This window comes from Rhodococcus sp. NPDC003348 (assembly GCF_053589375.1).
In genome coordinates this window covers 1-50564 of record NZ_JBSFRT010000046.1, presented here as the reverse complement: position 1 = coordinate 50564, position 50564 = coordinate 1, and the positions used below count along the sequence as shown (strand labels likewise).

General features: G+C 69.1%; 43 protein-coding genes. 26 read left to right on the top strand and 17 right to left on the bottom strand.

What is annotated here, in order from left to right; all coding sequences use genetic code 11:
• Window positions 1–52 precede the first annotated feature (52 nt).
• Window positions 53–229: a hypothetical protein gene (locus ACWDU4_RS23925; protein WP_450116425.1), complete on the bottom strand. Its 177-nt coding sequence runs from the start codon at window positions 227–229 to the stop codon at window positions 53–55.
• Window positions 230–395: 166 nt separating this feature from the next.
• On the opposite strand from ACWDU4_RS23925, the gene coaE reads away from it, so the two are divergent.
• A complete protein-coding gene (gene coaE / locus ACWDU4_RS23920) occupies window positions 396–1625 on the top strand; it encodes a dephospho-CoA kinase (protein ID WP_450116424.1) in 1230 nt (409 codons plus the stop codon).
• An 18-nt stretch (window positions 1626–1643) separates the two neighbouring features.
• Here the strand turns inward: coaE and ACWDU4_RS23915 are convergent, their stop codons facing one another.
• Window positions 1644–2147, bottom strand: a complete 504-nt coding sequence (locus ACWDU4_RS23915) for a DUF402 domain-containing protein (protein WP_450116423.1) — start codon at window positions 2145–2147, stop codon at window positions 1644–1646.
• Between the two features lie 82 nt (window positions 2148–2229).
• Here ACWDU4_RS23915 and uvrB point away from each other — a divergent pair, with 82 nt between their 5' ends.
• The gene (gene uvrB / locus ACWDU4_RS23910; protein WP_450116422.1) at window positions 2230–4386 is read left to right on the top strand and encodes an excinuclease ABC subunit UvrB; all 2157 of its coding nucleotides are present in this window, start codon (window positions 2230–2232) and stop codon (window positions 4384–4386) included.
• A 147-nt stretch (window positions 4387–4533) separates the two neighbouring features.
• On the opposite strand, the gene ACWDU4_RS23905 is transcribed toward uvrB, so the two are convergent.
• The 3 genes from ACWDU4_RS23905 to ACWDU4_RS23895 all read right to left on the bottom strand — a co-directional run bounded on the left by ACWDU4_RS23905 (window position 4534) and on the right by ACWDU4_RS23895 (window position 9595).
• Window positions 4534–5718 (bottom strand): zinc-binding dehydrogenase, encoded by a 1185-nt coding sequence (locus ACWDU4_RS23905; RefSeq protein WP_450116421.1) that lies wholly within the window; start codon window positions 5716–5718, stop codon window positions 4534–4536.
• A 227-nt stretch (window positions 5719–5945) separates the two neighbouring features.
• A complete protein-coding gene (locus ACWDU4_RS23900; RefSeq protein ID WP_450116420.1) occupies window positions 5946–6830 on the bottom strand; it encodes an ABC transporter permease in 885 nt (294 codons plus the stop codon).
• Window positions 6827–9595 carry an alpha/beta fold hydrolase gene (locus ACWDU4_RS23895; protein ID WP_450116419.1) on the bottom strand — a complete coding sequence of 923 codons (2769 nt, stop codon included), beginning with the start codon at window positions 9593–9595 and terminating at the stop codon, window positions 6827–6829. The genes ACWDU4_RS23900 and ACWDU4_RS23895 overlap by 4 nt, the downstream gene beginning before the upstream one ends.
• Window positions 9596–9774: 179 nt before the next feature.
• Here ACWDU4_RS23895 and ACWDU4_RS23890 point away from each other — a divergent pair, with 179 nt between their 5' ends.
• Window positions 9775–10227: a universal stress protein gene (locus ACWDU4_RS23890; RefSeq protein WP_450116418.1), complete on the top strand. Its 453-nt coding sequence runs from the start codon at window positions 9775–9777 to the stop codon at window positions 10225–10227.
• 80 nt (window positions 10228–10307) lie between these two features.
• Here the strand turns inward: ACWDU4_RS23890 and ACWDU4_RS23885 are convergent, their stop codons facing one another.
• The 3 genes from ACWDU4_RS23885 to ACWDU4_RS23875 all read right to left on the bottom strand — a co-directional run bounded on the left by ACWDU4_RS23885 (window position 10308) and on the right by ACWDU4_RS23875 (window position 13923).
• Complete coding sequence (locus tag ACWDU4_RS23885; protein ID WP_450116429.1) at window positions 10308–12536, bottom strand: HelD family protein; 2229 nt, start codon at window positions 12534–12536, stop codon at window positions 10308–10310.
• 96 nt (window positions 12537–12632) lie between these two features.
• Complete coding sequence (locus ACWDU4_RS23880) at window positions 12633–13178, bottom strand: pyridoxamine 5'-phosphate oxidase family protein (protein WP_450116417.1); 546 nt, start codon at window positions 13176–13178, stop codon at window positions 12633–12635.
• A gap of 55 nt (window positions 13179–13233) precedes the next feature.
• The gene (locus tag ACWDU4_RS23875; protein WP_450116416.1) at window positions 13234–13923 is read right to left on the bottom strand and encodes an MBL fold metallo-hydrolase; all 690 of its coding nucleotides are present in this window, start codon (window positions 13921–13923) and stop codon (window positions 13234–13236) included.
• A 205-nt stretch (window positions 13924–14128) separates the two neighbouring features.
• On the opposite strand from ACWDU4_RS23875, the gene uvrA reads away from it, so the two are divergent.
• Window positions 14129–17053, top strand: a complete 2925-nt coding sequence (gene uvrA / locus ACWDU4_RS23870) for an excinuclease ABC subunit UvrA (protein ID WP_450116415.1) — start codon at window positions 14129–14131, stop codon at window positions 17051–17053.
• A gap of 507 nt (window positions 17054–17560) precedes the next feature.
• On the opposite strand, the gene ACWDU4_RS23865 is transcribed toward uvrA, so the two are convergent.
• A complete protein-coding gene (locus ACWDU4_RS23865) occupies window positions 17561–17917 on the bottom strand; it encodes a DUF1844 domain-containing protein (RefSeq protein WP_450116414.1) in 357 nt (118 codons plus the stop codon).
• A gap of 289 nt (window positions 17918–18206) precedes the next feature.
• Here ACWDU4_RS23865 and infC point away from each other — a divergent pair, with 289 nt between their 5' ends.
• The 8 genes from infC to ACWDU4_RS23825 all read left to right on the top strand — a co-directional run bounded on the left by infC (window position 18207) and on the right by ACWDU4_RS23825 (window position 24954).
• Window positions 18207–18911: a translation initiation factor IF-3 gene (gene infC, locus ACWDU4_RS23860; protein WP_450116428.1), complete on the top strand. Its 705-nt coding sequence runs from the start codon at window positions 18207–18209 to the stop codon at window positions 18909–18911.
• Window positions 18912–18962: 51 nt separating this feature from the next.
• A complete protein-coding gene (rpmI, locus tag ACWDU4_RS23855) occupies window positions 18963–19157 on the top strand; it encodes a 50S ribosomal protein L35 (protein ID WP_007531459.1) in 195 nt (64 codons plus the stop codon).
• 65 nt (window positions 19158–19222) lie between these two features.
• Entirely contained in the window at window positions 19223–19612 is a 390-nt protein-coding gene (rplT, locus tag ACWDU4_RS23850; RefSeq protein ID WP_450116413.1) for a 50S ribosomal protein L20, read from the top strand.
• 23 nt (window positions 19613–19635) lie between these two features.
• Window positions 19636–20448, top strand: a complete 813-nt coding sequence (locus ACWDU4_RS23845) for a TrmH family RNA methyltransferase (protein WP_450116412.1) — start codon at window positions 19636–19638, stop codon at window positions 20446–20448.
• A gap of 51 nt (window positions 20449–20499) precedes the next feature.
• Entirely contained in the window at window positions 20500–21570 is a 1071-nt protein-coding gene (pheS, locus tag ACWDU4_RS23840; protein ID WP_450116411.1) for a phenylalanine--tRNA ligase subunit alpha, read from the top strand.
• A 43-nt stretch (window positions 21571–21613) separates the two neighbouring features.
• Window positions 21614–24100 (top strand): phenylalanine--tRNA ligase subunit beta, encoded by a 2487-nt coding sequence (gene pheT / locus ACWDU4_RS23835; RefSeq protein WP_450116410.1) that lies wholly within the window; start codon window positions 21614–21616, stop codon window positions 24098–24100.
• A 127-nt stretch (window positions 24101–24227) separates the two neighbouring features.
• Window positions 24228–24716: a hypothetical protein gene (locus tag ACWDU4_RS23830; protein ID WP_450116409.1), complete on the top strand. Its 489-nt coding sequence runs from the start codon at window positions 24228–24230 to the stop codon at window positions 24714–24716.
• Between the two features lie 70 nt (window positions 24717–24786).
• The gene (locus ACWDU4_RS23825; protein ID WP_450116408.1) at window positions 24787–24954 is read left to right on the top strand and encodes a hypothetical protein; all 168 of its coding nucleotides are present in this window, start codon (window positions 24787–24789) and stop codon (window positions 24952–24954) included.
• Between the two features lie 80 nt (window positions 24955–25034).
• Here the strand turns inward: ACWDU4_RS23825 and ACWDU4_RS23820 are convergent, their stop codons facing one another.
• Both ACWDU4_RS23820 and ACWDU4_RS23815 read right to left on the bottom strand, forming a co-directional pair.
• On the bottom strand, window positions 25035–26702 hold the full coding sequence (locus ACWDU4_RS23820; RefSeq protein WP_450116407.1) for an acyl-CoA dehydrogenase family protein: 1668 nt from the start codon (window positions 26700–26702) through the stop codon (window positions 25035–25037).
• Entirely contained in the window at window positions 26699–27376 is a 678-nt protein-coding gene (locus tag ACWDU4_RS23815; RefSeq protein WP_450116406.1) for a TetR/AcrR family transcriptional regulator, read from the bottom strand. Before ACWDU4_RS23815 ends, ACWDU4_RS23820 begins: the two co-directional genes overlap by 4 nt.
• Window positions 27377–27481: 105 nt before the next feature.
• Here ACWDU4_RS23815 and ACWDU4_RS23810 point away from each other — a divergent pair, with 105 nt between their 5' ends.
• Complete coding sequence (locus ACWDU4_RS23810; RefSeq protein ID WP_450116405.1) at window positions 27482–29017, top strand: class I adenylate-forming enzyme family protein; 1536 nt, start codon at window positions 27482–27484, stop codon at window positions 29015–29017.
• A 67-nt stretch (window positions 29018–29084) separates the two neighbouring features.
• Here the strand turns inward: ACWDU4_RS23810 and ACWDU4_RS23805 are convergent, their stop codons facing one another.
• From ACWDU4_RS23805 to ACWDU4_RS23795, 3 genes are all read right to left on the bottom strand, one after another.
• A complete protein-coding gene (locus ACWDU4_RS23805) occupies window positions 29085–30527 on the bottom strand; it encodes an MFS transporter (protein WP_450116404.1) in 1443 nt (480 codons plus the stop codon).
• Between the two features lie 278 nt (window positions 30528–30805).
• The gene (locus ACWDU4_RS23800) at window positions 30806–31966 is read right to left on the bottom strand and encodes a hypothetical protein (protein ID WP_450116403.1); all 1161 of its coding nucleotides are present in this window, start codon (window positions 31964–31966) and stop codon (window positions 30806–30808) included.
• Window positions 31966–32916 carry a metal-dependent hydrolase gene (locus ACWDU4_RS23795; RefSeq protein ID WP_450116402.1) on the bottom strand — a complete coding sequence of 317 codons (951 nt, stop codon included), beginning with the start codon at window positions 32914–32916 and terminating at the stop codon, window positions 31966–31968. Before ACWDU4_RS23795 ends, ACWDU4_RS23800 begins: the two co-directional genes overlap by 1 nt.
• 171 nt (window positions 32917–33087) lie before the next feature.
• Here ACWDU4_RS23795 and ACWDU4_RS23790 point away from each other — a divergent pair, with 171 nt between their 5' ends.
• The 11 genes from ACWDU4_RS23790 (at window position 33088) to ACWDU4_RS23740 (ending at window position 45694) form a co-directional block, all read left to right on the top strand.
• Entirely contained in the window at window positions 33088–33708 is a 621-nt protein-coding gene (locus tag ACWDU4_RS23790; protein ID WP_450116401.1) for a TetR/AcrR family transcriptional regulator, read from the top strand.
• Between the two features lie 38 nt (window positions 33709–33746).
• Window positions 33747–34808 carry an N-acetyl-gamma-glutamyl-phosphate reductase gene (argC, locus tag ACWDU4_RS23785; RefSeq protein WP_450116400.1) on the top strand — a complete coding sequence of 354 codons (1062 nt, stop codon included), beginning with the start codon at window positions 33747–33749 and terminating at the stop codon, window positions 34806–34808.
• Window positions 34805–36049, top strand: coding sequence for a bifunctional glutamate N-acetyltransferase/amino-acid acetyltransferase ArgJ (argJ, locus tag ACWDU4_RS23780; RefSeq protein WP_450116399.1), 1245 nt, complete (start codon window positions 34805–34807; stop codon window positions 36047–36049). The genes argC and argJ overlap by 4 nt, the downstream gene beginning before the upstream one ends.
• A complete protein-coding gene (gene argB, locus ACWDU4_RS23775; protein ID WP_450116398.1) occupies window positions 36046–36975 on the top strand; it encodes an acetylglutamate kinase in 930 nt (309 codons plus the stop codon). Before argJ ends, argB begins: the two co-directional genes overlap by 4 nt.
• Window positions 36972–38177: an acetylornithine transaminase gene (locus ACWDU4_RS23770; RefSeq protein WP_450116397.1), complete on the top strand. Its 1206-nt coding sequence runs from the start codon at window positions 36972–36974 to the stop codon at window positions 38175–38177. Before argB ends, ACWDU4_RS23770 begins: the two co-directional genes overlap by 4 nt.
• Before the next feature lie 4 nt (window positions 38178–38181).
• Entirely contained in the window at window positions 38182–39123 is a 942-nt protein-coding gene (gene argF, locus ACWDU4_RS23765; protein ID WP_450116396.1) for an ornithine carbamoyltransferase, read from the top strand.
• Window positions 39120–39647 carry an arginine repressor gene (locus tag ACWDU4_RS23760; RefSeq protein ID WP_450116395.1) on the top strand — a complete coding sequence of 176 codons (528 nt, stop codon included), beginning with the start codon at window positions 39120–39122 and terminating at the stop codon, window positions 39645–39647. The genes argF and ACWDU4_RS23760 overlap by 4 nt, the downstream gene beginning before the upstream one ends.
• 89 nt (window positions 39648–39736) lie before the next feature.
• Complete coding sequence (locus tag ACWDU4_RS23755) at window positions 39737–40936, top strand: argininosuccinate synthase (RefSeq protein WP_450116394.1); 1200 nt, start codon at window positions 39737–39739, stop codon at window positions 40934–40936.
• Between the two features lie 2 nt (window positions 40937–40938).
• Entirely contained in the window at window positions 40939–42384 is a 1446-nt protein-coding gene (gene argH, locus ACWDU4_RS23750) for an argininosuccinate lyase (protein WP_450116393.1), read from the top strand.
• A gap of 66 nt (window positions 42385–42450) precedes the next feature.
• Entirely contained in the window at window positions 42451–45429 is a 2979-nt protein-coding gene (locus ACWDU4_RS23745; RefSeq protein ID WP_450116392.1) for an AMP-binding protein, read from the top strand.
• Between the two features lie 49 nt (window positions 45430–45478).
• Entirely contained in the window at window positions 45479–45694 is a 216-nt protein-coding gene (locus ACWDU4_RS23740) for a Trm112 family protein (RefSeq protein ID WP_450116391.1), read from the top strand.
• On the opposite strand, the gene ACWDU4_RS23735 is transcribed toward ACWDU4_RS23740, so the two are convergent.
• Genes ACWDU4_RS23735 through ACWDU4_RS23725 form a run of 3 tightly spaced genes read right to left on the bottom strand, consistent with a single transcriptional unit; the run spans window position 45661 to window position 47829 of the window.
• A complete protein-coding gene (locus tag ACWDU4_RS23735; protein WP_450116427.1) occupies window positions 45661–46287 on the bottom strand; it encodes a TetR/AcrR family transcriptional regulator in 627 nt (208 codons plus the stop codon). The two genes, ACWDU4_RS23740 and ACWDU4_RS23735, sit on opposite strands and share 34 nt — an antisense overlap.
• Window positions 46288–46327: 40 nt before the next feature.
• The gene (locus tag ACWDU4_RS23730) at window positions 46328–47083 is read right to left on the bottom strand and encodes an ABC transporter permease (protein ID WP_450116426.1); all 756 of its coding nucleotides are present in this window, start codon (window positions 47081–47083) and stop codon (window positions 46328–46330) included.
• 11 nt (window positions 47084–47094) lie between these two features.
• A complete protein-coding gene (locus tag ACWDU4_RS23725; protein ID WP_450116390.1) occupies window positions 47095–47829 on the bottom strand; it encodes an ABC transporter ATP-binding protein in 735 nt (244 codons plus the stop codon).
• Window positions 47830–47951: 122 nt separating this feature from the next.
• Between ACWDU4_RS23725 and ACWDU4_RS23720 the strand changes: the two genes are divergently transcribed.
• Entirely contained in the window at window positions 47952–48593 is a 642-nt protein-coding gene (locus ACWDU4_RS23720) for a DNA-3-methyladenine glycosylase (RefSeq protein ID WP_450116389.1), read from the top strand.
• On the top strand, window positions 48590–49909 hold the full coding sequence (tyrS, locus tag ACWDU4_RS23715) for a tyrosine--tRNA ligase (protein WP_450116388.1): 1320 nt from the start codon (window positions 48590–48592) through the stop codon (window positions 49907–49909). Before ACWDU4_RS23720 ends, tyrS begins: the two co-directional genes overlap by 4 nt.
• Window positions 49910–50564 lie beyond the last annotated feature (655 nt).

Below are 50564 nucleotides of genomic sequence, written 5' to 3'. Positions count from 1 at the left end.
CCCCACCCGCGAGCGGGTGGGGTCGCCGTCGTTCGGCCGATTGGGGCTCGGGTCAGTTCGCGGTGGCGGCGCCGGCGGCCCAGGTACCCTGCATCTCCGCGGTGCGCTTGCGGATCGATGCGAAACTGTGGCGAGCGGGGCTGAGCATCTGCGTGAACCAGTTGCGGTGGTGTTCCTGCAGGGCGGCGGCCACCTCGGGGATCAGGATGCAATGCACCCCGTCGACCATGCCAAGACGGTGCCGACCAGGCTGGGGAGAAGTGCTGCGCATGGTGTTCCTTCATCTCGATTTGGGTGGCCTGGCACGTCGTTCTCGAAGATAGTCGACGGGCGTGTGATCCCGGGTCATTTGGGCTGGATGGGCTTCGGGCGTGTTTGGTGACACACTGGGGTGCGTGTTACGAATCGGCCTCACGGGAGGCATTGGAGCTGGAAAGTCCACCGTGTCACGGATCCTCGGCGATCTCGGGGCCGTCGTCGTGGACGCCGACCTGATAGCGCGCGAAGTCGTGGAACCGGGCACCCCCGGACTGGCCGCTCTGGCAGCGGAGTTCGGTCCGGAGATACTGCAGCCCGACGGGCGGCTCGACCGACCGGCCCTGGCTGCCAAGGCGTTCGGTGACGAGGCGGCCCGCGGTCGACTCAACGGCATCTTACATCCCCTGATCGGTGCCCGGACCACCGCGTTGGTCGAATCGGCGCCTCCGGATTCCGTGGTGTTGCAGGACATCCCGCTGCTGGTCGAGGGGCGGATGGGGGCGATGTTCAATTTGGTCGTGGTGGTGTATGTCGACGCCGACGAACGAATCCGCCGTCTCGTCGAACTGCGCGGCATGCCGGAGGACGATGCGCGAGCACGGATCTCGTCTCAGGCGACCGACGAGCAACGTCGCGCCGCCGCCGACGTGTGGCTCGACAACAGCGGTCCGCCCGGCGCACTGGACCCGGCCGTGAAGGCACTGTGGGAGCGGCTGCAGCGATACGCGGAGAACATTGCGAATTCCGTTGCGGTGCGGGTGCCTCCGGTCCTGTCGCAGGCGGACCCGGAGTGGTCGGAGCAGGGGCGGAGGCTGGTCGAGCGGCTGCAATTCGTGTGCGGCGCCGACGCGGTCCGGATCGACCACGTCGGGTCGACCGCGGTGCCGGGCCTCGACGCCAAGGACGTGATCGATCTGCAGGTGACGGTCCGCAGTCTCGAAGCGGCCGACGAGTTGGCGGACCGATTGGCGAGGGCGGGGTTCCCGCGTGTCGATGCGGTGACCGGCGACGACCCGAAGCCGGTCTACGGGATCGGTGGTGAGGCGGATCCATCGTTGTGGGACAAGCGATTCCACGCTTCCGCCGATCCGGGTCGACCGGCGAACGTGCATCTGCGGGTGGACGGCTGGCCGGGGCAGCGCTTTGCGTTGGTGTTCCGGGACTGGCTGCGCGCCGACACGGACGTGCGTGACGAGTACCTGGCGATCAAGCGGACTGCGGAAGCGGCGGCGTCCGGTGAGCCGGACACGGCCGCCGCGACGGAACTGTACGTCGACGCCAAGACCCCGTGGTTCGACACCGCCTACCAGCGGGCCATGGCGTGGGCGGAGAGCACCGGTTGGGACGCGGGCGCGAGCGCCGGCTGACCGGACCGACGGGCCGCGTCAGCGCCAGCTGACCGGCATCCCTTCGGCCGCGAGCCAGGCGTCGAGGTCGTGGCCGTGGGCGGCGATGCCGTCCACGGCCCGGGTTGCGGTCGTGATGGCTCGTTCGGTGGTGCCGGCGTCGAGGAGGCCGGAGGTGTGGGCGGCGAGGAGTTCGTCGACGTCGAGCAGTTCGGTGTCGCGTCCGGTCCGCACCACCAGGTCCAGGTAGTGGTCCTCGGACCGCCACACGCGGTCGCCGCGGGTGAAGTCGCCGATGTCGACGTACCGGTCCTGGTCTCGGGCGTGGTACTGGCGGTAGTGGAAGATCGTCGCCCTCAGTCCCACGTCCGGCAGCAGCCAGGACTCCAGGTAGTGGAAGTGCGGATGGTCGGCGTGGCGGGCCATGTACAGGCCCCACGGCTCGACCCGGTAACGCTCGACCTGCCGGACGAATCCCTTCGGGTCGGTGTTCGTGAGGTCGGCGAGGTTGAAGGCCTCGACCTTCGGGGCGTGCACATCCATGCCTGGAACCTATCGCGACCGGCCTCCCGGTGCCTTGCGCCGTGGCGGTGATCGTGTCGGACCCTGCGCCTACCCTGGTGCCATGGCGTTTGCATCCGAGCATCCCGTGGTGGCGCATTCCGAGTTTCGGCCGGTGGGGGAAATCGAGCGATCCGACGGCCGGTTCGAGGTGGTCAGCGAGCATCGGCCTGCCGGTGACCAGCCGCAGGCCATCGCGGAACTGACGCGGCGGCTCGGTGACGGGGAGAAGGACGTGGTGCTGCTGGGCGCCACAGGAACCGGCAAGTCCGCGACGACGGCCTGGCTGATCGAGCAGGTGCAGCGGCCGACGCTGGTGATGGCGCCGAACAAGACCCTCGCCGCGCAGTTGGCGAACGAGTTGCGTGAGATGTTGCCGAACAACGCCGTCGAGTACTTCGTCTCGTATTACGACTACTACCAGCCCGAGGCGTACATCGCGCAGACGGACACCTACATCGAGAAGGACTCGTCGATCAACGACGACGTCGAGCGGCTGCGACACTCCGCCACGTCGAGCCTGCTCTCCCGACGCGACGTCGTCGTGGTCGCCTCGGTGTCGTGCATCTACGGTCTCGGTACGCCGCAGTCGTACCTGGACCGCTCGATCCAACTCGACGTCGGGGTGGAGGTGCCGCGGGACTCGCTGCTGCGGCTGCTGGTGGACGTGCAGTACAACCGCAACGACGTCGCGTTCACCCGTGGCTCCTTCCGGGTGCGCGGTGACACCGTCGAGATCATCCCGTCGTACGAGGAACTGGCGGTGCGAATCGAGTTCTTCGGTGACGAGGTGGAGGCGCTGTACTACCTCCATCCGCTGACCGGGGACGTGGTGCGGCAGGTCGACACGGTGCGGATCTTCCCCGCGACCCACTACGTTGCCGGTCCGGAGCGGATGGAACGCGCTGTCCGGGACATCGAGGTCGAGCTCGAGGAACGCCTGGCGGACCTGGAGAACCGGGGCAAGCTGCTGGAGGCGCAGCGGCTGCGGATGCGCACCAACTACGACATCGAGATGATCAAACAGGTCGGGTTCTGCTCGGGCATCGAGAACTACTCGCGGCACATCGACGGCCGGCCCGCCGGGTCGGCGCCGGCGACGCTGATCGACTACTTCCCCGAGGACTTCCTGCTCGTCATCGACGAGTCGCATGTGACGGTCCCGCAGATCGGGGCCATGTACGAGGGCGACATGTCCCGTAAACGCAACCTCGTCGAGTACGGCTTCCGGTTGCCGTCCGCCACCGACAACCGCCCGCTCACCTGGGAGGAGTTCACGCAGCGGATCGGGCAGACGGTCTACCTGTCCGCGACCCCCGGGTCGTACGAGCTGGGGCAGGCGGGCGGCGAGTTCGTCGAGCAGGTGATCCGGCCGACCGGTCTGGTCGACCCGGAGGTCGTGGTCAAGCCGACCAAGGGTCAGATCGACGACCTGGTGCACGAGATCCGCGAGCGCGCCGAGCGCGACGAACGGGTCCTGGTCACGACACTGACCAAGAAGATGTCCGAGGATCTCACCGACTACCTCCTCGAACTCGGCATCCGGGTGCGGTATCTGCATTCCGACATCGACACCCTGCGCCGCGTCGAACTGCTCCGGCAGCTGCGGCTGGGTGAGTACGACGTGCTGGTGGGTATCAACCTGCTCCGTGAGGGACTCGACCTGCCGGAGGTGTCGCTGGTGGCGATCCTCGACGCGGACAAGGAAGGCTTCCTGCGCAGCACCACCAGCCTGATCCAGACGATCGGCCGCGCCGCCCGCAACGTGTCCGGCCAGGTGCACATGTACGCGGACAAGATCACCGACTCGATGGCCAGGGCCATCGAGGAGACCGAACGGCGCCGCGAGAAGCAGATCGCCTACAACACCGAGATGGGCGTCGACCCGCAGCCGCTACGCAAGAAGATCGCAGACATCCTCGACCAGGTGTACGAGGAGGCCGACGACACCGACGTCGAGATCGGCGGGTCGGGGCGCAACGCCAGCCGTGGTCGCCGTGCCCAGGGCGAGGCCGGCCGGGCAGTCAGCGCCGGGGTCTACGAGGGCAGGGACGTGAAGTCGATGCCGCGCGCGGAACTGGCCGATCTGGTCAAGGAGCTCACCGACCAGATGATGAACGCGGCCCGCGACCTGCAGTTCGAGTTGGCGGGTCGGCTCCGCGACGAGATCGCGGACCTGAAGAAGGAACTGCGCGGCATGGATGCGGCCGGATTGCAATAGGCGGAACCGACGTTCGGAGCGGCGTGCGGGGCGTTACGGGAGCCGTGTCGGACCGAACGGCCGCCGCGGCCGTCGAGATAACGCGGTGCACCACGGGCGGGCAGGCCGTCGACAGGGGAGCGCGTCGGCGCCGGAGGCGATGTGCTCTCAGGTGGGGCGCGACGAGGTGGACAGAGTTTCCACCTCGCTGCACGGATCGACGAGCACCTTCGCGTGCACGTCGGCGCGCTCGAGCACGTCGAATGCGGAGGGCACGCCCGCGAGACCGACAGTGCCCGTCACCAGCGGGCTCGCGTCAACCTTGCCGTCGGCCAGCAGGTGGAGGGTGTCGTGGAACTCCAGCGGCGTGTAGCCCAGAACGAACCGCAGATCGAGCTCCTTGTTGACGGCCATCGCGGGCCGCAGCCTGTCCTCGCTCATGCATACCCCGACCACGACGACGCGCGTTGCCAGCGGGGCCGCGGCGAGGATGCCCTCCAGCATGCCGGGCACACCGACGCACTCGAACACGATCGGGTGGGGTTGGTCGGCCAGCCCGATCGCCTGGGCCGCGCGGTTCACGTACGCCCAGCCGGGCAGCTTGCGCAGGCGGTCCATGGTGTCGACTGCGTAGTCGAGTAGTTCCGGTGCCGAGAATCTCCAGCCGCGAGCGCCAGCTGCGTGCCAGGGTGAATCGACGGCCGGGTCGACGACGACGTCGGCCCCACACTCGGTCGCCAAGGCGCGACGTCCGGGGGAGAAGTCGCTGGCCACCACTGTTCGCACGCCCCTGGCCTTGAGGTGACACACCACGGCCAGTCCCACCGGGCCGCAGCCGAGAACGACGGCGACGTCCCTGCGTCCGATCTCGCTGCGGCGCACCGCGTGATGCGCCACCGCCATGGGCTCGGTCAGTGCTGCGATCTCGCTGTCGAGGCCGTCGGGGACGGCGAACGACAGCGACGCCTCGACCAGGACCTTGTCGGCAAACGCCCCCGGAGCCAGCGGGGACAGTCCGGTCGGGTGTGTTCCCCCTCGGGCCCGCACGAGCGGGAACGACACCACCCGGGTGCCCTCGGTGAAGGACTTCCCGGCGCCGGCGCCGGCGCCGCGCTCGACGACCTCGCCGCAGAACTCGTGACCCAACACCGTCGGGGAGTCGGACCGGATGATGTCGTGATAGTCGAGTTCGTCCATCACTCCGGCGAGTTCGTCCGCGTGTCTGCGTGCGTGGAGGTCGGAGCCGCAGATGCCGGCGCGGAGAACATTCAGCACGAGTTGGCCCCGGTCCGGATTCGGGTCCGGTAGTTCGACGATCGCGAGTTCCCCGCGGGCACACCGTACGGCCCTCACACTGCACCGCCGATGCGTGCGCGGTCGCGATGCGCGGCCTCCCCATCGGCCCGACGGGGAGCGAACACGGCCAGGAGATCTTGGAGAGGAGGCACGATCTCTCGCTTTTCGTTCGGTGCCGACGGTGAAATGCGTCGGCTGGCTGTCGGAGCCCGGGTGACTTCGAGTTTCCCGCCGTCGACGTCGGTGCGCAACCGTGCCTGGTCGAACACCGGTGACGCCGGGACTCAGCTGGTGATGTCCTTGCGCGCGAACCACCACCAGGCGGCGACCGCGAAGGCGGTGCCGTAGGCGAGCGCGGCGAACGAGCCGACGACGATGTCGTGCCAGTCGACCGTCGGTGCGAGGAATCGGGTCCAGGCGAAGGAGAAGTGCCCGGGGAGGTAGTCCCGCCAGTGGCCGAGCGCGGTGATCTGGTCGAGGATCTGCACCAGGATCGAGACCATCACCGTGCCGCCCACGGCACCGAGCGGGGCGTCGGTGAGCACGGACAGCAGCAGTGCCAGCCCGGCCACCCAGATCAGGTTGACCGCGACGTACCCGAGGGCGAGCGCGAGGCGGCCGATCGCCTCGCCGTAGCCGAGCGAGTCGCCGAACGGGGTGACCAGCGGTGCGGTGCCGTACGACACGGTGCCCACCGTCAACGCGACCACCACGAGCAGCAGCAGGGCCGCAATCGACAGGACCGCCGAGACGATCGCCTTCTGCTGCAGCAGCCGGCTGCGCGGAACCGGGATGGCCAGCAGGTAGCGCAGCGACGACCAGGACGCCTCGCTTGCGATCGCGTCGCCGAAGAACAGTGCGACGACAACGATCAGCAGGAAGCCGACGGACATCAGCAGGGTGAACACGGTGAAGTTGACCCCGCCCCGGGTGGCGAGCTCGATCAGATCGGTTGCGCCGGAATCGGATCCGGTGCCGCCGATCGCGAACGCGAGGACCAGGATCAGAGGCAACACGGCCAGGAATCCCAATGCGAGGTGGGTGCGGCGGCGCTTGCATTGCCGCACCAACTCGGTGCGCAACGGCAGCGTCCGCCCGGCCCGGTATCCCGGCGCACGGCCGTCCGCCGGGATCGCGACCTCGTCGGAGCGGGATCGTCCGATGCTCACGGTGCCTCCTCTCGATGATCCGACGTGTGCACCAACCGCAGGAACACGTCCTCCAGGCGGGTGGTCCGGGCCACGCGTCGGACCGCGACACCCGCGCCGACCAGTGCTCGCACCGCGTCAGCGGTATCGGTCTCCCCGAGGTCCACGCGAACCCGGTCGTCGCCGACCCGGTGCACGGGCGTGCCGAGAGCGGCGAGCGCGTCTGCGGCCGCGTCGGCGTCGTCGACGCGCAGTTCGGTGGCGCCCTGCGCGGAGGTGAACTCCTCGACGGTGCCGGCGGCGATCACCCGGCCGTGGTTCATCACCACCACGTCGGTGCAGGTCTGCTCGACCTCCGCCAGCAGGTGACTGGACACCAGGACGGTCCGGCCGCCCCGGGCATAGTTCACCAGGACCTCCCGCATGGTCGCGATCTGCGGCGGGTCGAGCCCGTTGGTCGGCTCGTCGAGCACCAGCAGGTCGGGCAGGCCGAGCATCGCCTGCGCCAGCGCGAGCCGTTGCCGCATCCCCTGGCTGTACGAGCGGACCTTGCGGGTCACCGCGTCGCCGAGGTCGGCGATTTCGAGCGCCTCGTCCATCCGGGCCTCGGACTCCGGACGCCCCGTGGCGGCCCAGTAGAGGCGCAGGTTGTCGATCCCGCTCAGATGCGGCAGCAGACCGGATCCCTCGACGAACGACCCGAGCCGGGACAGCACCGGAGCGCCCGGCGTCACCCGGTGTCCGAAGACGCGGATTTCGCCCGCGGTCGGGGTGATCAACCCCATGAGCATCCGCAGCGTCGTCGTCTTGCCCGCACCGTTCGGTCCGAGCAGGCCCAGCACCTGGCCCCGTCGCACCGTGAAGTCGACGCCGTCGACCGCGCGGAACCCGGTGCCGTACGTCTTGCGCAACCCGGTGACGACGAGCGGGGTGCCGACGAGTGCCGGGTCGACCTCCGCGACCGCACGGCGCCGGGACCGCAGCACCCCGATCGTCACCAGCGCGCCGATCCCGGCGAGGATCACGCCGATGCCCACGAGCGGGGCCACGGGGATCGCCCGACTGGACGACGACGCGGCCACACTGGGCACGGACAGGGTGCCGTCGGTGAGGGCGATCGTGAAGCGAGCCGGGGACAGCGGGTTCGCGTACGCCTGGTCGGTGGTGGTCACCGCCAGCTCCAGGTGATGTCCCTCCGGTACCTGGTGGCTGACGGCAGGAAGTGTCACGGACAGTGGAATCTGTTGCCCGGCAGGAGTATCCGGAATCCTGATTGCGGAGACGGCGCCCCCGGGCAGCACGTGACGCCCCTGAGGCGACACGTCGTACAGCTTCGCGTACAGCACCGCCTCGCCGGGCGGAGCCGACGCGGTGACACTCAACTGCGCGGTGGAGGTTCCGGTGACGGTCACCGGACGGTCCAGCGGAGCGGTGGCGAAGCGGGCCGTCTGTCCCGGGGGATCGGTCGACAATCCGGTCGCCTGCCCCGCGACGGCGAGCAGGTCCGCCGCCGAGCCCAGACCCGGCACCGACGACACCGCAGCCGGTGACGCTCCCGGAGGCCGGTCAACGGTCTGCGGTGGCCCGGACAGGGACAGCTGCTCACGCGGAACAGGGGCAGCGCTCGCGGTCAGGCCCGGATAGCTCGGTGCGGTCATTCGGCGGTAGGACGGCCGATCGCCGCCGCCCGTCCCGGGCAGCGTGAACACGAAGGGCAACTCGCGGTCAGTCGAGGTGCCGCTCGAGTCGCCGCTCAGCTGCGCGGTGAGGAACCGGGCGGCCGAGGCCCGGCTGCTCGGCGAGTCGCCGCCGGCGTCGTGCCCGCCGGGGAACCACCGCACCTGCACATCGGTGCCGGACGCGGCGATCTGCCGTGCCGTCGCGTCGGCCTGGTCGAGGCCGAACAGGGTGTCCTGCTCGCCCTGCAGGAGCAGCGTCGGCGCGGTGATGTGCTCGGCCAGCGCCGCGGGGGAGTGGGCGCGCAGCAGCGCCAACAGTTCCGGTGTCGGCAGACCCGTCACCGCCGCGGAACCGTAGGCGAGGCAGATCGACGGGTCGAAGCGCCCGCAGGCGTCGGCGCCCGGGGTCCCCGCCCCGGACACCCCCGCCCCGAAGAAGATCCCGGCCCACCCGCGCTTGAGGACGCCGGGGCCGCCGTACCCGGCGTCGGCCGGAGTCGCGGCCGGTTCGTGCCCGGGTCGGAGGCCGTGGTTCGGGAATAGGGCCTGGCCGAGGTCGTTCCAGGTGATCGCCGCGGCCACCGCATCGATCCGAGGGTCGCTGCCGGCGAGCATCAGCGCCAGCGCGCCGCCGTAGGACGCGCCCGTCACTCCGATCCGGGGATCGCCGACCCCGTCCAGTTCGACCTCCGGCCGCGCGGCCAGCCAGTCGACGAGGGCCCGCGCATCGGCCACCTCGCGATCCGGGTCGTTCAGCGAGATCGTGCCGGTGCTGGCGCCGAATCCGCGGGCGCTGTACGCCAGGACCACGACACCGTCGGCGGCGAGGTTCCGGGCCTGGTCCGCCAGAGTGTCCTTGGATCCGCCGAACCCGTGCGCGAGCAGAACGGCGGGCGCGGGCGTGTGCTGAGGCAGGTACAGGCTCGCATCGATGTTCACCTCGCCGGTGGTGCCCCGTGCTTCGGCGGTGGTGACACGCACGTCGGAGGTGGTGACGCCGGGCCGGCGGTCCGCCCGGTAAAGGCCGGTGCCGACTCCCGCGACGACCAGTAGCACCACGGTCACGACGGCCGCGACCCGCGGTGCGCGCGACCGGGTCGGAGACATGAGATCCAATCTAGTCAGACACGACAGATGTGGCTTGGCCCGCAATTCCCCCGCGCGGGACGGGCATCCGACTAGGGTTGCGGCGAGCAGCCGGGTTCTCCGACGCGGTTTCGCGCGGTGACCGGCGACGACCAACGCGCCACCGGGGACGGTGGGGCATGCGACAACCGGAGGAATGAATGAGTGCCTACCGCACCATCGTCGTGGGGACCGATGGCTCGGATTCGTCGCTGAAGGCGGTGGACAAGGCCGCGGCGCTTGCGCGCGACGCGGACGCCAAGCTCGTCATCGCCTGCGCGTACCACCCCGCGGATCCGAAGGACATCGAAGCGGCGCAGGACACGCTCGGTGAGGACGCCTACCAGATCACGGGTTCCGCGCCGACCGACGAGATCCTGCGCACGGCGCGAGAGCGCGCCCACGCGGTCGGGGCCGCGAACATCGTCGAGCGGGCCATCGTCGGCGCCCCCGTGGATTCGCTGCTCGGGCTGGTCGACGAGGTGAGCGCGGATCTGCTGGTGGTCGGAAACCGGGGGCTGAACACCCTGACCGGCCGGCTGCTCGGCTCGGTGCCGTCCGACGCCGCCCGAAAGTCGACCTGCGACGTTCTGATCGTTCACACCGTTCGTTGAGTGCGCCCTTCGCGTGCGTCGGCAGCTTGCCGGCGCACGCGAAGGCGTTTCGCGTGCATGCCCACGCACGCGCCGGTCTTCTATTGCACCGCAACCAGTTTGGACAGGACGTCGGGCAGGGGCCGGGCGTGCACGACGCCGAGGCGTTGTGTCGCCCGTGTCAGTGCGACGTACAGATCGTTCATTCCGCGCGGTGACGAGTCCACGATCAGCGCGGGTTCGACGATGATCACCACGTCGAACTCGAGTCCCTTCGCCTCGCGGACCGACAGCACGCTGACCGAATCGCCGTGTAGGTCACGGAACTCGTCCACGCCCTCCTCGCTGGTGATCACCGCGACCAGCCCCGGACCGGTCTCCGCGGCGACCCTGCGGCGCACCTCCACCGCCACGTCACCTGCCGGGGCCCGGTGTGCCCATGGCTGGTTCCCTGAGTCGCGCACCGACCGCGGCACCGCCTGCTGCGGGTCGATCGCCGCAAGCACGTCCTGCGCGACCGTCATGATCTCCGACGGCGTGCGGTAGTTCACCGTCAACTCGGTCAGCTTCCAGCGGCTGGCGACGTACGGCTCGAGCGCGGTCTGCCACGACGAGCTGCCCGCCAGATCCCCGGTCTGCGCGGTGTCGCCGACGAGGGTCATCCAGCGATTCGGGATGCGCCGCATCAGCATTCGCCAGGCCATCGCCGAGAGCTCCTGGGCCTCGTCGACGATGACGTGACCGAATGTCCAGGTCCGGTCGGCCGCCGCGCGTTCGGCGGCCGTCAACTGCTGCCGCATCTCGTGCCGCTGCGCGAGCTGGCTCGCGTCGACCAGGTCGTACGCCATCAGGATCTCGGGGTCGAGATCGTCCTCGAGGTCCTGGGGTGCGGAGCCGGTGAGGATGTCGAGTGCACCCTGCGCGTCGGCGATCTGCGCACGCCACTGCCGCGCCGCCCGCTCACGTTCGGCGGCGTCGTCGATCCCGAGCAGTTCGGCCAGTTCGTCGAGCAAGGGGGCGTCGGCGGCGCTGAACCCGGTGTGGCGCCTCCGGTGCAGCAGCGCCCGCTGCTCCGCGGTGAGGTCGGTGGCCGCGGACGCCAGTCGCTCGTCGGACTGCAGCAGATCCGTGAGCACTTGCTGCGGCGTCAGGTGCGGCCACAGCTCGTCGATCGCGGCCATCAACTCGGTGTCGGTCCGCATCTCGTCCCGGATGTCGGCGACGTCGTCGCGGCTGAGCAGGTTCGCCCCGCCGAGCACATTCGCTCCGAGAGTCGCCGCGAACTGGTCGGCGAGCGCCTCGATCACCGCGGAGACGAAGATCGGCCGGGCCAGGTTGTGGGGACGCCGCGACGACCGCGCGCGGCCCCGGGCCCGGGTGACGATCTTGCGGTCGAGGGTGACCGTGTAGGTGTCGAACGGCAGGGTGACCGGCGTGCGCGGCACCAACTGCCGGTCCCGGACCGCCTGTTTGAGTACCGCCACCATGTCCAGCGAACCCTTGATCTCGCCGGCCTCCAGCGAATCCTGCTGCGTGGCAACCACCCCGGGATACATGTCACCGATCGTGGACAGCAGGACACCGGTCTCACCGAGTGACGGCAGCACCTGCCCGATGTAGTCGAGGAAGGTCGCGTTCGGCCCGACGATCAGCACCCCGGACTTCGCCAGCTGCTGCCGGTAGGTGTACAGCAGGTATGCGGCACGGTGCAGCGCGACCGCGGTCTTCCCGGTGCCCGGGCCCCCCTGGACCACCATCACCGACTTGTGGGTCGAGCGGATGATCGCGTCCTGTTCGGACTGGATGGTCTCCACGATGTCGGTCATCTGTCCGGTGCGGGCCGCGTTCAGTGCCGCCAACAGTGCGCTCTCGCCGGCCACGCCGCCGTCGTCCGAGACGACACCGGCCCGCTGCGCCGCGGCCAGGTCGAGGTACTCGTCGCCCAGACCCGTCACCGTGCGGCTGCGGGTGCGGATGTGCCTGCGCCGCGTCACACCCTCCGGGGACGCCGTGGTGGCGAGGTAGAACGGCCGGGCCAGCGGCGCCCGCCAGTCCAGCAACAGCGTCTCGTAGTCGTTGTCCTCGTCGAGGATGCCCACGCGGCCGATGTACCGGTGGCCGTCGCCGTCCGCCGCGTCCGGGTCGAGATCGATGCGACCGAAGCACAGGCCGTTCTCCGCGGCGTCGTACTTGGCGATGTCCTCGGTGTACATCTGGGTGAAGGACTCGCGTTCGCTGCGGGCCTGCGGGGTGCCCCCGGTTTGCAGCAGCACCGTCGCCAGGCGGGACTTGGCGTATTCGCGCAGTCCGTCGAGGCGGTCGTACAACATCGTCAGGTACTGCTGTTCGCGCTCTCGGTCGGCGTGGACCTCGTCGGGCAAGTGATCTCCTCGGGCGGAAACACGGGCAAAAAGGGCCCAGTGATTCTAATCGCCCGGGCGGATGTCCGCAGAAACGCCTGCTCGACGCGCACCGAATCGCCATCGGGTCTGATTGAACGGGCCCTTGCCGAAACCGAACGCCGTGACCGGCGCGACCCGGTACACCAGGGCAGGTCCGCCGCCGCCGCGGAACCCGTCGGTCGTCACCTCGAATCGCCACTGCGGCCCGTACTTCGCCACGTAGGCGTCGGCGATGCGCAGCAGGGTGGGGACGTCACGGTCCGGTTCGGCGTACCCCTCGACGACCACGTCGAAACCCTCCGCGTAGGAGTTGGTTCCTGTGGTGAGCGCGACCGCCGGGTTGTGGCGCAGGTTCAGCGCCTTGCGTTCGCCGGGGCCGGTGCAGAAGTGCAGTGCCTCGTCCATCCAGACACCGATCAGCGGCGTGACGTGCGGTCGGCCGTCGGGACGCACCGTCGTGATCCAGTAGAGCTCCGCGTCGGTGAGGACCTGGCGGCCCCACTCCCAGCTCACCGCCACGGTCCCCGGCTCGCTGTACCGGGTGTCGAACTCGGTGATCGGCTCGGTCATCGGTTGCCCCTCTCACTCGGTGGGCCACGGCGGCACGTGGCGCCGGCGGGTCAGCTCACCAGCCGCGCTCCTGCCACTCGGCGAGGAACGGTCGCTCGGCGCCGATCGTGGTGTCGCGGCCGTGTCCGGGATAGACGACCGTGTCGTCCGGGAACCGCTCGAACAGCTTGGTCGTCACGTCTCGGTACAGGGAGTCGAACTTCTGCGCGTCCGCCGTCTTGCCGACACCACCGGGGAAGAGGGAATCCCCCGTGAACAGGTGCACCTGGCCGGAGGCGGGGTCGGTGAGCGCGAGCGCGATCGACCCGTCGGTGTGACCGGAAAGGTGAATCACCTCGAGTGCGAGCCTGCCCACCTCGACGAGGTCGCCGTCGGTGACGGTGCGGGCCGGCACCACCGGCAGTGCCGGGGCGTCGAGGGGGTGGGCGATGGTGGGTGCGCCTGTCGCCGCAGCCACGTCCGCGAGCGCGAGCCAGTGGTCGGGGTGCTGATGGGTGGTCACGATCGAACCGAGATGCGGAGCCGCGGTCGCGAGCAGGCTGGTCAGCCGGTCCGCCTCGTTCGCCGCGTCGATGAGCAGGGACTCCCCGGTGCCCGCATCCACCACGAGGTAGGCGTTGTTGTCCATCGGGCCCACCGAGATCTTCGTGATCGTGGCGTCCGCGATCGTGCGGCGCTGTGGGTCGGCGCCCTGCGTCAGCACCCCGGTGTAGTGGTCGTCGATGTGCATCTGCTGCCGTTCCATGAGGGGAGGCTACCGTCGCGGCGGCCTCCGCGGGGTCCGGGAGCGCGCGTCGTGTCCGATCCGACGCCCGCGTCGGTGTGGACTGCGATGCCCGCGTCGTATCACCTGCGACGCCCGCGTCGGCGCGGAGTCGTGTCGGACAGTCGGCCTACCATGTGGACGGCCGTGAACTCCACACAGGACTCGGCGTGAGAAAGGATCGAGAGTGGCAGACCGCCTGATCGTGCGAGGGGCGCGTGAGCACAACCTGCGGGGGATCGACATCGATCTGCCGCGCGACAGTCTGATCGTCTTCACCGGCCTTTCCGGTTCGGGCAAGTCCTCGCTCGCCTTCGACACCATCTTCGCGGAAGGGCAGCGGCGGTACGTGGAGTCGCTGTCCGCGTACGCCCGGCAGTTCCTCGGGCAGATGGACAAGCCGGACGTCGACTTCATCGAGGGCCTGTCGCCGGCCGTGTCGATCGACCAGAAGTCGACGAACCGCAACCCGCGTTCGACGGTGGGAACCATCACCGAGGTCTACGACTACCTCCGCCTGCTCTATGCGCGAGCCGGTACACCGCACTGCCCGGCCTGCGGCGAGCGGATCGCCAAGCAGACCCCGCAGCAGATCGTCGACCAGGTGCTGGCCATGGAGGAGGGAACCCGGTTCCAGGTCCTCGCACCCGTCGTCCGCACCCGCAAGGGCGAGTTCGTCGACCTGTTCGAGCAGCTGAACACGCAGGGCTACGCCCGCGTTCGGATCGACGGCGTCGTGCACCAGCTGACCGATCCGCCGAAGCTCAAGAAGCAGGAGAAGCACGACATCGAGGTGGTGGTGGACCGCCTCACCGTCAAGGCGCGCTCCAAGCAGCGGCTCACCGACTCGATCGAGACCGCACTTCGGCTGGCCGACGGCATCGTGGTCCTGGACTTCGTCGACCGGGAGGAGGACGCGACCGATCGTGAGCGTCGCTTCTCCGAGAACCTGGCCTGCCCGAACGGGCACCCCCTCGCGATCGACGACCTCGAGCCGCGGTCGTTCTCCTTCAACTCGCCGTACGGTGCCTGCCCCGAATGCACCGGCCTCGGTATCCGGAAGGAGGTCGATCCGGACCTGGTGGTGCCGGATCCCGAGTTGAGCCTCGCCGACGGCGCGATCGCGCCCTGGTCGATGGGGCAGACCTCCGAGTACTTCGGTCGGCTCCTGTCCGGCCTGGCCGACGTGATGGGCTTCGACGTGGACGCCCCCTGGAAGGAACTGCCCGCCAAGGCGCGCAAGGCGGTGCTCGAGGGCAGCGAACACCAGGTGCACGTCAAGTACAAGAACCGGTACGGCCGCACCCGCTCCTACTACGCCGAGTTCGAGGGCGTGATGCCCTTCCTGCACCGGCGGCTCGAACAGACCGAGTCGGAGCAGATGAAGGAACGTTACGACGGGTACATGCGCGACGTACCGTGCCCGGCCTGCAACGGCACCCGGCTGCGGCCGGAGATCCTGTCGGTGACCATCGAGGCCGGCGAGCACGGCCGCATGTCGATCGCCGAGGTCGCGGAGCTGTCGATCGCCGACTGTTCCCGCTTCCTGAACTCGCTGACTCTCGGTGCCCGCGAGGAGGCGATCGCCGGTCAGGTGCTCAAGGAGGTGCAGGCGCGGCTCGGCTTCCTCCTCGACGTCGGCCTGGAGTACCTGTCGCTGTCGCGTGCCGCGGGCACCCTGTCCGGCGGCGAGGCCCAGCGCATCCGGCTCGCCACCCAGATCGGATCCGGGCTCGTCGGCGTCCTGTACGTGCTCGACGAGCCGTCCATCGGCCTGCATCAGCGAGACAACCGCCGACTGATCGAGACGCTGACGCGTCTGCGGGACCTCGGCAACACCCTGATCGTCGTCGAGCACGACGAGGACACGATTCGCACCTCCGACTGGGTCGTCGACATCGGGCCGCTCGCCGGCGAGCACGGTGGTCGGGTGGTGCACAGTGGCCCGTACGCGGAACTGCTCACCTGTGAGGAGTCACTGACCGGTGCCTACCTCTCGGGCCGGTCCTCGATCGACGTTCCCCTGGTGCGCCGGGCCGTCGACAAGAAGCGGCAGGTCACCGTCGTCGGGGCCAAGGAACACAACCTCCAGGACATCGACGTCAGCTTCCCGCTCGGGGTGCTGACCTCGGTCACGGGTGTGTCCGGGTCCGGCAAGTCGACGCTCGTGAACGACATCCTCGCCACGGTGATGGCGAACAAGCTCAACGGGGCGCGCCAGGTGCCCGGCCGGCACACCCGGGTCAACGGGCTGGACCAGCTGGACAAGCTCGTCCAGGTGGATCAGTCGCCGATCGGGCGCACCCCGCGGTCCAACGCCGCCACCTACACCGGCGTGTTCGACAAGATCCGCACCCTGTTCGCGCAGACGACCGAGGCGAAGGTTCGCGGCTACCAGCCGGGCCGGTTCTCGTTCAACGTCAAGGGCGGCCGGTGCGAGGCGTGCTCCGGCGACGGCACCCTGAAGATCGAGATGAACTTCCTCCCCGACGTGTACGTGCCGTGCGAGGTCTGCCACGGGGCCCGGTACAACCGGGAGACCCTCGAGGTGCACTACAAGGGTAAGACGATCGCCGAGGTCCTGGACATGTCGATCGAGGAGGCTGCGGAGTTCTTCGAGCCGATCACCTCGATTCACCGCTACCTGGAAACGTTGGTCCGGGTCGGTCTCGGCTACGTGCGACTCGGGCAGCCGGCGCCCACCCTGTCCGGCGGCGAGGCGCAACGCGTCAAGCTCGCCGCGGAACTGCAGAAGCGCTCCACCGGCCGGACCGTCTACATCCTGGACGAACCGACCACCGGCCTGCACTTCGAGGACATCCGCAAGCTGCTCGGCGTCGTGAACGGTCTGGTCGACAAGGGCAACACCGTCATCGTCATCGAGCACAACCTCGACGTGATCAAGACGTCCGACTGGATCGTCGACATGGGTCCCGAGGGCGGCTCGGGCGGTGGGACGGTGGTCGCGCAGGGCACGCCGGAGGAGATCGCGGTGGTCCCGGCGAGCTACACGGGACGGTTCCTGCGCGAGGTTCTCGACGCGGCACCGGTGGCGGCCCCCGCACCGGCGAAGCGGAAGCGCGCGCCGCGGAAGGCTGCCGCGAAGGTGTGACGGTCCTGTATACGGATCAGGGCCGGAACCGCGCACTGCGGTTCCGGCCCTGATCCGTCGCGACGGATGTGTCAGACGGTGCCGGTGGTGCCGCCGCCGGTGGACGAACCGCCGGCGATCAGCGAGTTGACGATGTTGGCAATGGCGCCGAAGAGGCCGTCGATGTCTCCGGAGTTGACCATGGATGTCTCCTTGATGGTGATGTACTGACCCGACCGAGGCGCGTGCTGCGCCGGCCGGCTGGTGCCGGATCGATCAGATACCGCGCCCCCGCTTGGCCTGCGGGTTTCCCGACGACGGCTTCGGCGATGATCCCCCGATCGCAGTGACCACTCGAGGATCGGATCCCGTTCTTGCGTAGCGGAACCCGGCCTCCATGTGGTGCCCTCCACTGCATTCGCGACCTTTGTACACGAGCGTTCCGGTCGGCCGTCCAGGTTTCGGAGAAAACGAAACCGCCACCGCGATGTGAAGTGCCTCACATCGCGGTGGCGGTTTCCGAGTGGTTCAGTAGACCGGGCCGGTGAACTTCTCGCCGGGGCCCTTGCCGGGCTCGTCGGGGTGTGCGGACGCCTCGCGGAATGCCCGTTGCAGGGCCTGGAGGCCCTCGCGGATCGGTCCGGCGTGCGGCCCGAGGTACTCGACCGAGGCCGTGACCAGGCCGGCGAGGGCGGTGATGACGCGCCGGGCTTCGTCGAGGTCGATGTTCGCGCTGTCGGTGTGGTCGTCCGCGGCAAGGCCGAGCTTCTCGGCGGCGGAGCTCATCAGCATGACGGCCGCCCGGCTGATCACCTCGACCGCGGGGACGTCCGCCAGTTCGCGGACTTCGGTGCTGTCTTCCCCTGTGTGCGATGCGTCTGTCATGGCTGCTAGACTTCCATACACGACCGCCCCTGACGACGTCGGGGGCAGCAAGTGGAGTCCGACTCCCACCGCTGTTCCGCGAAGCATATTCGCAGGTCAACGGTTCCGGTCACTCGGGTGTTGGTACCTGGCCGCACAGGCCTGGTGCGTTCGATCCGAGGTTCCCGTGAGGGGCGTGGGTGGCGCGTGTGCAGATGTACACGACGCTGCGGCACGTGATCGGTCGACATCGGACCCCGCCTGGAGAGATCCAGCCGGGGTTCTTTTGTTGGGGACGTGGGCAGGCGGGCTGCGGGCGGTCAGGACGACCACGCCGCTCTACCTAGGAGGCCCCATCAGCACTGAGACTCGCATCAACGAGCGCATCCGCGTACCCGAGGTCCGCCTTGTCGGACCGGGAGGTGAGCAGGTTGGCATCGTGCGTGTTGAAGATGCACTCCGCTTGGCTCAGGACGCCGACCTCGACCTGGTCGAGGTTGCGCCCGACGCGCGTCCGCCGGTGTGCAAGATCATGGACTACGGCAAGTTCAAGTACGAGGCCGCGCAGAAGGCGCGCGAATCGCGCAAGAACCAGCAGCAGACCGTGATCAAGGAGCAGAAGCTTCGCCCGAAGATCGACGATCACGACTACGAGACCAAGAAGCGCAATGTCGTGCGGTTCCTCGAGGCCGGATCCAAGGTCAAGGTCACGATCATGTTCCGCGGACGCGAGCAGTCCCGTCCCGAGTTGGGCTTCCGCCTCCTGCAGCGGCTCGGTGCCGATGTCGCCGACCTCGGCTTCATCGAGACGTCCGCGAAGCAGGACGGCCGCAACATGACGATGGTGCTGGCACCGCACAAGGGCGCCAAGACCCGTGTCAAGGCGCAGGAGCAGGCACAGCGTGGCGCTCGTCCGCAGGCACCCGCGCAGCCGGCGCCCGCACAGTCGGCAGCACCTGCCGAGGCGCAGGCGCCCGCCGCGGAGCCGCAGACGCCCGACACGCCCGCGAGCTGACAGACCAGCACGTAGTACGCAGCAGTAGAAGAAACAGAAACTGAGGACTCCATGCCCAAGAACAAGAGCCACAGCGGCACCTCGAAGCGATTCAAGGTGTCCGGCAGCGGCAAGATCCTGCGCCAGAAGGCCGGGCGTCGCCACCTGCTCGAGCACAAGGCCACCAAGGTCACCCGTCGCCTCGACGGCGTCGCCGTGGTCGACAAGGCCGACGTTCCCCGCGTCAAGCGCCTGCTCGGCATCTGATTCGACCTTCTCCATTACCTCTCGGGAGCGTCCAGGCGATCCCGACCGATTGACAGGATTTTTCAGTGGCACGCGTCAAGAGGGCAGTCAACGCCCAGAAGAAGCGCCGTTCCGTTCTCGAGGCCTCCAGCGGCTACCGCGGGCAGCGGTCGCGCCTGTACCGCAAGGCCAAGGAGCAGCAGCTCCACTCGATGACCTACGCGTACCGGGACCGCCGCGCGCGCAAGGGTGACTTCCGCAAGCTGTGGATCTCGCGCATCAACGCCGCCGCCCGCGCGAACGACATCACCTACAACCGCTTCATCCAGGGCCTGAAGGCCGCGGGTGTCGAGGTTGACCGCAAGATCCTCGCCGAGCTCGCCGTCTCCGACGCCGAGGCGTTCGCCGGCCTGGTCGCGATCGCGAAGGCCGCGCTGCCGGCCGACGTGAACGCTCCCGCCGGGGAAGCGGCCTGAGCAAGCCGATCCAGGAACGACCCGTGGACCCGTTCACCGAGCGGACGCCACGGGTCGTTTCTGCTGTCAAGCTGCTGCGTGGCGCGGAACGGCGCAAGACTGGACGGTTCCTGGCCGAGGGCGCGAATTCGGTGACCGCCGCTCTCGACACCGGACGAATCGAGGAACTGTTCGTCACTGCGGACGCCTCGGTGCGGCATGCCGCGCTGGTGGAGCGGGCGCTCGCACAGCGAGTGCGCGTGTCCCCGGTGACCGACCGGGCGGCGAAGGCGCTGGGGGACACCGTCACGCCGCCGGGCGTGGTCGCCGTCTGCCGGACCGTCGACGTTCCGCTCGCCACCGCGCTGGGGGCGCGACCGCGCCTGCTGGCGGTACCGGTCGCGATCAGCGACCCCGGCAACGCCGGGACCGTGATCCGGGTCGCCGACGCGGTCGGCGCCGACGCGGCGATCCTCGCGGGCGACAGCGTCGACCCACACAATGGCAAGTGCGTGCGCTCGTCCGCGGGCAGTGTGTTCCACCTGCCGATCGCTCGGGAACGGGACACCGACACGGTCCTCGCCGCGGTCGCCGCGGCCGGGGTGCAGGTGCTGGCGACCGCCGCGGACGGTGAGGTGGACCTCGACGCAGCCGACGATTTGCTGGCCCGTCCGACGGCCTGGCTGTTCGGTAACGAGGCGCACGGACTGGACCCGGACCTCGCCGCGCGGGCGGACCACCGCGTGCGAATTCCGATTCGTGGTCGGGCCGAGTCGCTGAACCTGGCGACCGCGGCAGCGATCTGCCTGTACGCGAGCGCGCGGGTGCAGCACAGGGCGTCCGAGCCGACAACCTAGAATTTGCCGAGAACGCGCGAGCAGAACCGAACACGAGGAGTTTCACGAGCCGTGGCCAAGAACGAGGGCGACAGTGCACCGATCATCGACGCGCAGGCGCTGAGCGAGGAGTCGCTCGCCGAGGCTGCGGGCGCTGCAGAGCAGGCGTTTGCCGGGGCCTCGGATCTGGATGCGCTGGCGAAGGCGAAGATCGACCACCTCGGCGACAAGGCGCCGTTGTCGCTCGTGCGGCGGGCGCTCGGGGCCCTGCCCGGCAAGGAGAAGGCCGACGCGGGCAAGCGTGTCAATGCGGCCCGCACCCGGGCGAGTGCCGCCTACGAGGCGCGCAAGGAGATCCTCCTCGCCGAGCGTGACGCGGCGGTGCTGGTTGCCGAGTCGATCGACGTGACCCTGCCCGCCGGACGCCGCGCCGTCGGGGCCAGGCATCCGATCACGATCATCTCCGAGCAGGTCACCGACGTGTTCGTGGCGATGGGCTGGGAGGTCGCAGAGGGGCCCGAGGTCGAGACCGAGCACTTCAACTTCGACGCACTGAACTTCCTGCCCGACCATCCGGCCCGCACGATGCAGGACACCTTCCACATCGCGCCGGAGGGCTCGCGTCAGGTGCTGCGCACCCACACGTCCCCGGTGCAGGTGCGATCGATGCTCTCGCGGGACCTGCCGCTGTACGTGGTGTGCCCGGGTCGCACGTTCCGCACCGACGAGCTGGATGCGACGCACACCCCGGTCTTCTCCCAGATCGAGGGCCTGGCGGTCGACAAGGGGCTGACCATGGCGCATCTGCGTGGCACCCTGGACGCGTTCGCTCGCGCGCTGTTCGGCCCCGATACGCGAACCCGGATGCGCCCCAACTACTTTCCGTTCACCGAGCCGTCGGCCGAGGTGGATGTCTGGTTCCCGGGCAAGAAGGGTGGCGCCGGCTGGGTCGAGTGGGGTGGCTGCGGCATGGTGAACCCGAATGTGTTGCGGGCCAGTGGTATCGACCCCGACGAGTACAGCGGCTTCGCGTTCGGCATGGGTCTGGAGCGGACCCTGCAGTTCCGCAACGGCATCCCCGACATGCGCGACATCGTCGAGGGCGACGTGCGGTTCACGCTGCCCTTCGGTGTCCAGGCCTGACGAACTTCAACGACTGAGCCGAGAACGAGAGAGCTGAGTAGACGTGCGAGTAGCGCAATCCTGGCTGACCGAGATCCTGCAGCGGGCCACCCCCGGCTGGGAGGTGAGCCCCGAGGAGCTGGACGCCGGTTTCGTGCGGGTGGGCCTCGAGGTCGAGGAGGTCGACGCGGTACCGCTGGTGTCGGGTCCACTGGTGGTGGGCCGGGTGCTGGAGATCGAGGAACTGACCGAGTTCAAGAAGCCGATCCGGTTCTGCCGAGTCGACGTCGGCGGCGAAGAGCCGCAGGAGATCGTGTGCGGGGCCAGGAACTTCGCGGTCGGCGATCTCGTCGTCGCCGCGCTGCCGGGCGCGGTGCTGCCCGGGGACTTCGCGATCGCCTCCCGCAAGACGTACGGCCGGGTGTCGAACGGCATGATGTGTTCGGCCTCGGAGCTGGGGATCGGCAAGGACCACTCCGGGATTCTGGTGCTCGAACCGGGCACGGCCGCGCCGGGCACCGCAGCCGGCGAGCTCCTCGGACTCGGCGACACGATCATCGAGCTGAACATCACCCCGGACCGTGGCTACTGCTTCTCGGTGCGCGGCCTGACTCGTGAGCTGGCGAACGGTTTCGACCTGGACTTCGTCGATCCCGCCGTGACGGTGCCGTACGAGGCCGCGGGCGACGCGTGGCCGCTGACGGTGCAGCCGGAGTCCGGGTGCACGCGCTTCGCACTGCGGAAGGTCACCGGCGTGAACCCGCACGCGGTCACTCCGTGGTGGATGCAGCGCCGGCTGTTGCTGTCGGGGGTTCGGCCGATCTCCCCGGCCGTCGACGTCACGAACTACGTGATGCTCGAACTCGGTCACCCGCTGCACGCATTCGATGCGGCCAAGGTCGCCGGAGGTCTCGTGGTGCGCCGCGCGGTCGCCGAGGAGAAGCTGACCACCCTCGACGGGGTGGAGCGGACGCTCGACGCCGAGGACGTGGTGATCTGCGACGACACCGGTGTCATCTCCCTCGCCGGGGTGATGGGCGGCGGCAGCACCGAGGTCGGCGAGGGCACCACCGAGGTGCTGCTCGAGGCGGCGATCTGGAATCCCTTGGCGGTGTTCCGGACGTCGCGTCGGCACAAGCTGATCTCCGAGGCGTCGAAGCGGTACGAGCGGGTCGTCGACCCGGCGCTGTCCGCCGCCGCGCTGGACCGGGCGGCCGGGTTGCTCGCCGAGATCACCGGCGGCCACGTCGAGCCGGTCCTGACCGACCAGGGTTCCGTCGCCGCGCCCGCCGCGATCGCGATGGACCTGGACCTGCCGAGCCGGGTCGCGGGCGTGACCTACCCGAACGGGACCGCCGCCCGCCGGCTCACCCAGGTCGGGTGCACCGTCGACGTCGCGGTCGACGACAGCGGCACCGGTCAACTGGTGGTGACGCCGCCGACGTGGCGTCCCGATCTGACCCAGCCGGCCGACCTGGTCGAGGAGGTGCTGCGGCTCGAAGGGCTCGAGCAGATCCCGTCGGTGCTGCCTGCCGCGCCGGCCGGGCGCGGCCTGACCCCGTCGCAGCGACGCCGCCGCGCTGTCGGGAAGGCGCTCGCGTTCGACGGCTACGTCGAGGTGCTGCCGACCGTGTTCCTGCCCGCCGCGGTGTTCGACACCTGGGGCCTGGACGCCAACGACCCGCGCCGCGTCACCTCGAAGGTGCTCAACCCCCTCGAGTCGGACCGCCCGGAACTCGCGACGACGCTGCTACCGGCACTGCTGGAGATCCTGGCCCGCAACACCTCTCGTGGCCAGCGTGACCTGGCGCTGTTCGGTATCGCGCAGGTTGTCCAGCCCGGGCCGGACACCAAGCCGGTCGATGCACTGCCGGTCGACCGGCGGCCCACCGACGAGCAGGTCGACGATCTGTTGCGCTCGCTGCCCGCGCAGCCGGTTCACGTCGGCGTCGTCCTGACCGGGCTTCGTGAGCCGAGCGGGCCGTGGGGGCCCGGACGTGCAGGTGACGCCACCGATGCGTTCGCGGCCGCGCAGACCATCGCCGCCGCCGCGGGTGTTCGGCTCGACCGCAGGCCCGCGCAGTACCTGCCGTGGCACCCCGGCCGCTGCGCCGAACTGCTCGTCGACGGCACGGTGGTCGGACATGCCGGTGAGCTGCACCCGGCTGTGCTCGAGCGCGCCGGACTGCCCGCCCGCACCTGCGCGGTGGAGCTGAACCTCGACGCGCTGCCGATCGTGGAATCGCTTCCCGCGCCCCGCGTTTCGCCGTTCCCGGCGGTGCTGCAGGACGTGGCCGTCGTGGTCGACGGCTCGGTGCCGGCGGCGTCGGTGGAGTCCGCGCTGCGTGCGGGCGCCGGGGAGCTCCTCGAGGACATCCGGCTGTTCGACGTCTTCACCGGCGAGCAGGTCGGTGCCGGACGCAAGTCGCTCGCGTTCGCACTGCGGTTCCGCGCCGGTGACCGCACCCTGACCGAGGACGAGGCGAGCGCCGCCCGTGACGCCGCGGTCGCCGCCGCGGCCGCGACGGTCGGTGCGCAGCTGCGCGCCTGACCCCGTACCCGACACGCCACCCCGTTCCGCGCCGACGCGGGACGGGGTGGCGTGCGTTTCGGGCTAGCCTGGGCGCAGAGAGCTCGCGACCGCCGACCCGGCTGACGAGCCGATCGAGCGAGGTGCCATGACCGAGACCCAGTCCATCGTGAACAGCATGAGTGCGCTGACCGACGACGAGGTGCGGGCGGTGGTGGCCGCCGCGACGACCGGACGGCCCGCGCTGGCCGCGTTGCGGGCCGCGGCCCTCGAGATCCGCTTGGTCCCCGAGCCCGTCGCCCCGCCGGTACCGACCACGCCGGACGTGCCGGCGCCGCCGGTGATCCTCGACGCGGACGTCGTCCCTGACCCGCATGCCGTCACCAACCCCAACACCGTCCCGGGCGGGGTGGTGGCACCCGATGTCGCTGCCGTGACCGGATACACCGAGGGGGGTGTCCCGACGTTCGACGCCGTCCGCGAGAAGATCGAGACCCGCGCCGGCACCGCCGACGGAGGCACCGAACTCGACGCCGCGTCGTCCGCCGGACGGAACCTCGAGGAGCAGTTCGCGGCAAGGGAGAAGGCGGCCAAGGAGCGGCTCGACGAGATCCGCAAGTCGCTGCACCGGGACTGACCTGCCGGGCATTGCCCTGCGCGCGGGGCGGGTCGGTCGTACCGTGGATGCACCAACACGGAGGTGCCTCATGGACATTCTCGTCGGGTTTGCATTCTTCGTCACGTTCGCGGCCGTCGCCGTGGTGACGGCCGGGGTGCTGATGCTCCTCGCGATCTCGATCAAACCGGACTTCCTGCAGCGCACCCCGAAGGGGTACGCCGACGGCGCGGCACGCACACCCGACCGCCTCCGCTGACCCACTCGCCCCTTCCCGAATGGCCCATCTGATCGGTTCAGCCGACCGGATGCGCCATTCGGGAAGGCGGGGAGGACATGTCAGTGCCGGTCGAGGATTGCGGCGAAGTCGGTGCCTGGGGGCAACGAGCCGTACTCGAGGTCCCGGTTCTCGCCGAGCCGGGCCGTCAGGAACGCTTCCGCGACCGCCGTCGGTGCGGTCCGCAGCAACAGCGACGCCTGCAGACCGAGCGCCATCGACGCCGCGACCGCGCGTGCGCGGAACTGTGCCAGGGTCGGGTCCAGCGTGGCCAGTTCGGTCAACGCCGTCCGCATCCGGTCCTGGTGCGCGTCGAACAGCGCTGAGGCGCCGCGTGCCTCGGCCAGCTCGGCGTCGAACGCAGCCACCGACTCCGGCTCCCGGGTCATCGCGCGCAGCACATCGAGGGCGATGACGTTGCCGGAGCCTTCCCACACGGCCATCACCGGCTGTTCCCGGTAGCGGCGGGCCAACGGGAACGCCTCGGTGTAGCCGTTGCCGCCGAGGCATTCGAGCGCCTCGTACGCGTGGTGCGGTCCGCGCTTGCAGATCCAGTACTTCGCGACCGCGGTGGCGAGCCGCCGGAACGCCTTCTCGGTGTCGTCGGCGTCCGCGTCGTGGGCGCGTGCCAGGCGCAGGGCGGTGGCGGTAGCGGCCTCCGACTCGAGTGCCAGGTCCGCGGCGACCGCCGTCATCGCCGGCTGGTCGATCAGCGTCGTACCGAAGGCCGCCCGGTTTCGCACGTGCCACAGTGCCTCAGCGACGGACTGGCGCATGCCTGCGGTCGAACCGTAGACGCAGTCGAGGCGGGTGCGCGCGACCATCTCGATGATGGTGCGCACGCCGCGGCCGGGTTCGCCGACCAGGTGGCCGAGGGTGCCGTCGAGTTCGATCTCCGAGGACGCGTTGGACTTGTTCCCGAGCTTGTCCTTCAGCCGCTGGATCCGGAAGACGTTTCGGGTGCCGTCTTCGAGGACCCGCGGAACCAGGAAACAGGACAGGCCGGAGCCGGAGGCGAGTTCGGTCTGCGCCAGGATCAGGAAGCCGTCCGACATCGGTGCCGAGCAGAACCACTTGTGCCCGGTCAGCGACCAGGTGCCGTCGGAGTTCGGCACGGCGCGAGTGGTGTTGGCGCGCACGTCGGAGCCGCCCTGCTTCTCGGTCATTGCCATTCCGAAGAGCACGCCGGACTTGTCGCCGGGCGTGATCAGTCTGCCGTCGTAGCCGCGGCCGTAGAGTCGGGGCAGCCACAGCGTCGACAGTTCGGGGGAGAACTCGGACAGCGCGGGGACGACGGAGTGGGTCATCGAGATCGGGCACGAGTGGCCGGGCTCGATCTGGGCGAACATCATGAACGATGCGGCACGCGCGACGTTCGCGCCCGGCTTCGGGTCGGCCCACGCCGAGGTGTGCGCGCCGTGTTCGACGGCGGCGCCGATGATTCGGTGGTAGGCCGGATGGAACTCCACCTCGTCGATCCGGTTGCCGTACCTGTCGTGTGAGTGGAACACCGGGGTGACGGTGTTCGCGAGTTCGGCGTCGTGCTGGAAGGATTCGGTGCCGACCAGCGCGCCAACCTCGCTCAGTTCCTGCTGCGCCCAGTCGGCGTCGTAGCGGGCCACACCCTCGACCAGCGGAACGTTCGAGGTGTACTCGTTGACGTCCACCCGTGGCGGCGCCTGGTTGAACACCTCGTGGGTGTGGAATCCGGAGGGGGTGACGGTCGTCATGAGTGCGTTCCTTCGGTCGATGGTGCGGGCCGCCGGGGGCTTTCGGTGATTCCGACACCGTGGAAGCAGAACCGGAGGATCGCCTCCACGGTGTCGGTGTCCTCGGCGCCGGAGGTGTCGGCGTTGTCCGTGGTCACGGCATGGGTGGGGGACAGGCGCCCGGTCAGTGCCTCGCTGATGGCGCCGATCAGCGCGGTCGCGGTCACGCCGAGGTGTTGCTCGGGGAACTCGCCGGACGTGATGCCCTCGCGCAGGATCTCGGTCGTGAGCGCGTGGTAGTCCGCTCGGTAGGCCAGTCGTTCGGCGTCGATGCGTGGATCGACCGGTTCGAACAGCAGCGACCATGCGAGTTGGCGTCCCTTGATGGCGCGCAGTGCGAACGTCTCGACCAGGGCGCGCAGGCGGTTCGACGCCCCGTCCGCGGCGTCGACCGCGGCCCGGACCGCGGCGAGTTCCTGGTCCGCGCCGACCCGGAACACGGCGGCAAGCAGGTCTGCGCTGCCGTCGAAGTACGAGTACACCGAACCGACGCTGACCTCGCACTTCTCGGCGATTGCCTTGACCGTGGCCGCGGCGAACCCGCCGGAGGCGACGAGTGCGGTCGCCTCGGCGAGTAGGGCCGCGCGGCGCTGCGCCTGCGCGGCGCGCGTCTTCTCGGTCGCTCGGTAGGCCATCCGGCGGGCACCCTTTCCCAATACTATGAATCGTGATTCAATCCTTGCGAGTCGACTGTAGAACGAAACACGGGCCACGGCAACGGGCGCCCCGAGGAGACCTTCATGAACCTGACCACGATGCTGGAGAGCACGGCGCGCAAGTATCCGGACAAGGAGGCGCTCGTCTACGGGGATCGGCGGATCACCTATGCCGAATTGCTCGCCGCCTCCAAGCGGGCCGCCACCGTGCTGCGCGACCGTGGTGTCCGCCGTGGTGACAGGGTCGCGGTGATGACCTACAACAGCCCCGGTTTCGTGATCGCCGCCTTCGGCGCCTGGCGGGCAGGCGCCGCGCTCGTGCCGGTCAATCACAAACTGGCTCCGCCGGAGGTCGAGTACACCCTCGGTCACTGCGGGGCGACGGTCGGCATCGTGTCGGCGGACCTGCGCGGTAGCGCGGAAGCGGGGGCGCCGCAGGTGGATTGGATGCTGACGGAACCGGGGGAGGGCACGTCGGCGTCTGCGGACCGGGACTTCGACGCCCTCGTCGACCTCGCCGACGAGTGGGAGGGCGCCGACGTCCACGAGACCGACATCGCGCAGGTCCTCTACACGTCGGGGACCACGAGCGCCCCGAAGGGCTGCCTGCACACGCACCGCTCGATCACCACTGTCGCGCCGTACATCTCGACGACACTCGGCCTGGACCGGGACGAGCGGGTGCTGATCGCGATGCCGATCTGGCACGCCGCGCCGCTCAACGTCTGGTTGGTCACCACCATGTTCCTCGGCGGCACGATCGTGTTGATGCGGGAGTATCACCCGATCGAGTTCCTGAAGATCATTCCGGCCGAGCGGATCACGGCCTTCTTCGGTGCCCCGATCGCGTACCTCGCGCCACTGCAGGCGGCCCGGGCGGCGGGAATCGACCTGACGGACTTCGACTTCTCGACCATGCGGCGCTGGACGTACGGTGGTGCGCCGATCGGCGCGGAGGTGGCGCGGCAGCTGCAGCAGGCCTATCGGTCCGAGGACTTCTACCAGGTGTACGGCATGAGCGAGATGGGCCCGACCGGGACCGCGCTGTATCCGCACGAGCAGATCGCGAAGGCCGGGTCGATCGGCCGTGGCGGCATGCCGGGTGTGGACCTGCGGGTGGTTCGGGCGGACGGCGGCGACGCCGGGCCGGGGGAGACGGGGGAGATCTGGCTCGCCGGAGACACCAGAATGCTCGGGTACCTGGACAACGACGAGGCCACCGCCGACGTGTTCGAGGGTCGCTGGTACCGCAGCGGTGACGTCGCCCGGCTGGACGAGGACGGGTACATCTACATCGTCGATCGAACGAAGGACGTCATCATCACCGGCGGCGAGAACGTGTACTCGCAGGAGGTCGAGGAGGCGATCCGGCCGCGACCCGACGTCGTTGACGTCGCGGTGATCGGCCGTCCCCATCCGGAGTGGGGCGAGACGGTTGTCGCGGTGATCGCTCCGGTCGACGGTGCCCACATCGAACTCGACGATCTGCGGTCGTACCTGTCCGACAAGCTCGCCCGCTACAAGATCCCACGCGAACTCGTGGTCGTGGACCAGCTGCCCCGGAACCCGTCCGGCAAGCTGACCAAGCATGTCCTCCGGAGTTCGGTGATCGGCGACTGACCGACCCTGGGTGCCGGGGCCGCCACCGTGTCGGTAGCGGCCCCGGTCGTCGTTGGGTGCCCGTGGATCAGCCGGCCGTCTCGGCGGCGGGCGTGCCCGAGGAGATGTCGGCGAGCGAGCGATTCTTCGTGCGAACACCGAAGCTGAGAATCGCACCCGAGAACAGGACGGTGACGACGAGCATCCAGATCGTCGGGACCGCACCGAGGTTGCTCAGTGCCGGAACGACGATCCAGGGGGCGACCGCACCACCGAGGTGGCCGACGCCGTCACCCACCGCCGACGCAGAGCCTCGGACCCGCGTCGGGAAGACCTCGGCGGTGTAGGTGTAGGCGGGCAGGATCGTGAAGCTGATACCGAAGTTCACCAGCATCGAACCCGCGGTCGCGGTGACCTCGGACGCGGGCAGGAGCAGTGTCAGAAGTCCCCCGGCGACGAGGGCGGTGCCGATGATCGTGAGGATCTTGCGCTCGTACCTCTCGATCAGGACGAGCATCAGCAGTGGGACGATCACCGAGGTGCAGCGCATCAGGACGGTGACCAACAGGGCGTCCGAACTCGACACCCCACGACCTTCGAGGATCAACGGGGTGTAGTTCAGGAAGCCGTACACGGCGAGGTAGTACACGAACCAGAACCCGGTGACGAGCACGACCCGGCGCAGCAGCTCGCCGCTGAACAGTTCCCTGAATACGGATGACGCCGGCTGTTCGGCATCCGTCCCGGCGGCCTCGAGTGCCTCGTACTCCGCTCGCGCGGCCTCGGGGGACGAGCCGGCCCTCGCCTCCATTACGGCGACGATGCGTTCGGCGCGCTCGACGTCCCCCGTCGACACCAGCCATCGTGGCGACTCCGGCAGGATCCGGTCGACGAGCATCGGAACGACGACGATGACGATGCCGCCGATCGCCAGCAGGATCCGCCAGCCGTACGATGGCAGGTGATTCAGAATGGGCAGCGAGACGAATCCGATGACGACCTGGCCGATCGCCTGGTACGTCATGATCGTCGCCAGATAGCGGCCGCGCATGTTCTTCGGTGCCAGTTCGCCGATGTACGTCGAGACCAGTGCGATCACTGCCCCCATTCCCGCACCCGCGAGGAACCGGAAGAAGCTGAGCGAGGCGATGTTCCACGCCAACCCACTCAGCGCTCCGCTCAGCGCGAGCACCACGATCGTCAGCGCCAGCCCACGCTGGCGGCCGAAGCGGTCCGCGATGTGACCGAGCGCGAACGCTCCGATCGCGTAACCGACGAGGTTGAGTGCGATCGGTTGGCTCATCTGCATGACGGAGACGTCGAGGCTTGCCGCGGTCGCCTTCACCGTCAGGCCGGAGACGGTGATGTCGTAGTTCGCGAAGAACATGCACAGCACGAGCGCCAGCCCGCCGAACGGTCCGACGCCGACCCGCGGCATCGTGTCGATCCGTGCATCGATCATCCGGGCCGCCCGCAGGTCGGCCGATGCTCCGGGGTTCTGCGCAGGTCGCGTTGTCTGGGGGTGTGACACCTGCCCCGCCTTTCTGGGTCCGAATCGATTCGTCGCTGTCGGCGGCGGGAGAGTGGTCTCCGCCACCGGGCTGCGGAGCAGTGAGCGCCGCCACTTGCGATCCAGTGGAATCATTCGCCTAGATTTGTGCGGATGTCAATCAGGGATTCCTGTGAAAATCATTGGTGTGGACACTTTTTGGTGCAATTCGGGCATTTCTCGCATAAGGAAGTCGACCGAAACGGGATGAGGCGGGAGTGTCCGGTGGACACTCCCGCCTCGTCTCGCGGCCGGATCGGCTACGCCGTGTGGCTTGCCGCGGGTTCAGCGGCCGGTGGCGGCGTACTCGTTGCCGCCGACGGTCGGGGAACGGTGAACGTGGCGACGACGCTGAGGATCGCCACGGCGAAGCACGCGACCGTGTACCAGAGGCTGCCGACCGGATCGCCGTTCGCGGTGACCCCGTCGACCGCGTCGAAGAATGCGGGCAGTGCGGTGACCCAGAGGACCGCCATCACGACCAGGTACACGACGGCGTACCACCGGACGAAGTCGTTCGAGTACGGCGGGACGTCGGAGCGCCCCGCACGAACGCGGGACCACTGCCGAGCCAGAATCACGACCGCCACGACCGACAGCGCGACCAGTTCCGCGGCGTAGAGGAACCCGCGGACCGTGTCGCTCCCCATGCCGAAGACGGTCGCCGGGAGCGGGAGCACGAACACCCCGACCGAGGCGGTGAGGCCGATCACCACGGTGCGCCACACCAACTGCAGGCCGGAGAAATGCCGGCCCGCATCGACGTGCCGACCGACGAAGAACTGGACGCACAGCGCCAGCGACATCGGCCACAGCGCCGCGAACACCACGACGCTGGGCAACGGAACCGAATCGAAGAACGGCTGGTTGACCTTGTTGTCGAGGGTCCACTCCCACCAGCGCAGCTGCGGTCCGAGGTGGTCGAAGATCTCATAGAACGCGTGGTGCACGAAGCCGACGCACACCGCGCCGAGGATCACGCCGTACTTCCGGAACACGCCGAGCATCCGGACGATCTCGAACGCGATGGTGGCCATCAACGGGTAGATCGCGATGATGTACAGCGGCAGGCGACCCCACAGGAAATCGACGGTGAACACGTTGTGCGCGAACATCGTGCCCAGGTAGTCCTCGGTGCCGAACGTGGCCGGGAAGTAGATCGGCGGCTCGATCACGAACAGGAACGCGGTGGCACCGAACCACAGCACCAGATTGGTGGGATCGCCCTTCCTGCGCAGCCGCAGAATTGCGTAGACGAGCGCGAGTACCGCCCCGAGGATGATGGTGAACTCGAGGACCGGCAGGGTCCAGTTCTCCAGCGCGCCCGGGCTGCGGAACTCGACCAGCCCGCCGGCCTCCTCGCACGAGAAGCCCAGGCGGGTTGCGAGATCCGAGAAGGTGGGTGAGCAGTGGTCCGACATCACTTCACCTCCGACAGTGCCGACTCGGCGCTGCGATCCTGTTGCTCGGCGGTGTACCAGCGAGTGCAGTCGTAGCCCTCGTCGTAGCGGGCGAACCAGCGGCCGGCCAGTACAGGCAGGTTCTCGTGGGTCGGGTCGTGCCCCGGCAGCTGGCTACGGACGGCACCGGCGAGCGCGGTGAGCTGCTCGCCCAGGTGCAGGCCGTCGAACGCGCGTGGCATCGGCCCCTTGGTCAGGTAGGGCGCGAAGGAGGTGAGCACCCGCTGCTTGATGCGGTGCCGGGCGAACATCGACATCGCGTCGACCTTTCGCTCGGACAGCGGAACGTGCTGGTTGAAGCCGGCGCACGCGATCCGGATCGATTTCATCACGTGCGCGAAGATCGACGGCGCCATCCGCATCCGGTACAGCTCGTTGCCGACGACGGAGTTGTAGATGATCAGCGCCGAACTGCGGTGCTCGACCTCTTCGACGAAGTGCCAGAGGAACAGGGAGGCGACCCGGTCGTCGCCGGGCGCGAACAGGGTCGCCTCGTTGTCGAGCATCAGCTTGAACACCGGGGTGAAGGTGGCCTCGAGGTCCGCGGTGTACGCGAGCCGGTAGTCGATCGAGGTGCGCTCGGTGAGCAGGTCGAATTCGCCGATGACCGCGTCGAGAGTGTTCTGCAGGCCGGGGTAGCGCCTGATCAGCGCGTTCACGTGCTGGCGGTGGGCGGTCGAGTGGTGCCCCTCCTGTCGCATGAACGCCGTGGCTTCCTCGGCGACCTCGGGATCGGTGATCCGCGGCTTGGTCTGGAGGATCAGCTTCACGATCATCTTCTCGAAGCCGATGGCCAGGAACGAGACGGCGTTGGACATGCTCGACCACGCGGGGTTCTCGGGGTTCCACAGGAAGGGGACGTCCTGGTCCTCGAATCCGAAATCCATCTTGCGGGCTTGAAGGTTGGTCACTGTTCGGCACCTCGAAACGGGAAATGGGCTGGTCAGGTGGCCTCCCCGGCACCGCGAGGCCCCCAATGGCAGTGATCATACGCAGATTGGCTCGTGTGTATGATCGCTTTCGGTCGATCGGTCGTCACTCGTGATCCGAATTGGCGGATCGCCTGTGATACCGTCCGCCCGGTGGCGCGCAGACGTGGGTGGGGCGGCAGTCCGCCGGGTGACGACGAGGAGGCCTCCCGTCGTATCGTCGCCGCCGCAGTCGATCTCATCGGGCGGACCGGTTCGGAGATCAGCATCGCCGACGTCGCCGAGTCGCTCGGCGTGATCCGGCAGACCGTGTATCGATACTTTCCGAGTGCCGATGCACTGATGCGGGCCGCGGCCATCGCGTCGGTCGCCGGCTTCCTCGATCGGCTGGCCGAGTGCGTGGCGGGTCTCGACGATCCCGTAGAGGCGATGACCGAGGGTGTCGTCTACACGCTCGCCGAGGTCCGCCGAACGCCCCATCTGGGCATCCTGTTGTCGAGTTCGTACTCGAACGTCCACTCCGACAGCCTCACCTCCGACGAGGCGCAGGCGTTCGGCATGACGATGATCAAGAGATTCGACGTCGACTGGGCGCGGCACGGATACGACGACACCGCGCTGCACGGGCTCGTCGAGTACGTCCTGCGCACGATGCAGTCCTTCTTCCTCTCGCCGGGGAACCCGCCGCGCAGTGACGGGGAGTTGCGGCAGTACCTGCGGCGCTGGATGGGTACCGCAATCGCGGCGCAGAAGGAGTTCTCGGCGCGGGCCTAGGTGTGAATGGGCTTGCATGATGGTGCATAATCGTCCATATGGTCACCACAGCAGCTTCCACCGGACCGATCCGGGTCGCCATCGCAGGGGCGAGCGGGTACGCGGGCGGCGAAATCCTGCGCCTGCTGCTCGGGCACCCCGCCCACCGCGACGGCAGGCTCACGATCGGCGCCCTCACCGCGGGCGGCAATGCAGGCGCCACCCTGGGGCAGTTCCACCCCCACCTGCTCCCGCTCGCCGACCGAGTGCTCGAACCGACCACCCTGGACGTCCTCGCCGGCCACGACGTCGTGTTCCTCGGTCTGCCGCACGGCAACTCCGCCGAGATCGCCAAGGCATTGCCGGAGAGCACCGTGATCATCGACTGCGGCGCCGACTTCCGGCTCTCGAATGCCGCCGACTGGGAGAAGTTCTACGGCAGCGCGCACGCCGGGACCTGGCCGTACGGCCTGCCCGAGCTGCCGGGCAACCGGGACAGGCTCACCGGCGCGACCCGCATCGCGGTGCCCGGTTGCTACCCGACCGCGGCCAGCCTCGCGCTCGCCCCGGCCGTCGCCGCCGGGATCGTCGAGCCGCGGGTCACCGTCGTCGCGGTCAGCGGCACCTCCGGCGCGGGACGCGCCCCCAAGGCAGACCTGCTCGGGTCCGAGGTGATGGGTTCGGCCAAGGCCTACGGTGTCGGCGGCGTCCACCGGCACACCCCCGAGATCACCCAGAACCTCTCGGCGCTGGCCGGCACCGACGTCACGGTCTCCTTCACGCCCGTGCTCGCGCCGATGCCGCGCGGCATCCTCGCCACCTGCACCGCCGCGACGACCGTGGACCTGGCGCGCGCCCGGGAGGTCTACGAGAAGGCATACGCCGACGAGCCGTTCGTGCACGTGCTGCCAGAGAACGTCTACCCGCAGACCGGCGCGGTCATCGGCTCGAACGCCGCACAGATCGGTGTGACCGTCGACGAGACCGCGGGCCTGCTGGTCGTGATCGCCGCCATCGACAACCTCACCAAGGGCACCGCAGGCGGTGCCGTCCAATCCATGAACCTGGCCCTTGGCCTGCCCGAGACCGATGGTCTCTCGACCGTGGGAGTTGCCCCGTGACAACCGATTCCGAGTTCGCCGCACCGCACGCAGTCGAGGTTGCCGGTGGCCGCCTGATCCGCACCCAGGGTGTCACCGCGCCCGCAGGCTTCCGCGGCGCAGGCATCGCCGCCGGTATCAAGGTCAGCGGCCGGCCCGACCTCGCCCTCGTGTTCAACGAGGGCCCGGACACCGCTGCGGCCGGCGTCTTCACGGCCAACAAGGTCAAGGCCGCACCCGTGCTGTGGTCGCAGCAGGTGCTCACCGGAGGCAAGCTGCGTGCCGTGGTGCTCAACTCCGGTGGCGCCAACGCCTGCACCGGCGCCCCCGGCTTCCAGGACACCCACGCCACCGCGGAGCACGTCGCGGCCACCCTCAGCGACTGGGGCACCGAGACCGGCGCCGGTGAGGTCGCTGTCTGCTCCACGGGGCTGATCGGCGACCGACTGCCGATGGACAAGCTGCTCGCCGGCGTCACCGAGATCGTGCACGAACTGGCCGGCGGGATCAGCGGCGGCACCGACGCCGCCTACGCGATCATGACCACCGACACCGTCCCGAAGCAGGCGGCGCTGCACCACGCGAACAAGTGGAACGTCGGCGGCATGGCCAAGGGCGCGGGCATGCTCGCCCCCTCGCTGGCCACGATGCTGTCCGTCGTCACCACCGATGCCGTCGCCACCGCGGCCCAGCTCGACGAGGCACTGCGGGCCGCGACCCGGCTGTCCTTCGACCGGCTCGACGTCGACGGCGCCACCTCCACCAACGACACCGTGCTGCTGCTGTCGTCGGGTGCCAGCGGCATCGCCCCCACCCAGGAGGAACTCAACGCCGCGGTCCTCGCGGTCTGCGACGACCTCGCCGACCAGATGATGGCCGACGCCGAGGGCGTCACCAAGCGGGTCACCGTCACCGTCGCCGGCGCCGCCAGTGAGCAGGACGCGCTCGTCGGGGCCCGGACCGTCGCACGCGACAGCCTGGTCAAGACCGCGCTGTTCGGCTCCGACCCCAACTGGGGACGGGTGCTCGCCGCGATCGGTATCGCCCCGATCGCCCTCGACCCCGACCGGATCTCGGTGTCCTTCAACGGGAATCCGGTGTGCATCGACGGCGTCGGCGCACCGGGCGCGCGTGAGGTCGACCTCTCCGGCGAGGACATCGCGCTGCGCATCGAACTCGGTGTCGGCGACGCGGAGGTCTCCATCCGCACGACCGACCTCTCGCACGCGTACGTCGAAGAGAACTCGGCCTACTCGTCATGAGTGAGAGCATCCTCAGCCTGACCTCCAGTCAGAAGGCGTACGTCCTCGCCGAGGCGCTGCCCTGGCTGCAGCGGTTCCACGGCAAGATCGTCGTCGTCAAGTACGGCGGCAACGCGATGGTCGACGACGAACTGAAGGCGGCGTTCGCGAAGGACATGGCGTTCCTGAGGACCGTCGGAATCCACCCCGTCGTGGTGCACGGCGGCGGACCGCAGATCAACGCGATGCTGAAGCGGCTCGGCATGGAAGGCGAGTTCCGCGGCGGCTTCCGCGTCACCACGCCCGAGGTCATGGACGTCGTGCGGATGGTGCTCTTCGGTCAGGTCGGACGCGAGCTCGTCGGGCTGATCAATGCCCACGGCCCGTATGCGGTCGGCATCTCCGGTGAGGACGCGCACCTGTTCACCGCGACCCGGCGGACCGTCGTCGTCGACGGCGAGCCGACCGACATCGGGCTGGTCGGCGACGTCACCACCGTCGACCCGACCGCGGTGCTCGACCTCATCGCCGCCGGCCGGATTCCGGTCGTCTCGACGATCGCCCCCGATTCCGACGGTGTGGTGCACAACATCAACGCAGACACCGCCGCGGCCGCGCTCGCAGAGGCCCTCGGCGCCGAGAAGCTGGTCGTCCTCACCGACGTCGAGGGCCTCTACACCAACTGGCCCGATCGCAGCTCGCTGGCGTCGGTGATCGACACCGCCGCGCTGGAACAACTTCTGCCGAGCCTGGATTCGGGCATGGTCCCGAAGATGGAGGCGTGCCTGCGCGCCGTGCACGGCGGCGTCCCGAGTGCCCACGTCATCGACGGCCGCCTCGCGCACTCGGTGCTCCTCGAACTACTCACCGGCGAGGGCATCGGCACGATGGTTGTCCCACCGGATCCCTCGGTCCCCACCACCCCTGCAAAGGAAGGCCCCGCATGACCGGCACCTCCGCACTCCAGCAGCGCTGGTCCGGTGCGCTGATGAACAACTACGGCGTCCCGCGGGTCGCCCTCGTCTCCGGCGACGGGGCCGTGCTCACCGACGCCGACGGCAAGCAGTACCTGGATCTGCTCGGCGGCATCGCCGTCAACATCCTCGGCCATCGGCACCCGGCGATCATCGACGCGGTCACGGCGCAGCTGAACACTCTCGGTCACGTGTCGAACCTGTACGCCAGCGAACCGGCCGTGGCACTGGCCGAGCAGCTGCTGCACCACCTTGGTGCCGGTGGCGACGGCGGCGTCACAGGCCGGGTGTTCCTGTGCAACTCCGGTACGGAAGCCAACGAGGCGGCCTTCAAACTGGCCCGGCTCACGGGCCGGCGCAAGATCATCGCCGCCGAGCGGGCCTTCCACGGCCGGACGATGGGTGCCCTCGCGATGACCGGGCAGCCGGAGAAGCGGGCACCGTTCGAGCCGATGCCCGCGGGCGTCGAGTTCGTGCCCTACGGTGACATCGCGGCCCTCGACGCGGCCGTCGACTCCGACACCGCCGCCGTGATCCTCGAACCGATCATGGGGGAGTCCGGGGTCGTGGTCCCGCCGGAGGGCTACTTGGTCGAAGCCCGCCGGATCACCGCCGAGCGTGGTGCCCTGCTGATCCTCGACGAGGTGCAGACCGGCATCGCGCGCACCGGCTGGTTCTACGCCCACCAGGCGTCGGGCATCGTGCCCGACGTGATGACCCTCGCCAAGGGGCTCGGCGGCGGCCTGCCGATCGGGGCGTGCATCGCCACCGGCGCCGCGGCCGAACTCTTCGGCCCGGGTAAGCACGGCACCACCTTCGGTGGAAACCCCGTGTGTGCCGCCGCGGCGCTGGCGGTGCTGCGCACCGTCGACCAGGAGGATCTGCTCAGCCACGCCGATGCGGTCGGCAAGTCGCTGTCCGCGGGGATCGAGGCGCTCGGGCACCCGCTCGTCGATCACGTCCGCGGCGCCGGGCTGCTGCTCGGCGTCGTCCTCACCGACACCGTCGCACCGGCCGTGGAGGCCGCTGCACGGGACGCCGGCTACCTCGTCAACGCTGCGGCGCCCGACGTGATCCGGCTCGCGCCGCCGCTGATCCTCACCGAGGAGCAGGCACAGGGATTCGTGGCGGCGCTGCCGCAGATTCTGAACACCGCTGTAGCGGAAGGGAAGTGACATCATGCCGGTGAAGCACTATTTGAGGGACGACGACCTCACCCCGGCTCAGCAGGCCGAGGTGCTCGAGCTCGCCGCCGTACTGAAGAAGGATCCGTTCGCCAAGCAGACCCTGGCCGGGCCCCGCGCGGTCGGGGTGATCTTCGAGAAGAACTCCACCCGCACCCGGTTCTCGTTCGAGGTGGGCATTTCCCAACTCGGCGGGCACGCCGTGGTCGTGGACGGGCGGAGCACCCAGCTCGGCCGGGAGGAGACGCTGCAGGACACCGGCCGGGTGCTCTCGCGCTACGTCGACGCCGTCGTGTGGCGGACCTTCGGGCAGAAGCGGCTCGAGCAGATGGTCAGTGGTGCGACGGTCCCGATCGTCAATGCACTCTCCGACGAGTTCCACCCCTGCCAGGTCCTCGCGGACCTGCAGACCCTGCGCGAGCGCAAGGGCGAGCTGAAGGGGCTGAAGCTGACGTACCTCGGTGACGGCGCCAACAACATGGCGCACTCGCTGATGCTCGGCGGCGTCACCGCGGGCATCGACGTCACCATCGCCGCCCCGGCGGGCTTCGCGCCGTTGCCCTGGGTGCTCGACGCCGCCCGCGCGCGGGCCGCCGAGACCGGTGCCACCATCACCGTCACCGACGACCCCCAGGCCGCTGTTGCCGGCGCCGACGCGCTCGTCACCGACACCTGGACCTCGATGGGCCAGGAGAACGACGGCCTCGACCGGGTCGGACCGTTCCGGCCGTTCCAGATCAACGCGGCGCTGCTCGCGAAGGCGGCGCCGGACGCGGTGGTGCTGCACTGCCTGCCCGCGCACCGCGGGGAGGAGATCACCGACGAGGTGCTCGACGGCCCGCAGTCGGTGGTGTGGGACGAGGCCGAGAACCGCCTGCACGCACAGAAGGCGCTGCTGGTGTGGCTGCTGGAGCATCAGGACCGGGCACAGTCGTGACCGCCACCCAGCCGAGGGGCGTGACGGCACCGCCGTCGAAGTCGCTCGCGGTCGCGCAGACACGGGCCGGGAGGCAGGCCCGGATCACCGCCCTACTGGCGGTGCACGAGGTCCGCAGCCAGCCGGAACTCGCCGCGCTGCTCGCCGCCGAGGGCATCGAGGTCTCGCACGCGACGCTGTCGCGGGACCTCGAGGAACTCGGTGCGGTGAAACTGCGGGCCGCCGACGGGGGCGCCGGCGTGTACGTCGTGCCCGAGGACGGCAGCCCGGTGCGCGGCGTCTCCGGCGGCACCGACCGGCTGTCGCGGCTGCTGGGGGAGTTGCTGGTGTCCACCGACGCGAGCGGGAACCTCGCGGTGTTGCGCACCCCGCCGGGTGCCGCGCACTACCTCGCCAGCGCGCTGGATCGCGCGTCTCTGCCCGAGGTTGTGGGAACCATTGCCGGGGATGACACCATTCTTGTGGTGGCCCGTGAACCCCTGACGGGCGCGCAGCTCGCCGACATGATCGAAAAACTGGCCTGACCTGGCATTTGCGCCGGGTCCGGTCGGCATGCGATCGGCACAACTGAAGAATCTCGAGAAGATACAACCCCAAAAGGAGCACACAGACCATGGCTGAACGCGTCGTACTCGCCTACTCGGGCGGGCTGGACACCTCCGTGGCCATCAGCTGGATCGGCAAGGAGACCGGCAAAGAGGTCGTCGCCGTTGCCATCGACCTCGGCCAGGGTGGCGAGGACATGGAGGTCGTGCGTCAGCGTGCCCTCGACTGCGGCGCCGTCGAGGCCGTCGTGATCGACGCCAAGGACGAGTTCGCCGACGAGTACTGCCTGCCCACCATCCAGGCCAACGCCCTGTACATGGACCGCTACCCGCTGGTCTCGGCGATCAGCCGGCCGCTGATCGTCAAGCACATCGTCAAGGCCGCGCGCGAGCACGGAGGCACCGTCGTCTCGCACGGCTGCACCGGCAAGGGCAACGACCAGGTGCGGTTCGAGGTCGGCTTCGGCGCCCTCGCCCCCGACCTGGAGGTCATCGCCCCGGTTCGTGACTACGCCTGGACCCGGGAGAAGGCCATCGCCTTCGCCGAGGAGAACCAGATCCCGATCAACGTCACCAAGCGTTCGCCGTTCTCGATCGACCAGAACGTGTGGGGCCGCGCCGTCGAGACCGGATTCCTCGAGGACCTGTGGAACGCCCCGACCAAGGACGTCTACGACTACACCCAGGACCCGACCATCAACTGGAACGCCCCCGATGAGCTGATCATCAGCTTCGAGGCAGGCAAGCCGGTCGCGATCGACGGCAAGCCCGTCACCGTGCTCGAAGCGGTCCAGGAGCTCAACAAGCGCGCCGGTGCGCAGGGCGTCGGCCGCCTCGACGTGGTCGAGGACCGCCTCGTCGGCATCAAGAGCCGCGAGATCTACGAGGCCCCCGGCGCGATGGTGCTCATCACCGCGCACCAGGAACTCGAGCACGTCACCCTCGAGCGCGAGCTCGGTCGCTACAAGCGGCAGATGGAGCAGCGCTGGTCCGAGCTGGTCTACGACGGCCTGTGGTTCTCGCCGCTGAAGGAGGCGCTGGACACCTTCGTGCTCAAGACCCAGGAGAAGGTCACCGGCGACATCCGCCTGTTCCTGCACGGCGGCGCGATCACCGTCAACGGCCGGCGCAGCCCGCAGTCGCTGTACGACTTCAACCTCGCGACCTACGACGAGGGCGACTCGTTCGACCAGTCGTACGCGAAGGGCTTCGTCAACATCCACGGCCTGTCCTCCAAGGTCGCCGCGAAGCGCGACCTGGGCCTGTAACGATGACCGAGCACGATGCCGGAGGCGTCCAGGCGCACGGCACCAACGAAGGTGCCCTGTGGGGCGGCCGGTTCGAGTCCGGACCGGCCGCCGCCATGGCGGCGCTGAGCAAGTCCACCCACTTCGACTGGGTGCTCGCGCCCTACGACGTGCGTGCCTCCAAGGCGCACGCCAAGGTGCTGCACGCCGCGGGACTGCTCGGTGACGCCGACCTGGCGACCATGCTGGACGGTCTCGACCGGCTCGGGGCCGACGTCGCGAGCGGTGCCTTCGTGCCCGCCGACTCCGACGAGGACGTCCACGGTGCCCTCGAGCGCGGCCTGATCGAGCGGGTCGGACCCGAGGTCGGTGGCCGGCTGCGCGCCGGCCGCTCGCGCAACGACCAGGTGGCCACGTTGTTCCGGATGTGGCTGCGCGACGCGGTCCGCCGAGTCGCTGCCGGTGTGCTCGACGTTGTCGACGCCCTCGCCACCCAGGCGGCGGCGCATCCGGCGGCGGTGATGCCCGGCAAGACGCATCTGCAGGCCGCGCAGCCCGTCCTGCTCGCGCACCACCTGCTCGCACACGCCCACCCGCTGCTGCGGGACGTGCAGCGGCTGGTGGACTTCGACAAGCGGGCCGCGGTGTCGCCGTACGGGTCCGGCGCGCTGGCCGGGTCCTCGCTCGGCCTGAACCCGGACGCCATCGCGGCGGAGCTGGAGTTCGACTCCGCGGCGGACAACTCGATCGACGCCACGTCCTCGCGGGACTTCGCGGCCGAGGCGGCGTTCGTGTTCGCGATGATCGCGGTCGACCTGTCCCGGATGGCCGAAGAGGTCATCATCTGGAGCACACCGGAATTCGGCTACATCACGCTCGCCGATGCCTGGTCGACCGGGTCGTCGATCATGCCGCAGAAGAAGAACCCGGACGTCTCGGAACTCACCCGCGGCAAGGCCGGGCGCCTGATCGGCAACCTCACGGGCCTGCTCGCCACGCTCAAGGCGCAGCCACTGGCGTACAACCGGGACCTGCAGGAGGACAAGGAGCCGGTCTTCGACTCCGTCGCCCAGCTGGAACTGTTGTTGCCCGCGATCACCGGGCTGGTCTCGACGCTCGAGTTCCACACCGACCGGATGGCCGAGCTGGCCCCGGCCGGGTTCACCCTCGCCACCGACATCGCGGAATGGATGGTGCGTCAGGGTGTTCCGTTCCGGGTCGCACACGAGGCGGCCGGTGCGTGTGTGCGGGCGGCCGAGTCCCGCGGAGTGGGTCTCGAGGATCTCACCGACGCCGAGCTCGCCGCGGTGGATCCGGCCCTGACACCGGCGGTACGCGAGGTGCTCACCGTGCAGGGGTCGATCGCCTCCCGTAACGCCCGCGGTGGCACCGCCGGTGTACAGGTGGCGCACCAGCTGGATCGGGTCCGGGAGTCCGCGGGGCAATTGAAGGCCCTGATCGGAAACTGACGGATTCTCACTGCCGCGCGCGAATACACTGTGCCGGAACACCGGCGGAAGGTTGGGGGCGCGGCAGTGAGTTGGTCCGAGATTCTGAACGGTTCCGTTCGCCGCGTGGTCGCGACCGCGCAGAACGGTCTCGAGGTCGTCCGGCTGGGCGGCCTCGAGACCGAGGCCCGGCCGTCGGAGTTCACCGTCGTCGACCGCGCGCCGATGTACCGGCTCCGTCGCTACTTCGCCGACGAGGTCACCGAAGCCGATTCACCCCGTCCGCCGATTCTGCTCATCCCGCCGATGATGATGTCGGCCGACGTGTACGACGTCACCCAGGACCAGGGCGCGGTCGGCATCCTGCACTCGATGGGGCTGGATCCTTGGGTGGTCGACTTCGGTTCCCCGGACACCGAGGAGGGCGGCTGGAACCGCACCCTCGCCGACCACATCGTCGCGATCAGCGAGATCGTCGACCGCGTACACAAGGAAACCGGGCAGGACGTGCACCTGTCCGGGTACTCCCAGGGCGGCATGTTCGCCTACCAGGCCGCCGCGTACCGGCGGTGCCGCCACGTCGCGTCCCTCGTCACCTTCGGTTCACCGGTCGACACCCTGGCGGCCCTGCCGTTCGGGATCCCCGGCGACATCGCCGCGCCGGCGGCCGACTTCCTCGCCGACCACGTCTTCACCCGTCTCTCGATCGCGGGTTGGATGGCGCGCACCGGGTTCCAGCTCCTCGACCCGGTCAAGACGGCCAAGTCACGGATCGACTTCCTGCGGCAGCTGCACGACCGCGAGGCGCTCCTCCCGCGTGAACAGCAGCGACGCTTCCTCGCCACGGATGGTTGGGTGGCGTGGTCCGGTCCGGCGGTGGCGGAGCTGCTCAAACAGTTCGTCGTGCACAACCGGATGGTGTCCGGTGGCTTCGTGATCGGTGACCGACCGGTCTCCCTGGCCGAGGTGACCTGCCCGATCCTGGCATTCGTCGGCGAGGTGGACGACATCGGCCAGCCGACCGCGGTCCGGGGTATCCGGAAAGCGGCGCCGAAGGCTGAGGTATTCGAATCCACCATGCGGGCAGGTCATTTCGGCCTCGTCGTGGGATCGTTGGCGGCCGACCACACCTGGCCGACGACCGGTGCCTGGGTGCGGTGGCGGACCGGGACGGACCCGCAGCCGGCCGGTATCGTGCCGATGGCCGCGGAGGACCTCCCTATCGACGAGACCGGTGTGTCCGTCGCGGACCGGCTGCTGCACACCGGTACCTCGATCGCCGAGGTGGGGGTCGGTGCCGTGCGCGGGGCCCTGGAGGCGGCGGTTCACGCGGTGCGCGGCAGCCGGGAACTGACCGCCGAGGCGGCCCGCGCGCTGCCGCGGCTGGTCCGGCTCGGGCAGGTGCAGCCGCACACCACGATCTCGCTCGGCAAACTGCTCGCCGAGGCAGGGGCGAAGAACCCGCGCGGCGAGTGCTTCCTGTTCGACGACCGCGCGTACACCAACGGTGCGGTCAACACCCGGATCGACAATGTCGTCAAGGGGTTGATCGCGGCCGGGGTGCGACCGTCCACACGGGTCGGGGTGCTGATGGAGACCCGGCCCAGCGCACTCGTGGCGATCGCCGCGCTGTCGAGGATCGGCGCGATCAGCGTGCTGCTGCCCCCGACCGAGGACCTCGCCGACGCGATGCGGCTCGGCAAGGTCGCCACGATCGTCACCGATCCCGACCATCTGCGTGCCGCGGAACGGCTGGGGCCACCGGTGCTCGTCCTCGGTGGTGGCGAATCCCGCGTCCTCGATCTGGAAGCCGACTCGGAGACGGTCGATCTCGAACAGATCGAGCCGGACCTCATCGCGATGCCGGCGTGGTACCGGCCCAATCCCGGCCGCGCAAACGAACTGGCGTTCGTGCTGTTCGGGCGGTTCGGCGGCGAGGTCGAGGCCAAGTACATCACCAACCATCGCTGGGCCCTGTCCGCTTTCGGAACAGCGACCGCCGCGAATCTCGGCAACGGTGACACGGTCTATTCTGTTGCGCCGCTGTATCATTCGTCGGTCCTGCTCGCGACGCTCGGCGGGGCGATCGCCGGTGGGGCGCGCATCGCACTGTCCCGGGGTCTCGACCCCGAGCGGTTCGCGACCGAGGTGCACCGCTACGGGGTCACCGTCGTGGCGTACACGTGGACGATGATGCGCGAACTGGTGGACGGCCCCGACTTCGCGTTGGACGCCTCGCACCCGATCCGGCTGTTCATCGGTGCGGGAATGCCCCGTGGACTGTGGCTGCGGACGATGGACCGGTTCGCGCCCGCGCGCGTGCTCGAGTTCTACGCCTCCACCGAGGCCGCCGTCGTGCTCGCCAATGTGTCCGGCGCCAAGCCAGGGTCGAAGGGGCGTCCGTTGCCCGGGAGCACCGCGGTCCGCATCGCCGCGTACGACCCCGTCACGCGCCGGTTCGTCGAGGACGATCACGGACTGGTGCGCGAATGCGAGGTCGGGGAGGTGGGACTCCTGCTGGGGCAGGCCACGTCCGCGGAGGCGATCGGCGGCGCGATGCGCGGAGTGTTCGCGGCCGGCGACGCATGGGTGCCCACCGAGCACCTGTTCCGCACCGACGGTGACGGTGACTTCTGGCTCATGGACGACCGGAACACCGTCGTCTGCGCGCGGCGCGGCCCGGTGTACGGGGAACCGATCGGATACGCGCTCGGCGTCCTGGACCAGGTGGACCTCGCCGTCACCTACGGTGTGCGGGTCGGCGACGAGGAGCTGGCGGTCACCGCACTGACGTTGCGCCCTGGGGCGTCCCTGACGGCGGCCCATCTGGCCGACGCGTTCGCCGGCCTCGACGAGGGGCAGTGCCCAGACCTCGTGCACGTCGTCCCCGAGATCCCGATCAGCAACTCGTATCGACCCCGGCGCGGCGAGCTGAGGGCGGCGGGCCTGCCGAAACCGGGAGTGCGGGCCTGGTTCTGGGACGCCGAGCACACCCGCTACCGCCGACTGACGAAGGCGGTGGTCACCGACCTTCAGGAGCGCGGTGGTCGGGCACCGACCGGCTAGCGGGTAGCCTGGCCGGTGATCCCGTCAACCCGATGCGAGAGGACCTTTCGTGGCGCTCGATCCCACCCTGCTGAGCATCATCGCCTGCCCGCAGGACAAGGGCCCGCTCCTGCTGGTCGACGACGCACTGCTCTACAACCCGCGGCTGCGTCGCGCCTACCCGATCGAGGACGGCATCCCGGTGCTGCTCGTCGACGAGGCACGCGACGTCACCGAGGACGAGCACCAGGACTACATCACGCGCGGAACGGGATCCACCGACTGATCGGGCACATTCGACCCGGCGAGATCGCCGGTGAGATACCGCTGCAACGTCGGCGCGACCAGCATCACCACCCGCTCGGGTTCCATCGTGGCCAGCGGATCGAGTCGGAGCAGATAGCGAGTGACGATCAGTCCCGCCATCTGTGACGCAACCAGACCGGCCCGCAGGGACGCGCTCCCCGCAGGATCGTCCACCCGGTGACCGATCTCGTCGAGCACCACCTCTGTCAGGAAACTGCGCACCAGCCCGACCGACTCACCGGAGATCGCCGACCGGAGCGCCGCGAGCAGACCCTCGCGCTGCGGGGACTCCCAGACGCCGAGCACCGCGCGCAGGAACCGCTCACCCAGTTCGTCACGAGGCGCGTCGAGCAGTCCGGCAAGCACGACCTTCGGATCGATCGGCACCGCGATCGCCGCGAGAAACAGCGCCCGTTTGGTACCGAAGTAGTGGTGCACGAGCGCCGAGTCGACGCCTGCCGCGGTCGCGATCGAGCGGACCGATGTCTTGTCGAACCCCGTCTCGGAGAATCGGCGGCGGGCCGCCGCGAGGATGTCCTCACGGGTGTCGGGGCTGCCCGGCCGGCGCCCCATCCGGACGCTCGGCCGGGTCACGACGCGCTCCGCCGCGGTGTCACGGCGTCCGCCGACGCAGTGTGGCCGCCGCCAGGCACAGCGCGACGACCGCGAACCCGACCACGACGGCGATGTCGCGCCACATCGTCGCCGTGGCGCCGGGATGCTTGGCTACCTGCTGCAGTGCCTCGACGGCGTAGCTCAGTGGCATCACGTTCGACGCCCACTGCAGCCATTCGGGGAGCTGGTCGCGGGGCACGAGCAGACCGCAGAGGAACAGCTGCGGGATCACGATCACCGGCATGAACTGCACCGCCTGGAACTCGGTGCGCGCGAATGCGCTGCACAGCAGGCCCAGCGCGACACCGAGTACGGCGTCGACCACCGCGATCAGCACGACCCAGCCGACACTTCCCTCCGTGGTCAGGTCGAGAAAGCCGAAGGTGACCAGGCAGGCGACGAGGGCCTGCGCCGCCGCGGCGAGGGAGAACGCGGTGCCGTAGCCGCCGAGCAGGTCCAGCTTCGACATCGGGGTCGTCAGCAGGCGTTCGAGGGTGCCGGAACTGCGTTCGCGCTGCATCGCGATCGACGTGATCAGGAACATCACCACGAACGGCAGGATCCCGAGCATGGTGATGGCGATCCGGTCGAACAGCGGCACTTGGCCGGGGGGCGTGGGCACGTTGACGTACAGGTAGTACAGCAGCGTCATCAGCAGCGCCGGCACCAGCAGGATCATCGCGACGGTGCGGTGGTCGCGGCGCAGTTGCCGCAGGATGCGGGCGGTGCCGGCCCCGTAGATGCGAGGGGTCATGAGTGGGGCGTTCACGACTGCTCCTGAACTTCTCGTTCGCGGATCAGGGTCAGGAAGGCATGTTCGAGGTTGGTCTCACGGGTCTGTTCGAGCAGGGCCCCCGGGCTGAGCTGTGCGAGCAGGTGTCCGTCGCGGAGCAACAGCAGGTCATGGCAGTGCTCGGCCTCCTCCATTACGTGACTCGAGATCAGCAGTGTGGTTCCGCTCGCGGCCAGGCCTGCGAATCGTTCCCACAGGTCGGCACGGAGCACCGGATCCAGCCCGACGGTCGGTTCGTCGAGGATCAGCAACTCCGGTTCGCCGACCAGCGCGCAACCGAGGGAGACCCGTCCGAGTTGACCGCCGGACAATTCCCCGGCGGGAACATCGGCCTGCGCGGCCAGATCGACCATCGCCATCACGTCGGTCGCCGCGCGTGCGGGACGGCCGTACAGCGCCGCGAAGTAGGCGATGTTCTGCCGCACCGACAGGTCGGGATAGACGGTGGGGGACTGGGTGACGTAACCGACGCGGTGGCGCAGTTGCGGCGAACCCGCCGACTCGCCGAGGACGGTGACCGTGCCGGACTCGACGATCTGGGTGCCGACGATGGCGCGCATCAACGTCGTCTTACCGCAGCCGGAGGGTCCGAGAAGGCCGGTGATGCTGCCGGTCGGGATCCGCAGATCGAGGCCGTGCAGCACCTCGACGTCACCGCGGCGGACGACGAGGTTGTCGATGGCAACGGCGAAAGATGATCCGGGCATCTCGTGCTCCAATTCATCGAGCGATGAAATCATCGTCTGATGACTTTTATAGACCCCTCCGGTCCCCAGGTCAACGGGGCTGCGGCGCTCCGATCCGGCCTCTCCGGGGCACAATCGCGGGCATGATGGTGCTCTCCCGGTCGCCCGAACTGAGCGAGGACGCGCTCACCGTCGCCGACCCGGTCACCGCGGCTCGACTGGTGTTGGGATCGACACTGTCGTGCGGTGCGGTGCGCCTGCGGATCGTCGAGGTCGAGGCGTACGGGGGAGACCCGCTCGGGCCGTGGCCGGACCCGGCCGCCCACTCCTATCCGGGACCCACCGAACGCAACGCAGTGATGTACGGCCCGGCGGGCCGGCTCTACGTCTATCTCAGCCACGGACTGCACTTCTGCCTCAACGTCAGCTGCGCCGGGGAAGGGACCGCGGGTGCGGTGCTGCTGCGGGCAGCGGAGATTCTCGCGGGGGAGGACGTGGTGCGCCGCCGTCGCGGTCCCGACCGCGGCCAACGCGAATTGGCGCGCGGTCCGGGCAATCTCGGTCAGGCGCTCGGAACAACCCTGGGCGACAACGGGTCCGCGCTCTTCGACGGCGGCTCCCCGATTCGACTCGACCCCGGCCCCGCGACGCCCATCGCATTCGGGCCGCGGGTGGGAATCAGCCGCGCCGCCGACCGTCCGTGGCGTCTGTGGGATCCCACATCGAACGCCGTCTCCGCCTACCGGCGTAGCCCGCGTGCGCCCGCGCCGCCGAGTGCGGGATGATCGAAGCCGTGACTGAGAACGCCCTGACCGAGAACATCGCCTCGACCGAGAACATTGTTGACGAACTGACCTGGCGTGGACTCATCCAGCAGTCCACGGACATCGACGCGCTGCGTCGTGAGGCCGAGGCCGGTCCGGTCACCCTCTATTGCGGCTTCGACCCGACCGGTCCGAGCCTGCACGCAGGACACCTCGTCCCGCTCCTGACGCTCAAGCGGTTCCAGCAGGCCGGGCACAAGCCGATCGTTCTCGCCGGCGGGGCCACCGGGCTCATCGGCGACCCCCGCGATGTCGGCGAGCGGGTGATGAACTCCGCCGACACGGTCGCGGACTGGGCGCAGCGGATCCGCGCCCAGCTCGAACGGTTCGTCTCGTTCGACGGCGACAACGCCGCAGTCGTCGAGAACAACATGAACTGGACCGGCAAGCTCAGCGCGATCGACTTCCTGCGCGACATCGGCAAGCACTTCTCCGTCAACGTCATGCTCGCTCGCGAGACGGTCAAGCGGCGCCTCGAATCGGACGGCATCTCCTACACCGAGTTCAGCTACATGCTGCTGCAGGCCAACGACTACCTGCAGCTGCGGCGGGACCACGGGTGCACGCTCCAGGTCGGTGGCTCCGACCAGTGGGGCAACATCATCGCCGGTGTCGAGCTGAACCGCCGCGTGGACGGTGAGTCGGTGCACGCGATGACCGTGCCGCTGGTCACCTCGTCGGACGGCAAGAAGTTCGGCAAGTCCACCGGGGGCGGCAGCCTGTGGCTCGACCCGGAGATGACCAGCCCCTACGCCTGGTACCAGTACTTCGTGAACACCGGTGACGCCGACGTCATCCGCTACCTGCGCTGGTTCACCTTCCTCGGTCAGGACGAGCTCGCGGAGCTCGAGGTCGAGGTCGCCGAGCGGCCACAGGCGCGTGTCGCCCAGCGCCGGCTCGCCGCCGAGATGACCACCCTGGTGCACGGGGCCGAGAACACCGCGGCCGTCGAGCTCGCCAGCCAGGCACTGTTCGGGAAGGCCGAACTGCGCGATCTCGACGAGTCGACCCTCGCCGCCGCGTTGACCGAGGCGTCGGTGGCGCAGGTGCGCCCCGGTGAACCGACCGCGATCGTCGATCTGCTGGTCGCCAGCGGGCTGTGCGAGAGCAAGGGCGCGGCGAAGCGTGCGGTCAAGGAGGGCGGCGCGTACGTGAACAACGCCAAGGTCGGCGCGGAGGACTGGACGCCCGAGTCCGGCGACCTGCTGCACGGTCAGTGGCTCGTCATCCGTCGCGGGAAGCGCAACTTCGCCGGCATCCAGCTGTTGCCGGCCTGAGACGGTCCCGGTCGGAGGGCGTCGTCGCCTCGCACATGCGAGGGGCGGCGCCCTCCGCCGTTCAAGGTCCTCGTGGCGGGGACCCTCGAGGAGCCGCGGCGCTGCGTGTGCGGCGTCACATCGTTGTAATTTGTCGCCTGGGGCGGCTGCTGCGGGCGGTGAGCTGGGGTTTCACCCGCCCTGGTGTGCTGTGACCAGCGGATTTGCGATGCCGTTCACGGCCACGTAACTTTTGTCGAGTCAGAGCGACACGGACACCGACCCGGCCCGCGAGGGACTGGGACACGAGGTTGGACGAAGGCGCCTGGCAAGCCTGCTGGAACTTGCTTCACCGGTTTGCGCCGGTGGGAGAAATCAGTTAGGCTGGAACAGTTGCCCCGGAGAGGCCGAGATAATCTCGGACGCGAAGGTGTGTGCGTGTTCTTTGAGAACTCAACAGTGTGCCGATGAATGTCAGTGCCAAATTATTTGGTACTCCACTCCATCATTTGTATGGGGTGGGTATTTGCTGATCATTCCATTCTTCCGTCTGGGATGGTCAGTGTTTAGCTAGTTTGAGTTTTTTTTGCTAGTGATTTGACTCGATGTCTATGACTGATTGCCGGTTCGCCGGCCAATCCAGAGTCTTCAACGGAGAGTTTGATCCTGGCTCAGG

Bases quoted from the DNA above. Each gene is read 5' to 3' on its own strand.
- ACWDU4_RS23925 (WP_450116425.1), bottom strand. From the start codon at position 229: ATGGTCGACGGGGTGCATTGCATCCTGATCCCCGAGGTGGCCGCCGCC.
- ACWDU4_RS23915 (WP_450116423.1), bottom strand. From the start codon at position 2,147: ATGGATGTGCACGCCCCGAAGGTCGAGGCCTTCAACCTCGCCGACCTC.
- uvrB (WP_450116422.1), top strand. From the start codon at position 2,230: ATGGCGTTTGCATCCGAGCATCCCGTGGTGGCGCATTCCGAGTTTCGG.
- ACWDU4_RS23895 (WP_450116419.1), bottom strand. From the start codon at position 9,595: ATGTCTCCGACCCGGTCGCGCGCACCGCGGGTCGCGGCCGTCGTGACC.
- ACWDU4_RS23890 (WP_450116418.1), top strand. From the start codon at position 9,775: ATGAGTGCCTACCGCACCATCGTCGTGGGGACCGATGGCTCGGATTCG.
- ACWDU4_RS23885 (WP_450116429.1), bottom strand. From the start codon at position 12,536: ATGTTGTACGACCGCCTCGACGGACTGCGCGAATACGCCAAGTCCCGC.
- ACWDU4_RS23880 (WP_450116417.1), bottom strand. From the start codon at position 13,178: ATGACCGAGCCGATCACCGAGTTCGACACCCGGTACAGCGAGCCGGGG.
- ACWDU4_RS23875 (WP_450116416.1), bottom strand. From the start codon at position 13,923: ATGGAACGGCAGCAGATGCACATCGACGACCACTACACCGGGGTGCTG.
- ACWDU4_RS23865 (WP_450116414.1), bottom strand. From the start codon at position 17,917: ATGACAGACGCATCGCACACAGGGGAAGACAGCACCGAAGTCCGCGAA.
- rpmI (WP_007531459.1), top strand. From the start codon at position 18,963: ATGCCCAAGAACAAGAGCCACAGCGGCACCTCGAAGCGATTCAAGGTG.
- ACWDU4_RS23830 (WP_450116409.1), top strand. From the start codon at position 24,228: ATGACCGAGACCCAGTCCATCGTGAACAGCATGAGTGCGCTGACCGAC.
- ACWDU4_RS23825 (WP_450116408.1), top strand. From the start codon at position 24,787: ATGGACATTCTCGTCGGGTTTGCATTCTTCGTCACGTTCGCGGCCGTC.
- ACWDU4_RS23820 (WP_450116407.1), bottom strand. From the start codon at position 26,702: ATGACGACCGTCACCCCCTCCGGATTCCACACCCACGAGGTGTTCAAC.
- ACWDU4_RS23815 (WP_450116406.1), bottom strand. From the start codon at position 27,376: ATGGCCTACCGAGCGACCGAGAAGACGCGCGCCGCGCAGGCGCAGCGC.
- ACWDU4_RS23810 (WP_450116405.1), top strand. From the start codon at position 27,482: ATGAACCTGACCACGATGCTGGAGAGCACGGCGCGCAAGTATCCGGAC.
- ACWDU4_RS23800 (WP_450116403.1), bottom strand. From the start codon at position 31,966: ATGTCGGACCACTGCTCACCCACCTTCTCGGATCTCGCAACCCGCCTG.
- argC (WP_450116400.1), top strand. From the start codon at position 33,747: ATGGTCACCACAGCAGCTTCCACCGGACCGATCCGGGTCGCCATCGCA.
- argB (WP_450116398.1), top strand. From the start codon at position 36,046: ATGAGTGAGAGCATCCTCAGCCTGACCTCCAGTCAGAAGGCGTACGTC.
- ACWDU4_RS23770 (WP_450116397.1), top strand. From the start codon at position 36,972: ATGACCGGCACCTCCGCACTCCAGCAGCGCTGGTCCGGTGCGCTGATG.
- argF (WP_450116396.1), top strand. From the start codon at position 38,182: ATGCCGGTGAAGCACTATTTGAGGGACGACGACCTCACCCCGGCTCAG.
- ACWDU4_RS23755 (WP_450116394.1), top strand. From the start codon at position 39,737: ATGGCTGAACGCGTCGTACTCGCCTACTCGGGCGGGCTGGACACCTCC.
- argH (WP_450116393.1), top strand. From the start codon at position 40,939: ATGACCGAGCACGATGCCGGAGGCGTCCAGGCGCACGGCACCAACGAA.
- ACWDU4_RS23735 (WP_450116427.1), bottom strand. From the start codon at position 46,287: ATGGGGCGCCGGCCGGGCAGCCCCGACACCCGTGAGGACATCCTCGCG.
- ACWDU4_RS23730 (WP_450116426.1), bottom strand. From the start codon at position 47,083: ATGACCCCTCGCATCTACGGGGCCGGCACCGCCCGCATCCTGCGGCAA.
- ACWDU4_RS23725 (WP_450116390.1), bottom strand. From the start codon at position 47,829: ATGCCCGGATCATCTTTCGCCGTTGCCATCGACAACCTCGTCGTCCGC.
- ACWDU4_RS23720 (WP_450116389.1), top strand. From the start codon at position 47,952: ATGATGGTGCTCTCCCGGTCGCCCGAACTGAGCGAGGACGCGCTCACC.
- tyrS (WP_450116388.1), top strand. From the start codon at position 48,590: ATGATCGAAGCCGTGACTGAGAACGCCCTGACCGAGAACATCGCCTCG.